General features: G+C 64.5%; 49 protein-coding genes (1 of these 49 cut by a window edge). 18 read left to right on the forward strand and 31 right to left on the reverse strand.

Features of this window, described 5'->3' with window-relative positions:
• Window positions 1–325 carry the beginning of a citrate synthase gene (gltA, locus tag FJU11_RS03230; RefSeq protein WP_141165587.1) on the reverse strand. Its footprint begins 968 nt before the window's first position, so only the first 325 of its 1,293 coding nucleotides appear in the window; the start codon lies at window positions 323–325; its stop codon lies beyond the left edge, outside the window.
• Between the two features lie 457 nt (window positions 326–782).
• Between gltA and FJU11_RS03235 the strand changes: the two genes are divergently transcribed.
• Window positions 783–3,236 (forward strand): ComEC/Rec2 family competence protein, encoded by a 2,454-nt coding sequence (locus FJU11_RS03235; RefSeq protein WP_181408022.1) that lies wholly within the window; start codon window positions 783–785, stop codon window positions 3,234–3,236.
• Here FJU11_RS03235 and lexA read toward each other — a convergent pair.
• From lexA to FJU11_RS03260, 5 genes are all read right to left on the reverse strand, one after another.
• Window positions 3,216–3,935 (reverse strand): transcriptional repressor LexA, encoded by a 720-nt coding sequence (gene lexA / locus FJU11_RS03240; protein WP_141165589.1) that lies wholly within the window; start codon window positions 3,933–3,935, stop codon window positions 3,216–3,218. The genes FJU11_RS03235 and lexA overlap by 21 nt on opposite strands.
• A gap of 210 nt (window positions 3,936–4,145) precedes the next feature.
• Window positions 4,146–5,108, reverse strand: coding sequence for a dihydrodipicolinate synthase family protein (locus FJU11_RS03245; RefSeq protein ID WP_141165590.1), 963 nt, complete (start codon window positions 5,106–5,108; stop codon window positions 4,146–4,148).
• 107 nt (window positions 5,109–5,215) lie between these two features.
• On the reverse strand, window positions 5,216–6,574 hold the full coding sequence (gene accC / locus FJU11_RS03250; RefSeq protein ID WP_141165591.1) for an acetyl-CoA carboxylase biotin carboxylase subunit: 1,359 nt from the start codon (window positions 6,572–6,574) through the stop codon (window positions 5,216–5,218).
• Between the two features lie 8 nt (window positions 6,575–6,582).
• Entirely contained in the window at window positions 6,583–7,053 is a 471-nt protein-coding gene (gene accB / locus FJU11_RS03255; RefSeq protein WP_141165592.1) for an acetyl-CoA carboxylase biotin carboxyl carrier protein, read from the reverse strand.
• Window positions 7,054–7,323: 270 nt separating this feature from the next.
• Window positions 7,324–8,094, reverse strand: coding sequence for a DsbA family protein (locus FJU11_RS03260; RefSeq protein ID WP_141165593.1), 771 nt, complete (start codon window positions 8,092–8,094; stop codon window positions 7,324–7,326).
• Between the two features lie 308 nt (window positions 8,095–8,402).
• Here FJU11_RS03260 and FJU11_RS03265 point away from each other — a divergent pair, with 308 nt between their 5' ends.
• On the forward strand, window positions 8,403–9,512 hold the full coding sequence (locus FJU11_RS03265; protein ID WP_407946657.1) for a pyridoxal phosphate-dependent aminotransferase: 1,110 nt from the start codon (window positions 8,403–8,405) through the stop codon (window positions 9,510–9,512).
• Between the two features lie 198 nt (window positions 9,513–9,710).
• On the opposite strand, the gene FJU11_RS03270 is transcribed toward FJU11_RS03265, so the two are convergent.
• The gene (locus FJU11_RS03270) at window positions 9,711–12,650 is read right to left on the reverse strand and encodes a ribonuclease E/G (protein ID WP_141165595.1); all 2,940 of its coding nucleotides are present in this window, start codon (window positions 12,648–12,650) and stop codon (window positions 9,711–9,713) included.
• Between the two features lie 641 nt (window positions 12,651–13,291).
• Here FJU11_RS03270 and FJU11_RS03275 point away from each other — a divergent pair.
• From FJU11_RS03275 to prfB, 3 genes are all read left to right on the forward strand, one after another.
• A complete protein-coding gene (locus tag FJU11_RS03275; protein ID WP_181408023.1) occupies window positions 13,292–14,572 on the forward strand; it encodes an N-acetylmuramoyl-L-alanine amidase in 1,281 nt (426 codons plus the stop codon).
• 274 nt (window positions 14,573–14,846) lie between these two features.
• Window positions 14,847–17,315, forward strand: coding sequence for a penicillin-binding protein 1A (locus tag FJU11_RS03280; protein WP_141165597.1), 2,469 nt, complete (start codon window positions 14,847–14,849; stop codon window positions 17,313–17,315).
• Window positions 17,316–17,414: 99 nt separating this feature from the next.
• A protein-coding gene (gene prfB, locus FJU11_RS03285) for a peptide chain release factor 2 (RefSeq protein WP_141165598.1) occupies window positions 17,415–18,546 on the forward strand; the annotation gives its coding sequence in 2 pieces (ribosomal slippage) (window positions 17,415–17,483 and window positions 17,485–18,546; 1,131 coding nt in all).
• Window positions 18,547–18,578: 32 nt separating this feature from the next.
• Here prfB and FJU11_RS03290 read toward each other — a convergent pair.
• The 3 genes from FJU11_RS03290 to FJU11_RS03300 all read right to left on the reverse strand — a co-directional run bounded on the left by FJU11_RS03290 (window position 18,579) and on the right by FJU11_RS03300 (window position 21,155).
• Window positions 18,579–19,187 carry a transglutaminase-like cysteine peptidase gene (locus tag FJU11_RS03290; protein WP_141165599.1) on the reverse strand — a complete coding sequence of 203 codons (609 nt, stop codon included), beginning with the start codon at window positions 19,185–19,187 and terminating at the stop codon, window positions 18,579–18,581.
• Window positions 19,188–19,711: 524 nt separating this feature from the next.
• Window positions 19,712–20,311 carry a PilZ domain-containing protein gene (locus tag FJU11_RS03295; protein ID WP_141165739.1) on the reverse strand — a complete coding sequence of 200 codons (600 nt, stop codon included), beginning with the start codon at window positions 20,309–20,311 and terminating at the stop codon, window positions 19,712–19,714.
• 184 nt (window positions 20,312–20,495) lie between these two features.
• Window positions 20,496–21,155 carry a PAS domain-containing protein gene (locus FJU11_RS03300; RefSeq protein ID WP_181408024.1) on the reverse strand — a complete coding sequence of 220 codons (660 nt, stop codon included), beginning with the start codon at window positions 21,153–21,155 and terminating at the stop codon, window positions 20,496–20,498.
• A 200-nt stretch (window positions 21,156–21,355) separates the two neighbouring features.
• On the opposite strand from FJU11_RS03300, the gene FJU11_RS03305 reads away from it, so the two are divergent.
• A complete protein-coding gene (locus FJU11_RS03305) occupies window positions 21,356–22,102 on the forward strand; it encodes a rhomboid family intramembrane serine protease (protein ID WP_141165601.1) in 747 nt (248 codons plus the stop codon).
• Between the two features lie 114 nt (window positions 22,103–22,216).
• Window positions 22,217–22,645, forward strand: a complete 429-nt coding sequence (locus FJU11_RS03310) for a CBS domain-containing protein (RefSeq protein WP_141165602.1) — start codon at window positions 22,217–22,219, stop codon at window positions 22,643–22,645.
• 16 nt (window positions 22,646–22,661) lie between these two features.
• Here the strand turns inward: FJU11_RS03310 and hisI are convergent, their stop codons facing one another.
• Both hisI and folE read right to left on the reverse strand, forming a co-directional pair.
• Window positions 22,662–23,081: a phosphoribosyl-AMP cyclohydrolase gene (gene hisI / locus FJU11_RS03315; RefSeq protein WP_141165603.1), complete on the reverse strand. Its 420-nt coding sequence runs from the start codon at window positions 23,079–23,081 to the stop codon at window positions 22,662–22,664.
• A gap of 22 nt (window positions 23,082–23,103) precedes the next feature.
• On the reverse strand, window positions 23,104–23,727 hold the full coding sequence (gene folE / locus FJU11_RS03320) for a GTP cyclohydrolase I FolE (RefSeq protein WP_141165604.1): 624 nt from the start codon (window positions 23,725–23,727) through the stop codon (window positions 23,104–23,106).
• Between the two features lie 284 nt (window positions 23,728–24,011).
• Here folE and FJU11_RS03325 point away from each other — a divergent pair, with 284 nt between their 5' ends.
• The 3 genes from FJU11_RS03325 (at window position 24,012) to thrS (ending at window position 26,916) form a co-directional block, all read left to right on the forward strand.
• Window positions 24,012–24,455, forward strand: a complete 444-nt coding sequence (locus tag FJU11_RS03325; protein ID WP_141165605.1) for an iron-sulfur cluster assembly scaffold protein — start codon at window positions 24,012–24,014, stop codon at window positions 24,453–24,455.
• A 23-nt stretch (window positions 24,456–24,478) separates the two neighbouring features.
• Window positions 24,479–24,838: a membrane protein insertion efficiency factor YidD gene (yidD, locus tag FJU11_RS03330; protein WP_141165606.1), complete on the forward strand. Its 360-nt coding sequence runs from the start codon at window positions 24,479–24,481 to the stop codon at window positions 24,836–24,838.
• Window positions 24,839–24,939: 101 nt separating this feature from the next.
• The gene (thrS, locus tag FJU11_RS03335; RefSeq protein ID WP_141165607.1) at window positions 24,940–26,916 is read left to right on the forward strand and encodes a threonine--tRNA ligase; all 1,977 of its coding nucleotides are present in this window, start codon (window positions 24,940–24,942) and stop codon (window positions 26,914–26,916) included.
• 39 nt (window positions 26,917–26,955) lie between these two features.
• Here thrS and FJU11_RS03340 read toward each other — a convergent pair whose 3' ends face one another.
• On the reverse strand, window positions 26,956–28,008 hold the full coding sequence (locus FJU11_RS03340) for a hypothetical protein (RefSeq protein WP_235890795.1): 1,053 nt from the start codon (window positions 28,006–28,008) through the stop codon (window positions 26,956–26,958).
• A 101-nt stretch (window positions 28,009–28,109) separates the two neighbouring features.
• Between FJU11_RS03340 and FJU11_RS03345 the strand changes: the two genes are divergently transcribed.
• Both FJU11_RS03345 and FJU11_RS03350 read left to right on the forward strand, forming a co-directional pair.
• Entirely contained in the window at window positions 28,110–28,694 is a 585-nt protein-coding gene (locus FJU11_RS03345) for a nitroreductase family protein (protein ID WP_141165608.1), read from the forward strand.
• Between the two features lie 7 nt (window positions 28,695–28,701).
• Complete coding sequence (locus FJU11_RS03350; RefSeq protein WP_141165609.1) at window positions 28,702–29,322, forward strand: flavin reductase family protein; 621 nt, start codon at window positions 28,702–28,704, stop codon at window positions 29,320–29,322.
• Window positions 29,323–29,359: 37 nt separating this feature from the next.
• On the opposite strand, the gene FJU11_RS03355 is transcribed toward FJU11_RS03350, so the two are convergent.
• Window positions 29,360–30,160, reverse strand: a complete 801-nt coding sequence (locus FJU11_RS03355; RefSeq protein WP_141165610.1) for a helix-turn-helix transcriptional regulator — start codon at window positions 30,158–30,160, stop codon at window positions 29,360–29,362.
• Between the two features lie 94 nt (window positions 30,161–30,254).
• On the opposite strand from FJU11_RS03355, the gene FJU11_RS03360 reads away from it, so the two are divergent.
• The 3 genes from FJU11_RS03360 (at window position 30,255) to FJU11_RS03370 (ending at window position 32,816) form a co-directional block, all read left to right on the forward strand.
• The gene (locus FJU11_RS03360; protein WP_141165611.1) at window positions 30,255–31,031 is read left to right on the forward strand and encodes a class I SAM-dependent methyltransferase; all 777 of its coding nucleotides are present in this window, start codon (window positions 30,255–30,257) and stop codon (window positions 31,029–31,031) included.
• A 175-nt stretch (window positions 31,032–31,206) separates the two neighbouring features.
• Window positions 31,207–32,124, forward strand: a complete 918-nt coding sequence (locus FJU11_RS03365; protein ID WP_141165612.1) for a DnaJ C-terminal domain-containing protein — start codon at window positions 31,207–31,209, stop codon at window positions 32,122–32,124.
• A 311-nt stretch (window positions 32,125–32,435) separates the two neighbouring features.
• Window positions 32,436–32,816: a hypothetical protein gene (locus FJU11_RS03370; RefSeq protein WP_141165613.1), complete on the forward strand. Its 381-nt coding sequence runs from the start codon at window positions 32,436–32,438 to the stop codon at window positions 32,814–32,816.
• A 39-nt stretch (window positions 32,817–32,855) separates the two neighbouring features.
• Here the strand turns inward: FJU11_RS03370 and FJU11_RS03375 are convergent, their stop codons facing one another.
• From FJU11_RS03375 to ectA, 4 genes are all read right to left on the reverse strand, one after another.
• The gene (locus FJU11_RS03375) at window positions 32,856–34,310 is read right to left on the reverse strand and encodes an aspartate kinase (protein WP_141165614.1); all 1,455 of its coding nucleotides are present in this window, start codon (window positions 34,308–34,310) and stop codon (window positions 32,856–32,858) included.
• Between the two features lie 87 nt (window positions 34,311–34,397).
• Window positions 34,398–34,796, reverse strand: a complete 399-nt coding sequence (locus tag FJU11_RS03380; RefSeq protein ID WP_141165615.1) for an ectoine synthase — start codon at window positions 34,794–34,796, stop codon at window positions 34,398–34,400.
• A gap of 55 nt (window positions 34,797–34,851) precedes the next feature.
• Complete coding sequence (gene ectB / locus FJU11_RS03385; protein ID WP_141165616.1) at window positions 34,852–36,147, reverse strand: diaminobutyrate--2-oxoglutarate transaminase; 1,296 nt, start codon at window positions 36,145–36,147, stop codon at window positions 34,852–34,854.
• A 58-nt stretch (window positions 36,148–36,205) separates the two neighbouring features.
• The gene (gene ectA / locus FJU11_RS03390) at window positions 36,206–36,754 is read right to left on the reverse strand and encodes a diaminobutyrate acetyltransferase (protein WP_141165617.1); all 549 of its coding nucleotides are present in this window, start codon (window positions 36,752–36,754) and stop codon (window positions 36,206–36,208) included.
• Window positions 36,755–37,059: 305 nt separating this feature from the next.
• Here ectA and FJU11_RS03395 point away from each other — a divergent pair, with 305 nt between their 5' ends.
• Together FJU11_RS03395 and FJU11_RS03400 are read left to right on the forward strand one after the other, a co-directional pair.
• Window positions 37,060–37,512: a MarR family winged helix-turn-helix transcriptional regulator gene (locus tag FJU11_RS03395; protein WP_141165618.1), complete on the forward strand. Its 453-nt coding sequence runs from the start codon at window positions 37,060–37,062 to the stop codon at window positions 37,510–37,512.
• A 202-nt stretch (window positions 37,513–37,714) separates the two neighbouring features.
• A complete protein-coding gene (locus FJU11_RS03400) occupies window positions 37,715–39,637 on the forward strand; it encodes a hypothetical protein (protein ID WP_141165619.1) in 1,923 nt (640 codons plus the stop codon).
• Window positions 39,638–39,775: 138 nt separating this feature from the next.
• Here the strand turns inward: FJU11_RS03400 and FJU11_RS03405 are convergent, their stop codons facing one another.
• From FJU11_RS03405 to FJU11_RS03455, 11 genes are all read right to left on the reverse strand, one after another.
• Window positions 39,776–40,093 (reverse strand): hypothetical protein, encoded by a 318-nt coding sequence (locus FJU11_RS03405; protein WP_141165620.1) that lies wholly within the window; start codon window positions 40,091–40,093, stop codon window positions 39,776–39,778.
• A 61-nt stretch (window positions 40,094–40,154) separates the two neighbouring features.
• A complete protein-coding gene (locus FJU11_RS03410) occupies window positions 40,155–41,129 on the reverse strand; it encodes a dipeptide ABC transporter ATP-binding protein (protein ID WP_141165621.1) in 975 nt (324 codons plus the stop codon).
• Window positions 41,126–42,133 carry an ABC transporter ATP-binding protein gene (locus tag FJU11_RS03415; RefSeq protein ID WP_141165622.1) on the reverse strand — a complete coding sequence of 336 codons (1,008 nt, stop codon included), beginning with the start codon at window positions 42,131–42,133 and terminating at the stop codon, window positions 41,126–41,128. Before FJU11_RS03415 ends, FJU11_RS03410 begins: the two co-directional genes overlap by 4 nt.
• On the reverse strand, window positions 42,133–43,062 hold the full coding sequence (locus FJU11_RS03420) for an ABC transporter permease subunit (RefSeq protein WP_141165623.1): 930 nt from the start codon (window positions 43,060–43,062) through the stop codon (window positions 42,133–42,135). Before FJU11_RS03420 ends, FJU11_RS03415 begins: the two co-directional genes overlap by 1 nt.
• Window position 43,063: 1 nt before the next feature.
• Window positions 43,064–44,071 (reverse strand): ABC transporter permease subunit, encoded by a 1,008-nt coding sequence (locus tag FJU11_RS03425; RefSeq protein WP_141165624.1) that lies wholly within the window; start codon window positions 44,069–44,071, stop codon window positions 43,064–43,066.
• A 142-nt stretch (window positions 44,072–44,213) separates the two neighbouring features.
• On the reverse strand, window positions 44,214–45,812 hold the full coding sequence (locus tag FJU11_RS03430; protein ID WP_141165625.1) for an ABC transporter substrate-binding protein: 1,599 nt from the start codon (window positions 45,810–45,812) through the stop codon (window positions 44,214–44,216).
• Between the two features lie 275 nt (window positions 45,813–46,087).
• Window positions 46,088–47,119, reverse strand: a complete 1,032-nt coding sequence (locus FJU11_RS03435; RefSeq protein ID WP_141165626.1) for a P1 family peptidase — start codon at window positions 47,117–47,119, stop codon at window positions 46,088–46,090.
• An 85-nt stretch (window positions 47,120–47,204) separates the two neighbouring features.
• Complete coding sequence (locus FJU11_RS03440; RefSeq protein ID WP_141165627.1) at window positions 47,205–48,842, reverse strand: ABC transporter ATP-binding protein; 1,638 nt, start codon at window positions 48,840–48,842, stop codon at window positions 47,205–47,207.
• The gene (locus tag FJU11_RS03445; RefSeq protein ID WP_141165628.1) at window positions 48,839–49,711 is read right to left on the reverse strand and encodes an ABC transporter permease; all 873 of its coding nucleotides are present in this window, start codon (window positions 49,709–49,711) and stop codon (window positions 48,839–48,841) included. Before FJU11_RS03445 ends, FJU11_RS03440 begins: the two co-directional genes overlap by 4 nt.
• Entirely contained in the window at window positions 49,708–50,658 is a 951-nt protein-coding gene (locus tag FJU11_RS03450; protein WP_141165629.1) for an ABC transporter permease, read from the reverse strand. Before FJU11_RS03450 ends, FJU11_RS03445 begins: the two co-directional genes overlap by 4 nt.
• A gap of 168 nt (window positions 50,659–50,826) precedes the next feature.
• Entirely contained in the window at window positions 50,827–52,308 is a 1,482-nt protein-coding gene (locus FJU11_RS03455) for an ABC transporter substrate-binding protein (protein WP_141165630.1), read from the reverse strand.
• Between the two features lie 230 nt (window positions 52,309–52,538).
• Here FJU11_RS03455 and bglA point away from each other — a divergent pair, with 230 nt between their 5' ends.
• A complete protein-coding gene (bglA, locus tag FJU11_RS03460; protein WP_141165631.1) occupies window positions 52,539–54,182 on the forward strand; it encodes a beta-galactosidase BglA in 1,644 nt (547 codons plus the stop codon).
• A 30-nt stretch (window positions 54,183–54,212) separates the two neighbouring features.
• Here bglA and ade read toward each other — a convergent pair whose 3' ends face one another.
• Window positions 54,213–55,925 (reverse strand): adenine deaminase, encoded by a 1,713-nt coding sequence (ade, locus tag FJU11_RS03465; protein ID WP_141165632.1) that lies wholly within the window; start codon window positions 55,923–55,925, stop codon window positions 54,213–54,215.
• A gap of 38 nt (window positions 55,926–55,963) precedes the next feature.
• Window positions 55,964–56,722: a class II aldolase/adducin family protein gene (locus FJU11_RS03470; protein WP_141165633.1), complete on the reverse strand. Its 759-nt coding sequence runs from the start codon at window positions 56,720–56,722 to the stop codon at window positions 55,964–55,966.
• Window positions 56,723–56,837: the final 115 nt, after the last annotated feature.

Below are 56,837 nucleotides of genomic sequence, written 5' to 3' on the forward strand. Positions count from 1 at the left end.
TCACGCGATAGTCGAAATCCGCCTTTTCGGCCTTCGTCGGCAGTTCGCCGTAAAGAAGCAGGTAGCAGACTTCGAGGAAGTCGCCGTTGTCGGCGAGCTCGTCGATCGGATAACCGCGATGCAGGAGCATCCCTTCGTCGCCGTCGATGAAGGTGATCTTCGATTCGCACGAGGCGGTCGAGGTATAGCCCGGGTCGAAGGTGAAAGCCCCGGTCTGCTTGTAGAGCTGGTTGATGTCGAAGACATGCGGTCCAAGCGTGCCGGCGCGCGTCGGTAGCTCGATGTCGGTGCCTTCGACGGTCAGTTTCGCATTGTCGTTTGCCATGGTGAGGATCTTCCCGTCGTTTTCCGTCGGGACCGGGACGCTGCTCGGCCGCTCGCTTTATCGGGCAATTTGCTATCCGATTTCACATCGCCTGCCAAGTTCACGAGCATGCGATGCTGCGACGCAATGCAGATCTAGAGCGTTCGATTACCATTTCAATCGGCAGAAAAGCCCGCAATTACGGGGTGCGCACGTACGAAGACATGATTCTCTGCCTCATGGCACCGCGACGATTTCGCAGGTGCTGCCCGTTTTGTGAGCACTGCACCATGGCCTTTATCCTGAGGCCGAACTGCGATCCATCGGCGCGAACCGACCGGCTTTCGCCTGAAAACACCGCCGGTTTCATCGCGAAAGTCTCTCCATACGCCGATCCAGCGTTTGCAGTCGGAGCCGTTCCAGCCGAATGTATCGCGTTCCGGGATCGGGCGGGGAAGGGCGTTCGGGGGCAATGAGCATGCACAACGACCCCACGGCCGACCGCGTCGGCGATCGTTCTCGCATGCGGGCGGCGTCTGCTGGCGCGATGTTCCGGGGCATCGGCGAGATCTCGACGTGGGTCCGGCGCCAGTGCGCCGAGGAGGCGCGCTACGGCCAGCCCTTCCTGTTCCTCCCAGTCTTCGCGGTTTTCGGTGCCGCCGGCATCTTCGCCGCGGCAAGGCCGGTTCCCGTGCTTCCCATCGCGCTCGGCCTTCTCCAGTTCGCGATGCTTGCGCTTTTCGCCCATGCGCGCGGTCGGGCGTGGGCGCCGCTCGTCCTCGCGGTCGCGGCGGTGCTGACGGGCATGCTTGCGGCGAGCGCGCAGATCGAGCGCCGCGGAACGATCCTGCTCGACGGCGAGGTCACCACGCGTCTTCATGGTCTCGTCGTGGCACGCGAGAACGATGCGGACGGGAACTGGCGGTACCTCGTTCGCATCGCCGATACGCACGATCCGACCATCCACCGCCCGCCGCAGACCGTGCGCCTGCTTGCGCGCGGGCGAGCGCCGCCGGTCGAGATCGGCCAGGAAATCAGCGGTCTCGCGCGCCTTATGCCGCCGTCCGGCCCAGTCATGCCCGGCGAGTTCGACTTCGCCTTCAATGCCTACTTCCACGGGATCGGTGCGGTCGGCTTCTTCTACGGTCCGCCGGCCCCGGGCGTCCGCCTGCCTGCCTCCGAACTGACACTCGGACTTCGTTTCCACCGCGCGATGTCGCGGCTTCGCGGAACGATCGACCATCGCATCCGGACCGTCCTGCCGGGAGCAAACGGCGCCTTCGCTTCCGCGCTCGTCACCGCGCACAGGCGTGCCATTCCCGATCACGTGGTCGCAGCGCTCCGCGCGAGCGGCCTGGCGCATATCCTCGCCATTTCCGGGCTCCACATGGCGCTTGTCGCAGGAACGCTCTTCCTTTTCGTAAGGCGTGCGGCATCGCTGATTCCGTCGCTTTCGGAAGCCTTTCCGGTCAAGAAGATCGCGGCCGTCGCCGCGCTCGTCGTCGCCACGGCCTATCTGGTGCTATCCGGTGGGGCGGTCTCGACGATCAGGGCATGGCTGATGCTCGCCATCATGCTTCTCGCCATCTGCTTCGACAGGCCGGCGATCACGCTTCGAAACGTGGCACTCGCCGCAGGCCTGATCGTGCTGACGAACCCGGCGGCGGTCGTCGGACCGAGTTTCCAGATGTCGTTCGCGGCGACCCTTGCGCTGGTCGCCACCTATACGGCATGGCGCGGACCGGCCGGATCGTCTCCAGCCGAAACGGGATCGCGCGGCGTGCGTGTACTGCGCGGGCTCGTGGTCGGTCTTGGCGCGATCGCGCTGACTTCGCTGGTCGCGGGCTTCGCGACGGGCATCTTCGCCGCGTATCATTTCCACCGCGTCGCGCTGCTCGGCGTCATCGGCAACCTCGCGGCGATGCCGCTCGTCACCCTTGTCGTCATGCCGCTCGGGCTCGTCGCGACCCTTGCCATGCCGTTCGGGCTCGATGCGCTCGCCCTGAAGGGGATGGGGCTCGGGCTGACCGGCGTCATCCGGATCGCGGAGACGGTGCAGGCACTTGGCGGCACGGCGGCCACCGGGCGCGTTCCGCCGGCGATCCTGCTTCTCTTCGTCGTCGGGCTGGTGCTCGCGACGCTGCTGCGCTCGCGTTTGCGCCTGCTCGGCATCGTCATGCTCGTCGGCGCCGGCATGCTCGTCGCCTTTCCCGTATGGCGACACGCTCCCGATATCGTCATCGCGGGGGACGGCGGCATGGTGGGGTTGCCGCGCGGACAAACCGTCGCCGTCGATCGCAAACGCCCGCCCGGTTTCATCATGGACCAATGGACCGACGCCCTCGCCGGGCGGAAAGCGAAAACCCCCGTCTTCCTCGAAACTGCAAACCGGCCGGGTAAGCCGGACGGCGAAGGCGAAACGCTGCCGCCGAAAGACGCCGCACGTACCATACGAAAGGTACTGCAGACGGCCGCGTCCGGCACGTTCACGTGCCTGGAGAAGGAATGGTGCGCGACAACGCTCGACAACGGCGCGCGGATCGTCACGCTTCGCGACCCGGCACTTCTCGGTGCCGCGTGCGATCTCGCCGACATCGTGGTGACCGACCGGCCGGTGCGCATGGAGCACTGCCACTCCGGTGCGCTGCTTTATACCGCACGCACCCTGCGGCACTCGGGCGCCGTGACGCTTTCGCTTACGCGGCTTTTACCGTCATCGAACGGGGAGGGTCTCAAGCGTAATGCCAAGAGCGGCCCCGTCCATGGAGCGACCCGCTGGAGCGCAGCAAGCTACCGGGTCATCGAGCATACCGCGCTTGGCGGGATCGTTCGCGCATGGACCCGGCAACGCTATTACGACTGGCGTACGGCGCGCTTCGATTTTGCGCATGTGCCGCCGAGAACGAGGCGACTAATGATAGCGACGGATTAGACCGACGAGCCGTCCCTGGATCTTGATGCGGTCCGGACCGAAGATACGTGTCTCGTAAGCGGGATTGGCGGCTTCGAGGGCGATCGATGCGCCCTTGCGGCGGAAGCGCTTGAGCGTCGCTTCCTCCTCGTCGACGAGGGCGACGACGATATCGCCGGGATTGGCCGTGGAGGCGTTGCGGATCACCACCGTATCGCCATCCAGAATGCCGGCCTCGATCATCGAATCGCCCTTCACCTCGAGCGCGTAATGCTCGCCATTGCCAAGCATCTCGGCCGGAACGGAAATCGCGTGCGTATTGTTCTGGATCGCGGAGATCGGCACGCCGGCCGCGATTCGGCCCATGACGGGCACTTCGTTGGAAGCGGGGGCAGCGGGTGCCGCATCGCGACGAACTGGAAGGTTCGAAGATGCGGTTTCCTTGCCGAGGCTGCCCTCAATGACGCTTGGCGAAAAGCCACGCCGGGGCGATGCGCCGCCTTGCATATCGGGCAGCTTCAGCACTTCCAGTGCCCGCGCGCGATTGGGAAGGCGGCGAATGAAGCCGCGCTCCTCGAGCGCCGTGATCAACCGGTGGATACCCGATTTCGAGGCGAGGTTCAGCGCCTCCTTCATCTCGTCGAAAGAGGGGGGAATGCCGCTTTCCTTCATTCGCTCGTGAATGAAGAACAACAACTCGTGCTGCTTGCGTGTCAACATGCCGCTCTCCGGCGCAACGAAACAAAGACAGAACAGAATTAACCGTTCTATTTGTGTTCCGCAAGGCTTAATGCAGCGTTAAGCGCGCGTTCGGGACGGCACAGAGCTAGAGAATGAGGCTCAAAACATCGATTTCGGGATAAGTCGACCTCGAAAAGGGCTGCCGGGCACGATGAATGTCGTTGACCGATCGGCGTGATTCGCCGCTCGTCAGCCAGCGCGCATGTCGTGCCTTGCGAGCCGCGCCAGCAGATAGTCGATATCGGCGAGCGTCTCAGGCGAAAGCGCGGGCGCCGGCGCGCGCAGCGTCTCGTGGGCGATCGCGCCGCGGCGCGCGAGCACGTGCTTTCGAACGGCGAGCCCGACCACCGGCTGCTGCTCGTAGCGCAGGAGCGGCAGGTGCGTGTCGTAGATGTCCTGCGCAGCCTCCCGATTTCCGTTGCGGTAGTTGCGGACGACGTCGACCAGCATTTCTGGGAACGCGTAGCCCGTCATCGCGCCGTCGGCGCCACGTGCCATCTCGAAATCGAGGAAGAGCGCGCCGTTACCGCACAGGATCGCCGTGCGGCGCATCTCGCCGGCATTCTGCCAGGCGCGGATCGTGGTGATCTTGTCGAGCCCGGGCCAGTCCTCGTGCTTGAGCATGACGCAGGACGGACATTCCTCGACGATACGCCGGATGACGATGGGCGACATGACGAGCCCGGTCGCAGTCGGATGGTCCTGTAGAACGAAGGGAACGTCCGGCCCCAGCGTCTCGCTCACCGTGCGTGCATAGCCGACGATCTGGTCGTCCGTGCGAAGGGTCGAAGGCGGGGTGAACATGACGCCGGCAGCACCCGCCGCCATCGCCTCGCCGGCAAGGCGTTCGAGCGCGCGAAGGTTCGGCGACGAAACGCCGACCACGACGGGTCGTCCGGAAAAGCGAGCGATGACGCCACGAACGAGCGTCAACGCCTCTTCCGGCAACAGCTTGTTCGCTTCGCCCATGATGCCGAGCACCGTCATGCCGTCGACACCGGCTTCCGCGTAGAAGTCGCACATCATGGAGACGGACGCTTCGTCGAGCGCGCCATCCGGAAGGAACGGCGTCGGTGCAATGGCGAAGACGCCGTGCGTACGGCTCGTCAGCTCAGCGGTCGGAGCTTGCGCATTTTCCTTCGAAGTCGGCATGGCAGATCGCCCTCGATTGGCCGCGAACCGGAACCGGTCGGCGGAACGCCGTCCCGTTCCCGACGGCTGGTGATCCTCGAACGCGCTCCGCCCCGCCGAAAGTCTATTCAGGCCTGCGGAACGGGCGGGCTCTCCTCGAGGAAATGCTCGAGCCAGTGAATGTCGTAATTGCCGTCGGCGATGTCGTGATTCGCCAGGAGTTCGCTGAAGAGCGGGATCGTCGTCTTGATCCCGTCGATCACGAATTCGTCCAGCGCGCGACGCAGGCGCATCATCGCTTCCATGCGCGTGCGGCCGTGCACGATGAGCTTGCCGATCAGGCTGTCGTAATAGGGCGGGATCGAATAGCCCTGATAGACCCCGGAATCGACGCGAACGCCGAGCCCGCCCGGCGTGTGGTAGTGCGTGATGCGGCCGGGCGAGGGCACGAAGGTGCGCGGATCTTCCGCGTTGATGCGGCATTCGATGGCGTGGCCCATGAAGCGCACTTCTTCCTGCGTGCACGAAAGGCCGGCGCCGGACGCCACCCGGATCTGCTCGTGGACGAGATCGATGCCCGTCACCGCCTCGGTGACGGGATGCTCGACCTGCAGACGGGTGTTCATCTCGATGAAGTAGAAATTGCCGTCTTCGTAGAGGAACTCGATCGTGCCGGCCCCGCGATAGCCGAGCTTGCGCATGGCCGCAGCGCAGGTTTCGCCGATCTCCAGGCGCTGGTCGGGGTCGAGTGCCGGCGAGTTGGCCTCTTCCCAGATCTTCTGATGCCGGCGCTGGAGCGAACAGTCGCGCTCCCCAAGATGGATGGCGGCACCTTCGCCGTCGCCCATGATCTGGATTTCGATATGGCGTGGCTTGGCGAGATATTTCTCGATATAGACCTCGTCGTTGCCGAAGGAGGACAGTGCCTCGCTGCGCGCGGTCGAAAGCGCCATCGACAGGTCGTCGGGGCCGCGTGCGACCTTCATGCCACGCCCGCCGCCGCCGGCGGTCGCCTTGATGAGCACCGGATAGCCGATCTCCTCGGCGATCGCGGCGGCTTCCTCGTCGGTCGAGACGCCGCCTTCGGAACCGGGAACCACCGGAATGCCGAGTTCGGCCGCCGTCTTCTTGGCCGTGATCTTGTCGCCCATCATGCGGATGTGCTCGGCCGTGGGGCCGATGAAGGTCAGGCCGTGCGCTTCCAGGATCTCCGCGAACTTGGCGTTTTCGGAAAGGAAACCGTAGCCCGGATGAATGGCGTCCGCGCCGGTGATCTCGCAGGCCGATACGATCTCGTGGATGTTGAGATAGCTCTCGCGCGAAGGGGCCGGGCCGATGCAAACGCTCTCGTCGGCCAGGCGAACATGCATGGCATTGTGATCGGCCGTGGAATGGACGGCAACCGTCGGGATGCCGAGTTCCTTGCAGGCGCGAAGCACGCGAAGCGCGATCTCGCCGCGATTGGCTATGAGGATTTTCTGAAACATTGCCGCGCCTATTCGAGGACGATCAGCGGTTCACCGTACTCGACCGGCTGTCCGTCCTCGACGAGAATCTCGACCACCTTTCCGCCTTGCGGGGAAGGGATCTGGTTCATCGTCTTCATCGCCTCGACGATCATGACCGTCTGGCCTTCGCGGATCGTCTGGCCGACCTCGACGAAGGGCCGTGCGCCGGGGGAAGCCGCGAGATACGCCGTGCCGACCATCGGCGAGTTCACGGTGTTGGCAGGCACGGGCGCCGGCGTATCGGCGGCCGCCTCGGTCGCCGCCAGAGCGGGCGGCGAGACCGGCATCGCACCGGGCATCGCGGCGGTCGCCTGAACGGTCTGGACCGTGCCGTTTCGGGAGACGCGAATGCGCAGTTCTTCCTGCTCGATCTCGATTTCCGTCAGATCGGTCTCGGTGAGAATGTTGGCGAGATCTCGAATGAGTTGCTGATCGACGCCGTTCTTCTTGATGGCCATCGGGTTTACCCCTTTATTCCTTATGTCCGTCGATGCCGCGCGCCCAGCGCCGGCGGCATCGCGGTCACGATATCCGTACGGATCGACGCCGGCTGCGGTCGACCACGACCAAGCCCGGCACGCGACGGATCCCGTTTCCGGAATCGCCGTTACCGACCCTCGGTGCGTGGTATAAGCAAGTCATTTCCGGGATGAAAGGACTCTTTTCGCCCCGTACGCTGCGCCATTCACGGTAAACGGAGCGTTAACGCCGGATGTTGCCCGTTTTCATCACGAGCACGTCGTGCTTCCGCATGCGCGTACGTTGCCGATCGCCTTGCGCAGGGCGTCGGCACCGATCACGCCGGAGACCGCCATGTCGCCCACGACGTAGGCCGGCGTGCCAGTCAGGTTCAGCTTGTCGGCGAGCGCGTATGTCTGGCGAATGCGCGCGCCGATCTTCGGATCCTTCATCTTCGCTTCGAGCTGCTTGGGATCGACGCCGAGATCGGCGGCGATCTTCTCCGCGCGTTCGGCATCGGCAGAGCCCTTGATCGCCATCAGGCGGTCGTGAAAGGTCTTGAACTTGTTCGGCGCAAGCATCTCGAACGCCATGCTCGCCCGGCTCGCCGCCATCGAATCGTCGCCCAGAATCGGGAATTCCTTCAGCACGTAGCGAAGGCCCTTCTCGTTGGCGACGATCGTCTTCATGTCGGAAACGGCCGCCCGGCAATACGGGCAGTTGTAGTCGTAGAACTCGACGAGGGTAACGGAGCCGTCGGGATCGCCGAGCACGAGGTCGCCGGGCGCGTAATAAAGCGCCTGCCGGTTGTCGGCGATGACCTTGGCGACCTTCTTCTGCGCGGCCTGCTGCTGCTTGGCCTGAAGCGCATCCTGCGCGTCGAGAAGCACTTCCGGATGCTGCACGAGATAATCGTGCACGAACTGGCCGAGCTGTTCCTTGTTCGACGGATCGAAGCCGGACGAATCCGAAGCGAGCGCGTTTCCGGCGAGGGTAAGGGCGGCGAGGGTGAGGGCGGCGAGGCGTCGGATGCGCTTCATGCGGGGCACGGCATTCCTCCATGTTGCTTGCGGCTTGCGCCTTGCAGGCTCTTATGTCGAGCCTCGCATACTGCGCCGGACGCGGCATGTCATCCGTCGGCCGTCCGCGCACCGACGGGCGACACCGCGACGCGACGGCATCATCTCGCTCTCCGTCGCGCTTTGAAACGACCGATGGGTGCGCAATCCGGCGTCTGACGCCATTGTGAATGCGAACGGGGTCTGCATGATGTCGGCGAAACGAAAAACGCGGGAGATCAAGCGTGATTCATCCTTCCTCGCGCAGCATCGTCGAGCCTTTCCGGGCGATGGACGTGCTCGCGCGCGCGAATCAGCGAGCGGCCGCCGGCAGGCCCGTCATCTCGATGGCCGTCGGCCAGCCGGCCCATCCTGCGCCGCTGACGGCACGGCGCGCGGCGCAGCTCGCGCTCGAGGCGGGCAAAATCGGCTATACGGACGCATTCGGACGCGCCGACCTGAAGGCGGCGATCGCTGCGTATTACCTCGGACGCCACGGCGTGGAGGTCGCACCGGACCGGATTGCGGTCACCACCGGTTCGTCGGCCGGCTTCAATCTCGCCTTCCTTTCGATGTTCAATCCCGGCGATCGCATCGCGATCACGCGGCCGGGCTACCCCGCCTATCGCAACATCCTTGCCGCACTGGAACTCGAAGCGGTCGAGATTCCCGTCAACGAGAATAGCGATTTCACGCTGCGCCCGGACCTTCTGGAAGCCGAACAACGCCGGATCGGGCGGATCGCCGGCGTGCTGCTCGCAAGCCCCGCCAATCCGACGGGCACCGTGACCGGTCGCGACGCGCTCGAAGCGCTGGCCGGCTACTGCTCCTCCAACGACATCGCCTTCATTTCGGACGAGATCTATCACGGCCTGACATTCGCCGGCGAAGAGACGAGCGCCCTCGAACTGACCGACGAGGCGATCGTCGTGAATTCGTTTTCGAAATACTATTGCATGACCGGCTGGCGCATCGGCTGGATGGTCCTGCCGGAAACCCTGATCCGGCCGATGGAGCGTGTCGCGCAGAGCCTTTATATCTGCGCGCCCGAACTCTCGCAGATCGCCGCGATGGCCGCCTTCGACGGGACGGACGAACTCGACGCCGTGCGCGCCGGCTACGCCAAGAACCGGGCGCTGCTCTCCGAACGCCTGCCGGCGATCGGCCTCGAGATCGCGTCGCCGATGGACGGCGCCTTCTACGCCTACGCGGACATCACCCGGTACGCCGACGACAGCCTGGCATTCGCCGAACGCATGCTGGAGGCGATCGACGTCGCCGCGACGCCCGGCCTCGATTTCGATCTCGTCGACGGATGCGGCACCATGCGCTTTTCCTATGCCGGCGCGACCGAGGACATGGCGGAAGCGCTCGACCGCATGGAACGCTGGCTGACGTAGCGCGACAGGCTCTTCGTTCGAAACGCCGACGATGTTTTTCTTGGGCGGCACTGAATAAGCGGCGCCAGACGCATTGCGCCCCCGTCCGCACAAAGAAACGGCCGCGTCGGATGGAATCCGACGCGGCCGTTCTTTTCGGGATATTCCGGTTCGTGCCGCGCTCAGGAGCGACGCACGTCCGGCATCAACGGAAACCGTCTAGAGGAAGCCACGGCGTTGCCACCAGCCCATGCGTTTGCGCTTAGGCTTTTCGGCTTTGGTATCGGTTTCCGCCTCGGAGGAGGTGACGACCGGCTCGCTGCCGAAGGGTTCGTCCGTGGTCTGCTGGCGAGCCGCTTCCGTCGCATTTTCCTCGACCGGGGACGCATCCCCGTCTGCCGGTTCGTCGTTCGCATCGGTCGCGACGATAGGCCCAGGCGTCGGTGTCTCCTCGGCGACGTTCGCTTCCGGCGCCGAGACGGCGGGTTCGACGGCATCGGCTTCGACAGGGGGCGTCTCGCTTTCCGCGTCGTCCTTGCGCCGACGCCTGGAGCGGCGCGGCTTCTTCTTTTCACCCGGCTCTTCCGGCGTTTGCGCGGCGGCCGCGTTCTGGTCGTCGTCGGCCGGCGAATTCGCCCCCGCTTCCGGCTCGCTCGCTACCGGCTGTTCGGCGTCCGGCGTCGAACCCTCGTCGGCCTCGTGATCGTCGGACGACGATTCGTCGGAAGCACCCGATTCCTGATCCGAAGCGCGCTTGCGGCGTCCGCCGCGCTTGCCGCGACGGCGGCGCTTGCGCTGGCGCTGGGCGTCATCGTCGTCGTCCTCGCCATCGTGGGCTTCGGCTTCACCGCCGTCTTCGCCCGAAGCTTCGGCCGTCTCCGATGCATCGTTATGGTCGTCGGAACCGCGTCCGCCACGCCGGCGCCGGCGGCGCTTGCGCTTGGAGCCGTCCTCGCCGTTCGCCGTGTCGGGCGTCTCCTCGATCTCGTCGATCGCCGCTTCGTCGGCTTCCGCCTCCGCTTCGGCGGCTTCCTCGATCTCGATCGCGAGGTTCTCGATGCGTACGGGCTCGGGCACCGGCTCGCCGCGATCGATCTCGAAATGCTGGGTGGTCACGTTCTCGTCCGCCTCGATGGCGATCGAAAGGCCGAAGCGACGCTCGAACTCGACGATCGTCTCCCGTTTCTGGTTGAGCAGGTAGAGCGCGGTCTCGGGCAGGGCGCGCACGGTGATGTCGTGCGTCGTGTTCTTGAGGAGATAATCCTCGATACCGCGGATGCAGTAGAGCGCGACGGACGACTTCGAACGTACGTGACCGGTGCCGTTGCACACCTCGCAGACCTGCGTCGTGCTTTCGAGCACGCTCGCGCGGATGCGCTGGCGCGACATTTCGAGAAGGCCGAAATGCGAGATGCGGCCGACCTGAATACGAGCGCGGTCGTTCTTCAGGCAGTCCTTCATCTTCTTTTCGACGGTGCGGTTGTTCTTCTTCTCCTCCATGTCGATGAAGTCGATGACGATCAGACCCGCAAGGTCGCGCAGACGAAGCTGGCGCGCGATCTCCTCGGCGGCCTCGAGGTTCGTCTGATACGCCGTCTCCTCGATCGAGTGTTCCTTCGTGGAACGCCCGGAGTTGACGTCGATGGCGACGAGCGCCTCCGTCTGGTTGATGATGACGTAGCCGCCGGATTTCAGCGTGACCTGCGGCTGCAGCATCCGGTCGAGCTGCCCCTCGATGCCCGAGCGCGCATAGATCGGATGAATGTCGCGATAGGGTTGCACGACCTTGGCATGGCTCGGCATGAGCATGCGCATGAAGGCCTTGGCTTCGCGATACCCTTCGTCGCCGGAAACGACGATCTCGTTGATGTCCTTGTTATAGAGATCGCGGATCGAACGCTTGATCAGGCTGCCTTCCTCGTAGACGAGGGTCGGTGCCTTGGAGGTCAGCGTGCGGTTGCGCACGTTCTCCCACAACCGCATCAGATACTCGAAGTCGCGCTTGATCTCCGCCTTGGTGCGGTTGGCGCCGGCGGTGCGCAGGATGACGCCCATACCCTGCGGTACGTCGAGCTCGTGCGCGATCTCGCGAAGCCGCTTGCGATCGGTAACGTTGGTGATCTTGCGCGAGATACCGCCGCCGCGCGCCGTGTTCGGCATCAGCACTGAATAGCGCCCGGCAAGCGAAAGATAGGTGGTCAGCGCCGCGCCCTTGTTGCCGCGCTCTTCCTTGACGACCTGCACCAGCAGGATCTGCCGACGCTTGATGACTTCCTGGATGCGGTACTGCTTGCGCGGCTTGGCTCGCTGCGAGCGCTCGGGCAGTTCCTCGAGGGCGTCCTCGGCACCGACCGACTCGACCTTCGTGCCGTCGCCGTTCGTCTCGTCCTCGCCGTTGTGATCGTCGTTCCGGCGCGCCGAGGACCTGCCGTTGCGCCGTCCGCGACGCGAGGAACGATCGTCGTCCTCGCTTTCGATCTCTTCGGAAACGCTGTCCGTCTCGACCGCCGCCAGCATCTCGTCGGGGCCGGACTTGTCCTCGTCGGGCGAGGGCTCGTCGACGTGGTTTTCGACCTCGGCCGGCGTCTCGTCATCCGCACCGGCAACGTCGTGCGCGGCGACGGCTTCGTCGCCGTTGGGCGCGGCCTCGTCCGATGCCGTGCTCGGCTCCTGAGACGCGACGTCTTCCGCCGGCGTTTCGGCGTCGGTGCCGGCATTGCCGTCGTCGGCCGTTTCCGCTTCGGCATCGGCCGTCTTCTTGCGGCTGCGGCTGCGGCGCGGCTTGCTCTTGGACGAAGAAGAGCGGGCCTTCTTGGTCTCCGCCTCCTCGGAATCGCGTTCGCCGTTTTCGCTTTCGGCCTGCTCGCGCTCGGCTTCCGCCTCTGCCTGAAGCAGGGCCTGACGGTCGGCAAGCGGGATCTGGTAGTAGTCCGGATGGATTTCGGAGAAGGCGAGGAAGCCGTGCCGGTTTCCGCCGTATTCGACGAACGCGGCCTGCAGCGAGGGTTCGACCCGCGTGACCTTGGCCAGGTAGATGTTTCCGCGCAGCTGCTTCTTGTGCTGCGACTCGAAATCGAATTCCTCTATGCGGTTTCCGCGAACGACGACGACGCGTGTCTCTTCCTCGTGAGACGCGTCGATAAGCATTTTTTCTGCCATGAAGGGGATGCTCCTCGGCACGCGATCGCGCTTTGCCCGGCTTCGGCCCGCAAGGGGCCGCCGGGCGAATGCGACGAAGGGGTGCCGGATCGATGGGCTTCCGTCCGATTCAGCCGCGTTGCGGGACGATCCGAACCATACGACGTGGCGCGAACGGTGCGCGCATCAGTCGGGATATCCGTCGTTGCAACCAACACTGTCAAACGAGAAGCCAGTACAAACAGGACTGCGAGAGTCCGTGGGGAAATCGGGTGCTTGAAGATGGAAAGGCGGCACGCAGCCGCAAAGCCGATCAGGCATACCCGACGAATCAATCGTTTTACGTACGAGATCGGGACCCATGCCAATGCTGGATGAAGCCTTGGTCCGGCGCCCGGCAGTTAAACCGTCGGCGGCCCAGGACTGGCGTTTCTATCCCGCCAATGCATCCTTTTCTCACTTTCGCTTTTATGGTCGAAGCACACGCGTTGCAAGGGAAAAGACGCGGAATACTTCTACGCCGGCCGGGACGGCGTGCATGAGATCGCCGTATTCGAACGGCAGGCATGGCATCGGTTCGCCTTCGCGCAGTGCGCTTGTCGCCGGCCGCTCACGGTGCGAATGCTGCGAACCGATCGCGGATGGGAAGACGAAGGACGACGATGGCCTCACGAACGGCTGAAACGCTGAATGCGCTGCGACGGACCTTCGTCGGCAAGGATCGTCGGAACGGCCGGGCCGGACGAGGGCTCGTCGCCGTCACGCTCTTCACCCTCCTTGCGTACATGACGGGTATCGGTATCGAGCCGGCACATGCGGACGATCGCTGCCTCGCCTTTTCCGCTAGTCTCGCAGGCGACGCGAAGCAGGTGAAGCTCGTCCTCGACTTCGACTGCAAGCCGGACGTCGCGATCCACTACGTCGACAAGCCGCGGCGCATCCTCGTCGACTTTTCCGACACCGTCCTCGGCTTTCCGGAGAAGTCGCTCGTGCCGACCGGTCTCGTCACGCGTCTGCGGGCCGGTGCCATGGGGCCGCATCGTGCCCGCATCGTGCTGCAGACGGACGAACCCGCACGCGCGCACCTCGAATCGGTGAAGGCGAACGGCGGCGGTGCCGGCTACCGCGCGACATTCGACGTGACGCCGGTCTCCGCGTCGCAGTTTTCCGATCTGCTTTCCTCCCAGAACTGGAGGGAAGCCGAAACCGGCGGGGTGGACGCGGCGAAGGGCAAGACGACCAGCGGCAACGCAAGCGCCTTCACCGTGGTGATCGATCCCGGCCATGGCGGCATCGACGGCGGTGCCGTCGGTGTCGACGAGACGGCGGAGAAGACGGTGACGCTCGCTTTCGCGAAGAAGCTCGCCGCCGATCTCGGCGGGCATGATCTGCACGTCGTTCTCACGCGTGACGACGACACCTTCGTCAGCCTGGCAGACCGGGTGAAGATCGCGCGGGAAAACGACGCGGACCTTTTCGTCTCGATCCATGCCGATTCCATATCCGTGAAGTCGCTTCGTGGCGCGACGGTCTACACGCTGTCCGACAACGCCTCCGACCGCCTCGCCAATCAGATCGCCCAGAGCGAGAACCGCGCCGATGCGGTGGCCGGCCTCAAGGTCGGTTCGGAGCCGAAGGCGGTCGCCGGTATTCTCGCCGATCTCACGCGACGCGAGACGCGCCGCTTTTCGGGACGGCTTTCCGACAGCGTGATTTCCGCCTTCACCGGCGACGTCGACCTCATCAACAACCCGCAGCGCCATGCCGGCTTCCGCGTGCTCGAAGCGCCGGACGTGCCGTCGGTCCTGGTCGAACTCGGCTTCCTCTCGAACCCGGACGACGAAAAGCAACTCATTGATCCGCAATGGCGGGCGAAGGTGGCGGGGCTGATGACCAAGGCGATCCTCGCCTATCGCGACAAGGTGAGCCCGGAAAGCCGATGAACGCCAAGCGTTTCCCATCGCCGCGTTCCGAAAAGCGCTGCCTCGGCACGGGCTGTGTTTCACCATGTTGCGGGGAGCCTTCGAAGAAGGCTTCCTTCGGCCATGCAAACCCACTAGACAGCGGCGAGCCGAGGGGGCGAAACTCGCGGTGCGTCGTTGCGGCGCGCACATCGTACGGAAGCATGCGATACGAAAGCACGCTATACACAAGCGCCTCGGCGGCCGGCGGAACAGGCCGCGGCGCGTGCGGCGTCGGGCGCATGGCAGGGCAGGCATGATCAGGTTCATCGGCTATCTCTTCGCCGTCGGCGCGCTCGCCTTCTTCGTCGTTGCGGGCGGGCTCGCGATCTACGTCCAGAACGTCACGGACGACCTTCCCGACTATACGGTGCTTGCCAATTACGAGCCGCCCGTCGCGACCCGACTGCACGCGGCAGACGGAGAGCTGATGGCCGAATACGCCCATCAGCGCCGGCTCTACCTGCCGATCCAGGCAATTCCCGACCGCGTGAAGGCCGCCTTCATTTCGGCCGAGGACAAGAACTTCTATTCGCATCCCGGCATCGATCCCGCCGGCATCCTGCGAGCGATGGCCACCAATGTCGAAAACCTCGGCAGGGATCGCCGCCTCGTCGGTGCATCGACGATCACCCAGCAGGTGGCCAAGAACTTCCTTCTGAGTTCCGACCAGACCTTCGCGCGCAAGATCCGCGAAGCGGTGCTTTCGATGCGCATCGAGCATGCCTACAGCAAGAACCGCATCCTGGAACTCTATCTGAACGAGATCTATTTCGGCCACAGGGCCTACGGCATCGCCGGCGCGGCGCTGACCTACTTCAACAAGTCCGTCAGCGCGCTGACGGTGCCGGAGATGGCCTATCTCGCCGGTATCGTGAAGGGTCCGGCGAACTACGATCCCTTCGAGGATACCCGCCAGGCGATCGACCGGCGCAACTACGTCATCGATCGGATGGCGGAGAACGGCTATCTGAGCACGAAGGAAGCGGCGACGGCCAAGAAGCAGCCGCTCGGCGTGAAGTTCCAGCATCCGGGCTCGTACTTGCCGGTCGCCGACTACTTCACCTCCGCCGTTCGCAAGGACATCATCGACCGCTACGGCCGCAAGGCCCTCTACGAGGGCGGGCTTTCCGTGCGCACCACGCTCGATCCCAATCTGCAGCGCATGGCCCGTGCGGCGCTGCGCAAGGGGCTGGAAGCATACGACCAGCGCCAGGGCTACCGCGGACCCGTCAAGACCATCGACCTCGGCGACGACTGGGGAAAGGCGCTCCACGCGGTCAAGGGACTGAACGACGTTCCCGAGTGGCGCCTCGCCGTCGTGCTCGACGCCAGTACCAGCGGCGTGAAGATCGGCCTGGAGCCCGGAACGACGGCAGCCGGAAAGGCCGACGACGAGCGACGGACCGGCACGATCCGTCCGCAGGACATGAAATGGGCGTATCATGTGGTCTCGAAGGGTCACCGGCGCAACGCCAACTCGCCCGACGACGTGCTTTCGAAGGGCGACGTCGTCTATGTCGAGCCGGAAAAGGGCGACGACGGGACGATCCGATACGCGCTGCGCCAGCCGCCGAAGGTGCAGGGCGGGCTCGTGGCGATGGATCCGCACACGGGGCGCGTGCTGGCCCTCGTCGGCGGCTTTTCCTACGACCAGAGCCAGTTCAACCGGGCGACGCAGGCCGAGCGCCAGCCGGGTTCCTCCTTCAAGCCGATCGTCTACGCCGCGGCCCTCGACAATGGCTATAGCCCGTCGACGCTCGTTCTCGACGCGCCCATCGACGTGCGCACGGTGAGCGGACAGCTCTGGCAGCCGAAGAACTACGCCAACGAACAGGCCGGACCGGCGACGCTGCGTTTCGGCCTCGTGCATTCGCGGAACCTCATGACGGTGCGCCTTGCCCGCGACATGGGCATGAAGCTCGTCTCGCAATACGCGGAGAATTTCGGCGTCTACGATCACCTGCCGCCACTCCTGCCGAATTCTCTCGGCTCCAGCGAGACGACGGTGCTCAGGATGGTCTCGGCCTATTCCGTCTTCGCGAACGGCGGACGGCAGATCCATCCCTCGATGATCGACCGCGTGCAGGATCGCTACGGGCGGACGATCTACAAGCACGACCAGCGCATCTGCGAAGGGTGCGACGCGAAGGACTGGCACGGGCAGAACGAGCCGAAGATCGTCGACAAGCGCGAGCAGGTGCTCGACCCGATGACCGCCTACCAGATCACCTCGATCCTCGAAGGCGTCGTCCAGCGCGGTACCGCCTCGCACGGCGTGCACATGGACCGGCCGGTCGCCGGCAAGACCGGCACGACCAACGACGAGAAGGACGCCTGGTTCGTGGGCTACACGCCGGATCTCGTCACCGGCGTCTATATCGGCTACGACCAGCCAAAACCGATGGGCCACGGCGCAACCGGCGGCGCGCTCGCCGCTCCGGTCTTCAACACCTTCATGAACAATGCGCTGAAGGGCACCAAGCCGCAGGACTTCCACGAGCCGCAGGGCCTGCTCGCCATGCGGATCGATCGCAAGACCGGCATGGCGCCAACGCCCGGCGACCAGAACGTCATGACCGAGTTCTTCAAGCCCGGCACCGGTCCTTCTCAGACCTACTCGGTGATCGGCATGGGCGACGGCATGGCGAGCGGCGCGCAGATCACCGACGTCTCGCCCCAGGCCGAGCGCGCGATCTCGAGCGGCTCCGGCGGCCTCTACTGAACCGCGAAGTCGATGCGGTGCGCGCTTTGACAGCCGCCCGGCCGCAAACTACATCAGGCCGACCATCGAACCACGACCAAGGGACGCGGTAGCAACGACATGCGCACGGAAACGCAGACGACCGTCGACGAGATCCAGCAGGGCATCGGCCTGCTGAGGAGGCATCTTTGACTGGGATCAGGCCGTCAAACGTCTCGACTATCTGAACAACAAGGCCGAGGACGCCGCGATCTGGAACGATCCGCAGGAGGCCCAGAGCCTGATGCGCGAGCGCCAGCAGCTTGAGGAGGGCATCGGCGCCGTTCGCAGGATCGAGACCAACCTTTCCGAAAACCTCGAACTGATCGAGCTCGCCGAGGCGGAGAACGATGCCGGCATCGTTGCCGAGGCGGAAGGCGCGCTGAGCGAACTGAAGGGCGACGTCGAGCGACGCCAGATCGAGGCGATGCTTTCGGGCGAGGCGGATTCCAACGACACCTACCTGGAGATCCACTCCGGCGCCGGCGGTACGGAAAGCCAGGACTGGGCGCAGATGCTGCTTCGCATGTATACGCGTTGGGCGGAGCGTCGCGGCTTCAAGATCGAGGTGATGGAGGTGCATGACGGCGAAGAGGCCGGCATCAAGTCCGCGACCCTCATGATCCGCGGCCACAACGCCTATGGCTGGCTGAAGACGGAGTCCGGCGTCCACCGGCTGGTGCGCATCTCGCCCTTCGACAGCGCCGCGCGCCGGCATACTTCGTTTTCGAGCGTTTGGACCTATCCGGTCGTCGACGATTCGATCTCGATCGACGTCGCCGAATCCGATTGCCGGATCGACACCTATCGCGCGTCAGGGGCGGGCGGACAGCACGTCAACACGACGGACTCGGCCGTGCGCATCACGCACGAGCCGACCGGCATCGTGGTGCAGTGCCAGCAGGAGCGCTCGCAGCACAAGAACCGCGCCAAGGCGTGGGACATGCTTCGCGCGCGCCTTTACGAGGAAGAGCTGAAGCGCCGCGAGGCGGCCGCCAGTGCCGAGGCCGAGGCGAAGTCCGAGATCGGCTGGGGCCATCAGATCCGCTCCTACGTGCTTCAACCCTATCAGCTCGTGAAGGACCTGCGCACGGGACTCGAAAACACCAACCCGCAGGGCGTGCTCGACGGCGGGCTCGACGAATACATGGAAGCCGCGCTCGCGCATCGCGTCGCCGGCAAGGAGAATGTCGGCGACGACGCGACGGCATAGCGCGCCGTCGCTCTTCGTGCCGAAGGGTCAGGTCAGCGCACGCTGCCGACGAGGGCGGGACGGCCGTTGGAGATCTTCTCCCAGCGCTTGGCGTCGAGCGACGACTGGCGCTTGAGATAGGTGTAGTCCGTCTCCGACCACAGCAGCACGCGATCGTGCATGTTGTCGAGGACGAAGTCGCCACGGTCGGTATGGACGGTCAGGACGGCGTGGCCTTCACCGTTCGGCCGGCGCACGACGGTCAGAAGCAGGACGGATGCGGGGAAACCTTCGGCCTTCAGGCGCTTGCGCTTGAGAAGCGCGTAGTCCTCGCAGTCGCCGACGCCGTGGTCGGGATAGGTCCAGTATTCTTCCATGCCGTATGCCGCCTCGTCCGTTTCCGGCATGATCTCGGTGTTGACCGCGTGGTTGACCTTCAGGAGCATGTGCCAGCGTTCCCGCGTCAGGGTGAGGGATGCCGCGTTGGCCGTATGCGCCGCGCAACTCGCCGGCTCGCGTTCGCAGAACTCGTAATGTCCGATCGGCGGGCTGGTCGGTCCGGTCTCGGTCATGAAGGCGGGATGCGGACCGGCGGATACGGCCTGAGGAGCAAGTACCAGGCCGGCGACGACGGCGGCGATGAGCGTGGCGAGATTTTTCATCTTCGTCTCCCTGTCGAGACGAACAATGCCACCAACACTTTGATTTCACGCGAAGAACAACCAGCGAAATCAAATCGAATACTTCGCGTATTCGTCTAAAATTTTATCGATCGGGTATAAGCCGGGTCATTCCATCGGGTTAGGCAAACTAAGAAGTGCGCGCTCGCTGTATCGGATCGGGATTCGGACATTGCGTCGTCTGTTTCAGGAGGGCTTCGGCCGCTGGCGACACGGCTGTTCGCGCGCCCGAGCAGACCGGTGCGTCCGCAGAGAGGACACGAAATCGACTCAAGGCTAACGCCGCCTTATCGACCCTGCAACAGCAGGTCGTCTTGACGGATGGTGGCAGACAGACGGCGGGGTTCGTCCGATGTCGCAAACGCCGGCGGGATCACTTCCGGCCGCGTCCACCGAGTATGATGCTACGTCATGAGGACGTCGTGGAGCAGGGGGGGAGAGGCAGTCCCGCAGCGACGGAACCGGCATGCGTTTCCAGACGGAAACGAAAGGCCCTATCGCACGGCTTAAAGAAAGCGCTTCAGCGCGTCCTGCGGCTGGATGGCCGCGAACTCGATGGCAACGCCTTCCTCGAAATGGCGCACGACACGCCCGCGCATCGTGCCGAGCGTCACCTGCGCACCGACGGCGGGGCGCACGTCGAGGCTGATCGCGGCACCCGAGAGCGAGAGATCGATGATGCGGCAGGGGTATTCCCGGCCGTCGTTCAGGCGGATGTCGCACTGTGCCTTGCGCGGTGAAAGACGCTCGTGGCGGCGGTCTTCGGGAAGGCTGAGTTCGTGCTTGTTGGCGATCCAGGTCAGCTGTGCCGCAAGCTTGTCGCGCTTGCGGTCGGTCGCGTTCAGTTCCAGCACGAAACCGTCATGGGCGACTTCGCTCACATGGCCTTCGACGCGTCCGAGGTGATCGAGGTAGGCGACGATGCGCTCGCCCGTGACCGGCTTCGCCTCCGTCTCGAACCGCACGTCGCCCGGCGACATCTCGGTAACGGTGCAGTCGAACTCTTCGTAGCTCGCCCGCATCAGCCGTCCGGGCAGGTCGATACGCACACGATGGAACGTTTCGTGCGCGAGATTGGACGGCTTCTGGTGGAAAGCGGTTTGCATGACGAGTTCGGTCTGCACATGTTGTTTCGGGGCGAGGCGAAGCTAGCGTGCGAGCCGTTAACATTGCGTAAGTCGGTGCCGCGACTGCCCGGGTTTGCGGGGCGTTGCGCGCCGGGCATGCGCGAGCGGGACGGCCCGAAACGTGTCGAAACGGCACGACCGTGCCACTTCGCGAAACCGCGTTTCAACCGTCCTGGCGTCCGCCACGGATAAGGCCGAAGCGGCGGCGCCTTATTGCGCGGGGTGAAAGCGCCGTGGTGCGGGGTGAAGGCGCCATTGCGCGGGGTGAAACCTCGTCGACCCGTTGCGTATCGCCAGCGGACGGCACTTGCGTAGCGGATGGCGGATCCTCGTCCGGGGCAAACGTATCGAGCGCGGTCGTGACGAAGCCGGTCAGCGTGTCGATCTCGAGCCAATAGGGGCGCGTAAGTGGGACCAGCGTTCCGAACAGCCGCTCGATCCCGTCTTCGCCGGCAAGCGGCATCGCCGTCATTTCGAATTCCGCCCGCCGGCCGAGCGTGCTGAAGCCGTAAAGCCCGAGGACCGCAACCCTTCCGGTCTTGAGGACCCCTTCCAACGCGCCGTCTATCGCCTCGTGTTCGTCCGGGGACCAGAGCGCATGGACACGGCTACCGCGCAGTTCACGGCCCATCATGCCGCAGATCGCGGTACCGGCGAGCCGGAATGCGAGCGGCGCGTCGTCCTGCGGCCGTGTCGCCATGAAGACGTGCGGCAGATGACTCTTCAGCTCGCTCGGCGCGATCTCGTGCCGATCCGGTGCGAGCCGTCCGGCACGCAGGCGGTTCCAGTAGGCGAAGACGTGAAGGCTGGCCGTATGTCTCATGAGCGTTCCCATGCTTCCGCATCCGATCGACCGTCTCGCATTGGCACATCCGTGCGAACACGAAGGCGGTCAATCGAAGGCAATGCGAATGCCATGCCACCGTACGGTTGCATCGGAAAACGCGTGCCCGGGAAGATGGTGGATATCCTTCGGCCGTACGTTTAAGGAACGAAGCCGCACGCGAACGGGAAGGACCGAGGATGCGCGACAGAACCGAGCCGCCCGAACCGCCGAGGCCTGCCTATTCGGCGCAGTACGGCCGGCCGCCGCGCGAGCCGATGTTCAACGTGCCCCCCGTGCTGACGTGGTTCCTCGCCGCCTTGTGGCTCGTGCATCTGGCACGCGTCTACGTGCTGACGGCGGCGCAGAACCAGGCGTTCCTGCTGCAGACGGCCTTCATTCCGATCCGCTACGCCACCCCTTTGGACCAGCAATCCACCGCATGGCTCTGGTCGCCGCTCACCTACGCGTTTCTGCACGGCAGTTTCGTCCATATCTTCGTCAACTCGATCTGGCTCGTCGCCTTCGGCGCCGTCGTTGCGCGCAGGCTCGGGCCGGCGCGCTTCACGATCTTCTGGCTAGCCGCCTCGGTCGTCTCCGCCTTCGCGTTTCTGGCCCTGAACTGGGCCGAGCCGGTGCCGGTCATCGGCGCTTCCGGTGTCGTATCGGGACTGATGGGAGCGGCGGCACGGTTCGCGTTTCCGCGCAGCGGCCCGTTCCGCCGGGAAAACGCGCATTTCCTTCCCCGCGTCGGGATCGTGGAGGCGCTGCGCAATCGCACGGTGCTCGCCTATGTGGTGATCTGGTTCGCGATCAACCTCCTGACCGCGGTCGGCTTCTCGCCGGGAACGGGGGCGGGCGTCGCCGTCGCGTGGCAGGCGCATGTCGGCGGTTTCCTGCTCGGCTTCCTGTGCTTCGGCGCGTTCGACCGGCGCCACTGGACCTGACCACGAACGCGGATATCTTGATTTCCCGTTTCGGCGAGCGCACCATCTTCTGCGTCAAAACGACGCTATGAACGTTCGGTGCGGCACGTGCTTCGCCGAATGCGGGAGGTGACCATGAACGTGAAGGCGATACTCGACGAAAAGGGCCGCGACGTCGTTACGGTGTCCGGCGACACGCCGCTTCGCTCGGTGATCGAATTGCTTGCCGCCAAGCGCATCGGCGCGGCGGTCGTCGTCGATGCAGGAAGGAAGATCGGCGGCATTCTCTCCGAACGCGACATCGTGCGTGTTCTTGCCCATCGCGGCGAGGACGCGCTGTCCAGTCCGGCTTCGGCGACGATGACGAAGAGCGTCACGCTGTGTCGCGAGAGCGATACGGTGGAACAGGTGATGGCCGTCATGACCGAACGCCGGTTCCGCCATCTGCCCGTCGAGATCGACGGCAAGCTCGCCGGCATCGTCTCGATCGGCGACGTCGTGCGCAAGCGCATCGAGAGCGTCGAGCGGGAGGCGGAGGAAATGAAGAGCTATATCGCGGGCTGAAAGGCGCAGGCACGCCCTATCGCGACGTCTCGTGAACGAGCCTCGGCTTGCCGTCCGGCCCGCTCTCGATGCGCCGGTAGAAGCACGAGCGTGCGCCGGTGTGACACGCGACGCCGGAGCCGCGGATACGCGCCGTCAGCCAGACCGCATCCTGATCGCAGTCGATCCGGGCGGTTTCGACGTCGAGCACGTTGCCGGAGGTTTCGCCCTTCTTCCACAAGCGCCGACGCGACCGGCTGAAGAAGTGCGCTTCGCCGGTCTTGATCGTGCGGGCGAGCGCATCGGCGTCCATGTGCGCGAGCATCAGCACCGTGCCGTCGTCCGCATCGGTGACGACGGCCGTCACCAGCCCGTTCGCGTCGAAGCGCGGCGCGAGTGTGGCGCCCATCTCACGCTCGGCTTCGTCGATCGGCGTGCCGATGGATCGATCGGTCATGATGGGATCCGAAGGGCGGTTCTCACGCCGCGTCCCGGCCGCGCAGCAGCGCGAAGAAATGCGCCTGGTTCTGCGCATGGTCCTTGAAGGCGCCGGTAAAGCGGCTGGTGGTCGTCAGCGAGCCCTGTTTGCGCACGCCGCGCATCGACATGCACAGATGCTCCGCCTCGATCATCACCGCGACGCCGCGCGGGCCCAGCGTCTCGTCGATGGCGTCGGTGATCTGCGCCGTCAGCGCCTCCTGGGTCTGCAGGCGGCGGGCGAAGATCTCGACGACGCGGGCAATCTTGGAAAGCCCGAGCACGCGTTCGTCCGGCAGGTAGGCGACATGCGCCTTGCCGATGATCGGCACCATGTGGTGCTCGCAATGCGAGAAGAAGGGGATGTCCTTCACGAGCACGATATCGTCGTAGCCCGAGACTTCCTCGAAGGTCCGGCCGAGAATTTCCGCGGCGTCCTGGTCGTAGCCGGCGAAGAGTTCACGGTAGGAATCCACCACCCGGCGCGGCGTGTCGCGCAAGCCCTCGCGCGTCGGATCGTCGCCGGTCCAGCGCAACAGCGTGCGCACGGCTTCTTCCGCCTCCGCCCGGCTCGGGCGCCGGTCCGCGGCGGCAGGTTCCGGAAAGGGTTCGACGCGTGCGTCCATGGTCTTGGGGGCTCCGGCTTGTTTTCGCATCGCTCTTTACGGTTTCGTCTTTCGAACGCGGCCAGCCAGAGGCCGCGCTTCATTGGCATATCGTCGGGTGCGGAAATCCGCCCGAAAGCGTTTCATCGACCGATGGTATGGTTCAAGCGGTCGAACATGGCTTGCATTCGCACCGGTGCGCTCCAACCTTTGAACATAGGCAGGTAAACCGCCATGTGTATAGAAATTCCGAGGCACGCATATAGCGGCTCGGCATGCGGTTTGGAAGGCAAGGCAGGCATGTCATGATCGACGAAGTCTACAACGCGCGTATCCTGGAGTTCGCAGGCAACATTCCGCGCATCGGATCGCTGGAGGACGCGGATGCGGAAGCATCGGCCTATTCGAAGCTCTGCGGTTCGAAGGTGCGTGTGTGGCTGAAGATGGAGGATGGCACGGTGAGCGATTTCGCCCACGACGTCAAAGCCTGCGCCCTTGGCCAGGCTTCTTCCTCCATCATGGCGCGCAACATCGTCGGCGCGACGGCGCAAGAGCTGAAGTCGGTTCGCCAGGATATGAAGGCGATGCTGAAGGAGAACGGCCCGCCACCGGAAGGTCGCTTCCAGGATCTGAAGTTCCTCGAACCCGTTCGCGACTACAAGGCGCGCCACGCCTCGACCATGCTGACCTTCGACGCCGTCGTCGATGCGATCGAGCAGATCGAGCAGCGTCAGGCCGAGACCGCCTGAGCGCGGCGGCGGCGGAGCCCTCGATGAGCGAGATTCGGGTGAAGCATCGCTCGCGCAACTGGGGTGGCGCGTGGCACCGAACGCCGGGACGGATCCTCGGGACCGGGCTCGTGCGTGCCTACCAGCTTTCGCTCTCGCCGCTCGTCGGCAGCACGTGCCGGCACCTGCCGACCTGTTCGGAATACGCCTACGAGGCGATCGCCCGGCACGGGCTGTGGCCGGGCGGGTGGCTCTCGCTCTTTCGCGTCGCGCGTTGCGGTCCCTTCGGAACGCACGGGATCGACAACGTGCCGCCCGACCTTTTGCCACGCCAGCACTGGTGGACGCCATGGCGCTACTGGCGACGCACGCCGGCAAAGGTCGAACGCCACGGCCGGACCTGAAGCGCTCCGGCATCTTTACGCCGCCCGTCAGGATCGCTAAGCCCCATTCGCATCAGGAAACCACCCGCATTCGTTGGCGGGACTGGATAGGAGACCCGACGATGGCCGACGCCGTTCACCTCGTATTTCCCGACAATTCCGAACGCAGCTTCGATCCCGGCACGACTGGGCGCGACGTCGCGAAATCGATTTCCCCCTCGCTCGCCAAGAAGGCCGTCGCCATCGCGCTCGACGGTGTCGTGCGGGACCTTTCGGACCCGGTCGAGGACGGGGCGATCGAGATCGTCACTCGGGAGGATGCTCGCGCGCTCGAACTCATTCGCCACGACGCCGCGCACGTCATGGCGGAAGCGGTTCAGGAACTCTACCCCGGCACGCAGGTGACGATCGGCCCGGTCATCGAGAACGGCTTCTATTACGATTTCGCGCGTGAGGAACCGTTCACGCCCGAGGATCTGCCGAAGATCGAGAAGAAGATGCGCGAGATCATCGCGCGCAACCGGCCGTTCACGAAGGATGTATGGTCGCGCGACCGGGCGAAGCAGACCTTCACCGACATGGGCGAGGCCTACAAGGTCGAGCTGGTGGACGCGATTCCGGCCGATCAGGACCTCAAGATCTATTCGCAGGGCGACTGGTTCGACCTCTGCCGCGGCCCGCACGGCGCCTCCACGGGGCAGATCGGCTCGGCCTTCAAGCTGATGAAGGTCGCGGGCGCCTACTGGCGCGGCAATTCCGACAATCCAATGCTGACCCGCATCTACGGCACCGCGTGGCGCGACCAGGCAGAACTCGAAGCCTATCTCCACCTGCTCGAAGAAGCGGAAAAGCGCGACCATCGCCGGCTCGGGCGCGAGATGGACCTGTTCCACTTCCAGGAGGAAGGTCCGGGCGTCGTCTTCTGGCACGCCAAGGGCTGGCGGATGTTCCAGAATCTCGTCAGCTACATGCGCCGGCGGCTCGAAGGCGACTACGACGAGGTGAACGCGCCGCAGGTGCTCGACAGCTCGCTCTGGGAGACCTCCGGCCACTGGAACTGGTACCGCGAGAACATGTTCGCGGTGCGGTCCGCCGACGAGGACGCCGAGGACAAACGCGTCTTCGCGCTGAAGCCGATGAATTGCCCCGGCCACGTCCAGATCTTCAAGCACGGCCTGAAGTCGTACCGCGAACTTCCCGTAAGGCTTGCCGAATTCGGGACGGTTCACCGTTACGAGCCGTCCGGCTCCATGCATGGCCTGATGCGGGTGCGCGGCTTCACGCAGGACGATGCGCACATCTTCTGTACCGACGAACAGCTTGCCGACGAATGCCTGAAGATCAACGATCTGATCCTCTCGACCTACGCGGATTTCGGCTTCGGCGAAATCACCGTCAAGCTTTCGACCCGTCCGGAAAAACGGGTCGGCGACGATGCGCTGTGGGACCGCGCGGAAGGTGTCATGAGCGCCGTGCTCGAAACCATCGAAGCGCAATCCGAAGGACGTATAAAAACGGGGATTCTGCAAGGTGAGGGGGCGTTTTACGGACCGAAGTTCGAGTACACGCTGAAGGATGCGATCGGTCGCGACTGGCAGTGTGGCACGACGCAGGTCGACTTCAACCTGCCGGAACGCTTCGGCGCCTTCTACATCGATCGCGACTCGGAAAAGCGCCAGCCTGTGATGGTCCACCGCGCCATCTGCGGCTCGATGGAACGCTTCCTCGGCATCCTGCTGGAGGATTTCGCCGGCCACATGCCGCTATGGTTCGCGCCGATGCAGGTGGTGGTCGCGACGATCACGTCGGAAGCCGACGACTATGCCCGCGATGTCGCCAAGCGGTTGAAGACCGCCGGCCTGCACGTCGAAACGGACCTTCGCAACGAGAAGATCAACTACAAGGTTCGCGAACATTCCGTGACGAAGGTGCCGGTCATTCTCGTCTGCGGCAAGCGCGAGGCGGAGGAGCACACGGTCAACATGCGCCGGCTCGGCAGTCGCGAGCAGGTCTCGTTTCCGCTCGACGAGGCGGTTGAAGCGCTGCGCGTCGAGGCGACGCCGCCGGACCTCAAGCGGCTGATCGGGGCGACGGCTTGATCCATAAGGGCCGGCGGTTCCGCGTCGGCCCGTGAGGCGTCATTCCTTGTCCGCGTCTTCGCTCTGGTCGAGCAGGACCTCGACCTCGCGGTTCTTGCCGGGTTCGACCTTGAAGTCGCGTTCATAGATGTGACCCTTGTTGCGGGCGACAGCGGTGTAGTTGCCCTCGGCGAGGACGAGCGAGGCATAGGCGCCGACGCTTTCGCCGACGACGTCTCCGGCCTGCGTGAGAATGGACCAAGCGGTGTTGGCGATGCCTTCGCCGCCGGGTTTGGCCACCAGCTTCAGCGTGAGCGCGGCAGCGCGATGCTGGATCGTCGCGCGCGTCATCTTTCCCGCTTCGACGCGGATATCGGCACCGATCACGGCGTTGTAGTGGCCGTAGTCGGAGACGACGTGGTAGGTGCCGGCGGCAAGACGGATCAGCTTTTCGGGCGGCACGTTCCTGGCGACGAGCGTGCGGTCCGCCTTTGCGTCGTGCTCTTTACCGGCAGTTCCGTCCTCTGTCTGACGGTAGATCGAAAAGCTGAGTTCGTCGGCCGGGATCTTCGTATGGTCGCCGGCGACGGCGTCGAGCATCAGCCCGCCCGCATGCAGCACGAATGCCTGTTCGCCGATCGCTCCCGTATCCGGAACGACGATCTTGCGGGTCACGTCCGCATGACCGAAGGCGGCATTGACGAAATAGGTGCCGGGGGCAACGCGCAAAGCCGGGCTTCCGCCGCTCGCCTTCGTCACCAACGGCAAACGGCCGTCCGGGCCGACGAATTCGGCGAAGACACGCCATTCGAGCCCTTCGCCGATCGGCGCCCCGTCCTTCGTCAGCCTAGCGATCACGGGGATCTCGCGTATGCCTGCCTCGTCTGTGTCTTCAGAACGGTCGCGCTGCTGATACTTGTCGATCCCCGGCAGCTTGAGTTCGAAGTTCTGGATGGCGGTGTCGGCCGTCGAATGGTCGCCCTGCGGCTCGACGAATTCCTGCGCCTGCGCGACGCTGCCGATCGTCAAAGCGGCGACGAGCATGGCGGTCAGGGCGAGGCGCACGCGGTGCATGGAGCAGGGCAGGTGCATGGGGTGCGAAGCAGTTGACATCGATCCGGATGGGCGCCAATTGACCCAAAGCCTCGGGCGAATTCAAGGCTGCCTTCGCGCTTCGCCCGTAATTCCCCTTCATCCCGCATCTCGGAGATCGCATGGCCGAAAGCCCTTCGCTCAAATCCTATATGCAGAACCGCCGGTCGAGCCCGGTCCTTCAGCTCGGCGAGCCGGGCCCCTCGCGCGACGAGATCGCGGAGATCCTGTCGATCGCCGCGCGCGTGCCCGATCACGGCAAGCTGGCGCCGTGGCGCTTCGTCGTCTTCCGCGGGGAAGAGCGCGAGCGCCTCGGCCGGTCGCTTGCCGCCATCGCGCAGGAGCAGCGTCCCGGTATCGGCGAGGAGATTCTCAAGGTCGAGCGCGAGCGTCTGACGCGGGCGCCCGTCGTCGTCATGCTCGTCAGTCGCGCGGGCCCGCACGCCAAGATTCCCGAATGGGAACAGCAGCTTTCGGCCGGCGCGGCCGGCATGAACCTGCTGATCGCGGCGAACGCGCTCGGCTATGCCGCCTGCTGGCTCACCGAATGGATGGCCTACGACACGGCGGCCGCTTCCGTGCTCGGTATTGAGCCGAGCGAGCGTATCGCCGGCTTCATCCACATCGGTTCGAACGATCAGAAGCCGTTCGAGCGCGACCGGCCGGAGCTCGAAGAGATCGTCACCTGGGTCGGCGGCGAGGAGTAAGCGAACGATGTTCTACGAGACAGCACAGAACGCCCATGGCCTGCCGCACGATCCCTTCAAGGCGATCGTCTCGCCCCGACCGATCGGCTGGATCGGCACGCGCGGCAGCGACGGCTCGGCCAATCTCGCTCCGTACTCCTATTTCAACGCCGTCTCGGACAAGCCGAAGCTGATCGCGTTTTCTTCCGCAGGCCGCAAGCACAGTGCGCGCAACGCGGAGGAGACCGGTGTCTTCACGGCAAGCCTCGCCAGCCGAAACCTTGCGGAGAAGATGAACGCCTCCTCGATCGATGCGCCGGACGGCGTCGACGAGTTCTCCCATGCCGAGCTGGAAGCCGAAGAAGGACGGATCGTGCCCGCACCGTTCGTCAAGGCGGCCTATGCGGCGCTCGAATGCCGGGTGACCCAGATCGTCAGGCCGATCGGGCTCGATGGCCGCGAATCGACAAACATCATGGTCTTCGGGCAGGTGGTCGGCATTCATATCGACGAAGCGGTGATCGTCGACGGCCGCATCGACATGATGCGCGCTGCGCCGCTCGCGCGCCTCGGCTACATGGACTACGCCGACGGTGCCGACACGTTCGAGATGCTGCGCCCGAAATGGCAGAACGAAGGCGACGCCTGACGACGCCGCGCACGTACGTCGCGAGCGAAACGGCCCGTCACGTTCGCGGCAGGAGCATGGTGAGCTTGAAACCCGGTCTGCCCGCCACGTCGAAGGTGACCTGCTCGTAGCCGAGCGCGCCATGGATCGGGTGATCGAAGAGGCGTTCTCCGCCTTCGCGCTCGACGACCGCATGCTCGCGCCAGAGCCGCGCGAAGAGCGGGCTGTCCTGGGTCAGCTCTTCGATCAGCGTGCGGATTGCGGCATCCTCGATACCGGTGCCGACATCGGCGCGGAACTCGGCCACGATCCGGCGCGCACGCTCCTCGAAGTTTCGGATGAGCGCGCGCGCCGCGGGCGTACAGAAGATGTAGCGCAGCAGGTTTCCCGGGGTCTCTTCGTCCAGCCATCCGACGAAGAGGTCGGCGGCCGGGCGGTTCCAGTGCCGCGCGGACCAATAGCGATCGAGCACATAGGCCGGCACGTCGATATGCTCGAGGCAATCGGCGGGAAGGGCACTTTCGACGGTTTGCATGGCAGCCTGCCCGGCAGGATCGTGCCGGCCGGCAAGTTCGAAGAGATAGGCGCGCTCGGCGCGTTGCAGCCGAAGGGCACGCGCGAGCCGGTCGAGCGCCGCGGCCGATACGGCGACGTCGCGTGCCTGTTCGAGCCAGGTGTACCACGTCGTGCTCAAACCGCTCAGTTGCGCGACCTCCTCGCGCCGCAGCCCCGGCGTTCGCCGGCGCGGCGTCACCGGCAGTCCGATCGCCTGCGGCGTCAGGCGCTCTCGGCAGGCGCGAACGAAATCGGCAAGGTCCCGGGCGCGATCGGGCGTGGGGTGAGGAGCGGGTTCGGTCATGGCAGCTTTGATACCCGTATAAGAATGCTCCTCAAACCGGTTTCGCTGCGATGGTAGCCATCTGGGTATTAAAGCCAACGGAGAAGGAAGCGATATGGAACGGGAAGACGGATACGAAACGGTCGTCGGCACGCAATTCGGCTCGCGGGCCGACGCGTATCTCGAAAGCACGGTACATGCCGGGGGCGAAGATCTCGCGGCGATCGTCGCCCAGGTCGCCGAGCGCCCGGGTCTCACCGTGCTCGACCTCGGCTGTGGCGGCGGGCACGTCACCTTCAACGCCGCACCGCACGCGGCGTCGGTCACCGCCTACGACGTCGCGCCGCAGATGCTCGCCGTCGTCGAACGGGCGGCCGCAGAACGAGGACTTTCGAACGTTAAGACACGCCGTGGCGTGGCCGAAGCGCTGCCCTTTGACGACGCCTCGTTCGATATCGTGCTGACGCGGCTCAGCGCACATCACTGGTCGGATTTCGCGAAGGGTATCGGCGAGGCGGCGCGGGTCTTGAAGCCCGGCGGCATCGTCGGCTTCGCGGACACGCTTTCGCCCGGCCGCCCGATGCTCGATACCTACCTGCAGACGATCGAAACCCTGCGCGACTGCTCGCATGTGCGCTGTTATGCGCATGCCGAATGGATCGCCGCGATGACTGGCGCGGGGCTGCGCGTCGGCGAGGCGCGTCAGTATCGGCTGCGGCTCGACTTCGACGCCTGGATCGAGCGGATGAAGACGCCACAGGTCCAGACCGATGCCATTCGTGCCCTGCAGAAGAGCGTCGCCAGCGAAGCGACCGGCTATTTCGAAACGGAAGCGGACGGCAGTTTCACGATCGACGTCGGCTGGTTCTCGGCGACGAAGCCTTCGAGCTGAGACAACTTCCGCTGGGCAACATCGCGTTGTGCACTTGCTAGCTGCTCGCCGAAGCACGATATTATGCCGCAAAACGGACACGAACCGCGCACGCCGCCTGAGTCCTTTCCAAGAGACGCTTGCGGCGTGCGCGGTCGGTCGTATGGCGCAGCGTAAACGCGGAGATTGCAGGTTTATGGCAAAGGATCCCTACACCGTGCTCGGTGTCGATCGCAACGCTTCGCAGGAGGAGATCCAGAAGGTCTTTCGCAAGCAGGCGAAGGTCAACCATCCGGATCTCAACCCCGGCAACAAGCAGGCCGAGCAGCGCTTCAAGGATCTTTCCGCCGCCTACGAAGTGCTCGGCGACAAGGAAAAGCGCGGCCGGTTCGATCGCGGCGAGATCGATGCCGACGGCAACGAGCGGGCGCAGCAACGCTCGCGCGAATATGCCGGCGCCGGTGGCAATCCGTTCGGTGGTGCCGGACGCTCCGGGTTTTCCGATTTCGGCGATGCCGAGGACATCTTTTCCCAGTTCTTCTCCAAGCGCGGTGGAGCCGGCGGCCGCAGCCGCGCCCGGGTGCGGGGACAGGACGCGAACTATTCGATGAACGTCGCGTTTCTGGACGCGATCAACGGCACGACGACCCAGATCCGTCTTCCGCACGGCTCGCCGCTCGACGTGAAGATCCCGCCGGGCACGAAGGACGGGCAGACGCTGCGGCTGAAGGGCAAGGGCGAGGTCGGCATCGGCGGAGGCGAACCCGGCGACGCGCTGATCGAGGTGCATGTCGAAGCGCATCCCTTCTTCACCCGGGAGGGCGACGACATTCGCATCGAACTGCCGATCACGCTTTCGGAAGCCGTGCTCGGCGCAAAGGTCGCCGTGCCGACGCCCGGTGGCGCCGTCACCGTTTCGGTGCCGGCGAACGCTTCCAGCGGCAAGGTTCTCCGGCTGAAGGGCAGGGGTGCTGCGAAGCGCGGCGGCGCGAAGGGCAATCTCTACGCGACGCTTCGCATCGTTCTGCCGGACGAAGCGGACGGTGAACTGCGTGCCTTCGTCGAACGCTGGAACCCGCAGCAGAGCAATCCGCGTTCGCGCATGGGTGTGTGATACGGGGCCGGCCGCGCTCGCCGGTTACCATCCCCCAAGCCGAGCCCCATGCGCCGTGAACCGCTTGCGCACCCGGCTTATCTTGCGCATACACCTTTGACATCGCGCAGGACGACCATCAGGGACCCGAGGGCAGAATGGCGGCTTTTCGAACGAAATCGAGAGCGTTTCGGACCCATTTGAAAACGCTCCGGCGTTTCAGTGCGCTCGGCGTTGCGATCGCGTGCATAAGCTCTCCGGCATTGGCACAGAATACGAGGCCGCGGCACGAGGAACCAGCATACCGGGACGACCGGTCGACCGCGCGGGCGGTGATCGAATCCCTCTATAACGCGATCAACCGGCACGAAATCGTCCGCGCCTATTCCTATTGGGGAACGGACGACGGGACCGTCGCGCCTTTCAAGACGTTTTCCGAGGGATATCGCGGCACCGTGCATGCCCGGCTCGTGGTCGGCGACATCACGTCGGACGGAGCTGCGGGAAGCATCTATTTTCACGTACCGGTGGCCGTGCGCACGGTCAACCACGACGGTTCGACCATCGTTGCGGCCGGTTGCTACACCGTTCGCCAGGTGGACCCAAAGATCCAGGGCAAGCCGCCCTTCACGCCGCTGCACATCGTTTCCGGCAAGCTCCTTCGCGCGAAGGGCCATACTTCGAACGCCGTTCCGACGACCTGCCGGGAGTAACCGGCAGGCGAAAAGGCGTTATCTCCGTCGGCTGCCGTGTCAGGCCGCTTCCAGCGGTTCCCTGGAAGTCGAAACCTCGCCCGGCTGCGCATTTTCGATCAGGCCGCGGTGCATGGCGACGATCGCCTTCTCGAAGTCCTGTTCGTCGACGATGACCTGAAGATCGACCTTGCGCATGAGGTCGTGGAGACCGAGCGGCTCGATACCGGCTTCCGTCAGGACTTCGATCGTTCTCGCCGTCGTCCGCGTACCCTTGAGATCGCGTCCGATCGCGGAGACGAGGGCCACCTTGCGGGTGCGGATCTCGGCGGCCGGATACTTCTTCGCCAGTTCCGCACTCGCCCGCTCGATCGCACTCATCGCGCCGTTGCAGAAGTGCGTGATGGCGTTCGCGTTCGACGTCTTGCAGATGATCCAGACATTGTGACGCTTCATCGCGTCCAGAATGTCGGTGTCGTACCCCTTCACGCCGACCATGTCCTGCTCGAAGAATTCGAAGGCGAAGACGTTCTTCAGGCCCGTCACCATCTCAACTCCCGGCTGGCGGGCATCGAGATCGGATTGAATGAGCGTGCCGGGATGGTCCGGCTCGAAGGTGTTCTTCACGCGCAACGGGATCTCGGCCTGGCGAAGGCTCTTCGCCGCACGGGGATGAATAGCTTCCATGCCCATGTTCGAAAGCTGGTCGGCGACGTCGTAATTCGTCTCGCCGATGACACGGACCACATCCTTGCCGACGATGTTCGGATCGGCGGAAGAAAGATGGAATTCCTTGTGGATCACGGCTTCGCTCGCACCGGTGACCACTGCGATGTGCGAAAGCGTGACTTCCGAATAACCGCGGTCGTAAGTCTGCATCAGCGCCGGTTGCGCCTGCGTGTATCCGGTGACGATCGGCAGTTCGCGCGAAAGGTCGATGTCGGCGAACGCGCGCCGGATCCGCTCGTCGAGGTCGAGCTGTTCCTCGTCGCGCCAGCCCGTCAGGTCGACATACCGGGCGTTGACACCGCGATGGCGCAGGATGAGCGCCGTATTGTAGGCGGAATGAGCCTCGCCCAGAGCGGCAAGCATTTCACGCACGGTCAGGAGGTGATGTTCGAGCTGAAAGTGCCCGTAGGAACAGAGCCGGTTGAGGTCGATCAGGCAGGAACGCACGCCCTCGACACGCTCGCGAATGAAGGCATCGGCATCGCCGCGTGCCGTCGGATCCTTGAAGATCTCGGCATTCTTGGCGAGCATCTTCTGCGCGACTTCCGTCAGCGCATCACCCCAGCTCCAACCGCCATCGGCGCTGGCGAACAGGGCGTAGACACCGGGTTCGCCGCTCTTTTTGTGCTCGAGAAGGGCGTCCGTCATGCCGCCATAGGCGGATACGACGAAGATGCGGTTATATAGATCGGCGTTCTCGCGGTTTCCGATGATGACGTTGTCGAGCAACGCCTCGGTGCGCGACATCGACGTGCCACCGATTTTCTCTACGGAATGAGAAGTCATGGAATCTCCGATATGCGTCCCCGGTGACCGGGGACGCTCAAGCGGGGTCTTGATGGCGAATGCACGGGCGGCATGGAACGCCCATGGCTAGGCGGCTTCGCCGGGAGGTGCGTAGGAGCCATCCTCGCGATGGACTTCCTGCCCGGTCACCGGCGGGTTGAAGCTGCACGCGACGACGAGATCCTCGCCGGCATTCGTTCGCACGGTGTGACGATCGTGCTCGTTCAGGGCGTACATTACACCAGGCTTGATCGTGTGCGTCTTGCCGGTGCCGTGATCCTCGATCGTGCCTTCGCCGGAGATGCAGTAGACCGCTTCGAAGTGATGCTTGTATTCGAAGGTATTGGTGCTGCCCGCGAATAGGCGGGTGATATGGAATGAAAATCCCATATCGTCGCCCGCCAGCAGCAGGCGCGTGGAATCCCAGCCTTCGGACTTCACAAGCCGCTCGCCGCTGCGTGCTTCTTCGAGTTCCCTTACGATCATGTCGTTCGTCGTCCCTGTCTATTATTGTTGCTGAAAGCGCTCGACCGCGTGCGGCCTATTCGGCCGCTGCGAGATGGCTCTGTCCGAAGACCGTGGCGAACGCGTTCTCCATGACGTCGAGACCGGCGTCGAGCACTTCCTTTTCGATCGTCAGCGGGCACAGCACCTTGACGATTTCATCGTGCGGTCCGGACGTTTCGATGATCAGGTCGTGCTTGAAGCACTCCTTGCAGATCGCCTCGGCGCGCTCGCCGCTGCCGGCATTGACGCCACGCATCATGCCGCGTCCACGCGCCGAAAGCCCGTGGTTCTGCGCGATCTTCTCCAGCCGGGAAGCCAGATGGTCGCCCTTCTCCTTCACGGCCTTCTCGAAGCGATCGTTCTTCCAGAACTTTTCGAGCGCGACGCGTGCGGTGACGAAGGCATGGTTGTTGCCGCGGAAAGTACCGTTGTGCTCGGCAGGCTTCCAGATGTCGTGCTCGGGACGGATGAGAATGGCAGCCATCGGCAGGCCCATGCCCGAAATCGACTTGGCATGCGTGATGATATCGGGATCGAGACCGATCTCCTCGAAAGAGAAGAACGTGCCCGTGCGACCGCAGCCCGCCTGAATGTCGTCGATGATCAACAGCGCGCCGTGCTTGCGGGCGATCGCCTGGACCTTGCGCAGCCAGTCGGCAGACGCAGCTTTGAGGCCGCCTTCGCCCTGAACTGCCTCGACGATGATCGCCGCCGGCGCGTCGATGCCGCTGCCCGGGTCGGAAAGCTGGGTGTCGAGCATTTCGGCCGTATCGACGTCCGGTCCGAAATAACCGTCGTAGGCCGCGCGATGGATGCCGGACAGCGTCACACCGGCCGCGCCGCGATGGCCACTGTTGCCCGTCGCCGCCAGAGCGCCGAGGGACACGCCATGATAGCCGTTCGTGAACGAGACGATGAACTGACGCCCGGTCACCTTGCGAGCGAGCTTCATCGCCGCCTCGACGGCGTTGGCGCCCGTCGGTCCCGTAAACTGCATCCTGTAGTTCATGTTGCGTGGCCTGAGGATGATGTTCTCGTACGCCGCGAGGAAGTCACGCTTGGCGTTCGTGAAGAGATCCAGACCCTGGGTAAGGCCGTCGCTGGTGATGTGGTCGATCAGCGCGCTCTTCATGTCGGGATCGTTGTGACCGTAGTTCAGCGACGAGCAGCCGGCGAGGAAATCGATGTACTCGGTGCCGTCCGCGCCGTGGATCTTCGCATTGCGCGCCTTGGTGAAGAGGCGCGGAAAGCTGCGCGAATAACTGCGCACCTGACTTTCGACGCGATCGAAGATTTCGGTATCACCAGCGGTCTGCATGGCGTCGGTCATGATGGGGAACCTCTTTGTCTGGACGGAAGACGCGGTGTGTGCTCGCAACGCATGACGTCTAGGCGGCGGATTTCACATTACCCGAAACGCGTGCGAACGGCCCGATCGAGACCAGGTGTTCGGTCGCGTGATTACCGTCGAAATGCGTGTCTTCTTCGAAATGTTCCGCACGGCGGATATCCGCGTCGAGTGCGGCTGCGATCTTGCCGAAGAGCGACCACGAGGCGTCGTTGTCGTCGGTGATGGTCGTGTTGATGTAGGCAACCTCGGCGCACACCTCGCGAGCGAGCACATCGCGCACGAGACGCTTGCCGAGGCCATGGCCGCGCGCATCCTCGCGCACGCACACCTGCCAAACGAAAAGGCGATCGGGATCCTCCGGCGGAATGTATGCCGAAACCCAGCCGACGGCCTCGCCGTTTCGTTCGGCCAGCGCGCAGGTCGAGGAGAAATGCGTGCACTGCAGGAGATTGCAGTACATCGAATTCTCGTCGAGCGTGCCGGCGTCGCGCACCAGCTTCCAGATCTCGGAGCCATCCTGTTCGGTAGGCTCGCGGATCACGATGTCGTCTTTGGGCTGGTTCTGGTTTTCGTTCACCGGATGCATGTCCATCTCCGTATAAGTCGACCTGAAGTTTAGGCACTACGAACTAAATGTCAAGCGGATCACGCCCGACTGCCGGTTCGCTCGCAAACGCGTGCGGATCCGGCCCAGACAGTATCTTTATTCCGCACGACCATGGATCCATAAGCCGACTTCCCTACGCGTAATTCCCCTTGGGAACGCCGCATATTGCCAAAGAAGTTAGTTTGGACTAAATAAATTTCGAGCGGAAAACACCCTCGGTTTCGAAGGCGCTGTGAGGATTGGGCCAGATCGTGGACGACCGGACGAAGACAGTTCTGACAGCCATGCGCAAAGTCCTTCGGGTCAGTAACGCAAACAGCAAGGCTTTGATCCGCGAGACGGGGCTTACGCCTTCACAATTGATCCTGCTGCAGCTTCTCGACGATGGACGCGAGAAGACCGCCGGCGAGATCGCCACCTCCATGCGCATCACGCAGGCGACGACGACGGCACTCATTCACAAACTCGAAGCGCTCGGCTTCATCCTGCGCCATAAGGGCGAAACGGACCGCCGGCGCGTCTGGCTCACGCTGAGCACCAGGGGCGAACAGGCGCTCGCGATCGCCCCGGACGGCGTTCATGCACGGTTTCACGAGCGCTTTTCCCGGCTGAAGGATTGGGAACAGGCGATGATGATCGCCTCGCTCGAACGCGTTGCGGACATGCTCGGCGACGAGGATCTCGATTCGCAGACGCTCGACGAGGCGGCCACTCCGGTCGGCTACGAGACCGCTTGAAGGCCGATTCGCTGATCGAGTATCACCATTCCCGGTCCCGGAAATCGCAGAATTTGCGACGAGTACGGTCGATAACGGTTCGTATCCGCGTTCCGGCCGAAGTTTGGCGGCCGGATCGTTTGGCAACCTCGAAGCGAGCGCGCTATAGAATCGCGTTCCGATCCTTTCCATCCGGCCGGCTCGCGAGGAGGCCCGTAAAATCATGACAGACCGCACCTCCGCCCGTATCGACAGCGACCGACTGCGTGCGCTCTTCGAGGGCATTCAGGCCTTTGGTCGACAAGGGGCGACGGACGATGCCGAGCGGCCGGCCTTCGGCGAGGCCGACATGGCCGCACGGCGCTGGTTTGCCGAGCAGATGAGCGATGCCGGCCTTCGGGTATCCCGGGACGATGCGGGTAACCTCCTTGGTCGATGGGGTGCCGACAGCGGCGCGGCCGTCGTCCTCGGCGCCCATCTCGACGGTGGTCCTTCGGACGCCTTCGACGGTGCGCTTGCGGCGAGCCTCGCGCTCGAAAGCATCCGCACGTTGAAGGAAGCGGAAGACGGCTCTCCGAAATGTTCGATCGAACTCGTCGTCTTCGCCGACGGCGCCGGGCGTTTTGCCGATCGTCTGGGCGTGCGCGCGTTTGCAGGCGCCCCGCAGATCGAGGACCTGTCGGCAGCGAGCGACGTTGATGGCGTGACGCTGGAAGACGCGATGGCCGGGGCCGATCTCAATGTCGCGCTGATCGAAACGGCCGCCCGCTCCGGCGAGGCGATCCGCGCCTTCGTCGACCTGCATGTCGACGACACCGGCGCGCTTTCGAGGGAAGGCAACGCGGTCGGCATCGTCGAGCAGGTGACCGGAGAGAGTGTGCGGCGCGTGCGCCTCACCGCAACCGGCGGACATACCGGCACGCAATCGCCGGACGCGCTGGCCGGCATGTGCGAGATCGGCGCGACGCTTTCCTCGATCATGCGCATCGTCGGCAGCGAAGCCTCGCGTATGACGATGGGCGAGGTGGATGTCGCCGCCAACCGCGGACCCGGCGTTTCGAAGGAGGTCGCTTTCTCGCTCTATCTTTCGGACCCCGACGAAAGGACGATGCAGTCGCTCGGCGCGGCGTTCATCGCGCTTGTCGAACGTGTCGCGAACGCAAGGGGCCTCGATATGGCGATCGAGGAGAAGGTCTGGGAGCAGCCGAAGGCGCTCGACGGCGAAATCGCCGGTATCGTCGAAGCTGAGGCGCAGCGCCTCGACCTGACGGCAACGCGTATGGTCGTTGCCGGACGCAAGGCGCAGATCATGCAGGCACGGGGTCCGAGCGGCCTCATCGTCTTCACGCCGGCGGACGGCGATCCGGGAGCCGGCAAGGTGAATTGGGACGCGCTCGAGCGCGTGGCGAACCTGCACCTCGCGACCCTGGTGCGTCTGGCGGAAACGGGCACGAGCCTTGCCGCACCGACCCCGCTATCGCCTGTTCCGGCCGATGAGGAAGCCATGCATGCGGAGATGGCGGAGGCCGCCGAAGAGCCGCAGACCGTTACCGAGCCGGAACCGGAACCCGTCGCCTTCAGTGCCGCAAGCATCGCTGCCGCGCAGGAGGCGATGGTCGCCGAGTTCGGCGAGGCCGGAAGCGACGACACCAGCAGCGAGGAAACCGGCGAGGAGGATGCGAGCGTCGAGGATCCGGCCGACGACGCCATTTTCGATGCTCAGGAGAGCGAACTCGAGGCGGCGCTCGACAGCGAACTGGCTGAGGAACTCGCGGCCGAGCCCGACGAGGATCCCGGCGAAGAGGAAGCGTTGCCGGTGCCGAGCGTAGCGCATCAGCAGGACGTCGAACTGGAACGGGCGGAAACGGTGGCCTTGGCGGACGAGCCGACATCGTCGGTCATCGATGCGCCGGAAACGTTCGAGACCGCAGAGGCTCCGTCCGATCCAGCTGTGGACATGGGGTCGAAGGAGACGGACCAGCCGGAAGCCGATGGCGCGGTCGTTCAGGACGTGGATATACCTCGTTCGTCCGACGACGATACGGCGCCGCGCAAGAACGACGAGGACACCGAAGAAGACATCGATTTCGACTTCGAACTCGATGATTTCATGCTGGACGATAACGAACGGCGCGAGGACAAGTAGCGGCTGTTTCGTTTCTTCGTTGAAGTCTCAAAGAAGAATGCCGCAGGGGCGATCCTGCGGCATTCTTCGTTTTGCAGATGTGTCGAGTACGGCGCTCGGCCGGCCGAGTTCGCGTAGTGCTTACAAGGCGCGCGCGGACTACTTCTCGGATTTCATCAGATACCAGAGGCCGGCGCCGATCAGGCCGACGGCCGCGATCGTTGCTGTCGAGACGGCCACCGGGTTTTCGCGCGTGACGCCTGCCAGATAGTTGCCCTCGCGCTTGGCGTAGCGCTCCGCACGGCGAAGACCACGAAACGTCCCGTCGTAAAGATCGCGCGAGCGATTTCCGAGAAAATCGAGCGCCATCCGTCCGGACGGCACGGAATTCGAAACCCGGGCTGCCTCGCGACGAAGTTCGTGAATCTGGCGTTCCAGGGCGGTGATGGCTCTGTCGATTTCGGGATGGTTCGTCATTTTCAACCTCGTTCACGGGAGCAGGAAAAAACGGACAACTACGCGAGAATGTTCCAGCTTTTCATGCGGTCGTCTCGTTTTCAGCAAGCGGATGGTAGCATGCGGCGAAATGGCCGGCTTCGCCGGTATCGGGCGGGAAGGCGCGCGTGCAATCCGCCTGCGCCTTCCAGCACCGCGGGTTGAAGGGGCAGCCAGGCGGCGGGTCGAGCGGCGAGGGCAGTTCGCCGGTCAACGGAATGCGGTTCTTCTCGCGTGTCGGATCGGCGACCGGCGTCGCCGAAAGAAGCGCCGCGGTATAGGGGTGGGTCGGATGCGCGAAGACCTCCTTCGCGCTGCCGTGCTCGACGACCCGGCCGAGATACATGATCAGGATCTCGTCGGCGATATGACGCACGACAGAAAGGTCGTGGCTGATGAAGACGTAGGCGAGACCGAATTCTTCCTGAAGGTCGTTCAGGATGTTGAGCACCTGCGCCTGGATCGAGACGTCGAGCGCGGAAACCGGCTCGTCCAGGACGAGGACGCGCGGTTGCAGCATGAGCGCGCGAGCGATCGCGATGCGCTGGCGCTGGCCGCCGGAAAACATGTGCGGATACCGCTCGTAGTGTTCGGCGCGAAGGCCGACACGTTCGAGCATGGCAAGCCCGCGGCGCTTGCGCTCCCTGGCCTTCACGTCGGTGTTCAGCTTCAGCGGCTCTTCCAGGATCGCACCGATCTTCTGGCGGGGATTGAGCGAGCCGAACGGGTTCTGGAAGACGATCTGGATCGCCTGGCGAAGCTTCGGATCCGCCTTGCCGCTGACGGTTCTGCCGTCGATGGTGAGTTCGCCTCGCGAGGGCGGCTCGATCATGGTTAGGACGCGTGCGAGCGTCGACTTCCCGCAACCCGATTCGCCGACGATGGCGAGCGTGCGCCCGGCTTCGAGATCGAAGGAGGCACCGTCGAGTGCACGCACGGTCGCCGGTTTCGCGAAGGCACCGCTCGATGTTTCGTAAAAGCGCGCGAGGTCACGCGCTTCGAGAACGTGTTCGCTCATGAGGTGACGTCGTCCATCGCGTTCGCCTCTTCCTTGCCGGTCGGCCGGCCGTTCACGAGGGGGTAGTTGCACAGCGCGCCACCGAACTCCGGGCCCTGTCGTTTGACCGACCTGCGGCAAAGGTCGTCGGCATAGCGGCATCGCGGCGAGAACAGGCAGCCTTCCGGCCGGTCGTACTGGCCGGGCACGACGCCCGGAATGGCGGGCAGGCGCTTGTCCGTCGCGCGTTCGGGCAGGGCCGCGAGAAGCGCTGCGGTATAGGGGTGGTGCGGATCGGCGAAGAGATCCTTCACGTGCTGCTCTTCGACCTTTTCGCCGGCATACTGGACCTGAACGCGCTCGGCGGTCTCGGCCACCACGCCCATGTCGTGCGTGATGAGGATGAGCGCCATGTCCTTCTTTTTCTGAAGATCGACGAGCAGTTCCAGGATCTGGGCCTGGATCGTGACGTCGAGGGCCGTCGTCGGCTCGTCGGCGATCAGGAGCTTGGGATCGCAGGCGAGCGCCATGGCGATCATCACGCGCTGGCTCATGCCGCCCGAAAGCTGGTGCGGAAAGACGTTCAGCCGCTTTTCGGGCGCCGGAATACCGACCTGCTTCAAGAGCTCGATCGCCTTTTCGCGCCGCTCCTTCCGGCCGAGGCCGAGATGTTTGCGCAGCGATTCGCCGAGCTGGAAGCCGACGGTGAAGCACGGGTTGAGGCTCGACATCGGCTCCTGAAAGATCATTGCCATCTCGCGGCCGATGACCTTGCGGCGCGCGCGCGGACCCATGGCGCGCAGATCGTTGCCCTGAAAGGCCAGCCGCTTCGCCTCGACGCTCGCCGTCCAGGGCAGGAGACCCATGAGGGCGAGCATGGCGACGGACTTGCCGGAGCCCGATTCGCCGACGATCGACAGGATCTCGCCCTGGTCGCAGGTCAGCGATATGTCGTGAACAGCACGGAACATGCCGCCAGACGTCTGGAAGCTGACCGAAAGGTTCTCGATTTCGAGAAGCGCCATCAGGACCTCTTCAGCTTGGGATCGAGCGCGTCGCGCAGGCCGTCGCCCATCAGGTTGATGGCGAGCACGGTGACGAGGATGGCAAGGCCCGGGAAGGTGACCGCCCACCACGCCTTCAGGATGAACTCGCGCGATTCGGCGAGCATCGTTCCCCATTCCGGGGTGGGCGGTTGCGCGCCCATGCCGAGGAAGCCGAGTGCCGCTGCGTCGAGAATGGCGTTCGAAAAGGAAAGTGCGGCCTGGACTATGACAGGACCGAGACAGTTCGGCAGTAGCGTGCGCGTCATCAGGTAGAACGGCGACGCGCCGGCGACACGTGCGGAAATCACGTATTCCCGGTCGATCTCGCCAATCACCGCAGCTCGCGTCAGCCGGACGAAGTGCGGCTGCAGGACGATGGCGATGGCGATCATGGCGTTGACGAGGCCGGGGCCGAGCACGGCGACGAGCACGAGCGCCAGAAGCAGCGAGGGAAAGGCGAGGATGACATCCATGATCCGCATGATCAGCGTATCGAGCCATCCGCGAACGTAACCGGCGATGAGGCCGACCGTAACGCCGCCCAGCAAAGCGATCGCCACCACGACGATGCCGATGAAGAGCGAAAAGCGCGAGCCGTAGATCAGGCGCGAGAAGATATCGCGGCCGACGGCGTCCGTGCCGAGGAAGAAGCGCCATTCGCCTCCCGACGTCCATGCGGGCGGCAGGAGCTGGGCGTTGTCGAACTGGATGTTCGGGTCGTGCGGGGCGAGCAGCGGCGCGAGGATGGCCACCAGCACGAGCAGGGCGAAAACGACGAGGCCGGCGACGGCACCGCGGTTTTCGGAGAAGTAGTACCAGAACTCGGACAGGCCCGAGCGCCGCGCCGGGGTTTCGTTCCTGGCGAGCTCTTCGGCCGCTTCTTCGGAGATGCTTTCTTCAAGCGCCATGTCAGGTGTGCCGGATGCGCGGGTTGATGAAGCCGTAGAGGACGTCGACGGCAAGGTTCACGAGCATGATGATGATCGCGATGATGAGCAGACCGCCCTGAATGACGGGGTAGTCTCGGCGGAAGACCGAGTCGACCATCCACTTGCCGATCCCGGGCCACGAGAAGATGGTTTCCGTCAGGATCGCGCCGGCCATCAGCACGCCGACCTGAAGGCCGATGGTGGTGACGACCGGGATCATCGCGTTTCTCAACGCATGGATGCCGACGACGCGGCGCGGCGGCATACCCTTGGCGCGAGCCGTGCGCACATAGTCCTCGCCGAGGACTTCGAGCATTGCCGAACGCGTCTGCCGGGCGATGACGGCGAGCGGAATCGTGGCGAGCACGATCGCCGGCAGCACGAGGTGGGATAGCGCCGAGGTAAACGCGCCTTCCTGTCCGGAAAGCAGACTGTCGATCAGCATGAACCCCGTCGGCGTCGGGAAATAATACATCAGCGAGATGCGACCGGAGACCGGCGTCCAGCCAAGGATCCCGGAAAAGAGAATGATGAGCAACGGTCCCCACCAGAAGATCGGCATGGAATAGCCGATGAGGGCGGTGCCCATGATGCCCTGTTCGAGCACGGAACCGCGCTTGATCGCAGCGAGCATGCCGGCTGGAATGCCGATGCCGACCGCGAGGATCATCGCGCAGATCGATAGTTCGAGGGTCGCGGGAAAGCGCGAGAAGAATTCGTCGATGACCGGACGCTTGGTCACGACGGAACTGCCGAAATCGCCGGTCAGCACCCCGCCGAGATAGTCGAGGTATTGGAGCGGCAGCGACTTGTCGAGCCCGAGCGCGTGCATGGCCGCGGCGTGCTGCGCGGGCGTCATGCCATGCTCGCCCGCCATCAGGATCACGGGGTCGCCCGGCAGAAGGCGGATGAACGAGAAGGCGATCAGCGACACGCCGATGAAGGTCGGCACGAGGACGGCGATGCGCCTGAGGATGAATTGTAGCATGCGTTACCCTGCGAGGCTCCGTTCGACTGGCCGTACGGAACGCCCGGCCCGTTCCGATGAACGGGAGGCCGACGCTGACGAACGGGAGCAACCGGATGGAAAGCGCCGGATACCGGCGCTTTCCGATACTTGATCGAGGTGCCTACTGCGACAGGCTCACATCGTCGAAGCGGTGGAAGCCGAGCGGGTCCTGCTGGAAGCCCTGGACCTTCTTGCTCATCGGCATGATGACGGTCGAATGGTCGATCGTCATCCACGGTGCCTGCTGCTTGAAGATCTTCTGGGCCTGCTGGTAGAGCTTGACGCGCTCGTCCTTGTCGGTGGTGCGGGCGGCCTTGTCGACGAGGCTCTGGAAATCCTTGTCGCACCATTCCGCGACGTTGTTCGACGTTCCGACGCCGTCGCAGCCGAGGAGGGTGTTCAGGAAGTTGTCCGGATCGCCGTTGTCGCCCGTCCAGCCCAGCATCACCGCGCCGTCATGGTCCTTCTGGCCGGCGCGCTTGATGTATTCGCCCCATTCGTAGCTGACGATGTTGGCCGTGACGCCGATCTTCTTGAAGTCGGCCTGGATGATTTCCGCGGCGCGCCGTGCGTTCAGCATGTAGGGACGCGAGACCGGCATCGCCCAGATGTTCATCTTGAGGTTCTTGACGCCGGCGTCGGCCAGCATCTGCTTGGCCTTGTCGGGATCGTACGGATCGTCCTGGACGGACTTGTTGTAGCTCCACATGGTCGGCGGGATCGGGTTCGTGGCGACCTGCGCCATGCCCTGAAAGACCGACTGGACGATCGCCTTCTTGTCGACGGCCATGTTGAGCGCCTTGCGCACCTTGACGTTGTCGAAGGGCTTCTGGCTGACGTTATAAGCCAGATATGCGATGTTAAGGCCCGGCTGTTCAAGAACCTGGAGGCTGTCGTCCTTCTTCAGCCCGGCCACGTCCGCCGCATTCGGGTACGGCATGATCTGGCATTCGCCGGACTTCAGCTTCTGCGTGCGCACGGAAGCTTCCGGCGTGATCGCGAAGACGAGATTGTCGAGCTTCTGCTTGCCGTCCCAGTAGTCCGGGTTCGCCTTGTAGCGAATGACGGCGTCCGGCTGATAGGCGACGAAGGTGAACGGACCGGTGCCGACCGGCTTCTGGTTCAGATCGCCCATGTTGCCGTTCTTCTTGAGCTGATCGGCGTACTCCTTCGACATGATCGACGAGAAGTCCATGGCGAGATCGGCCAGGAACGGCGCGCTCGGACGCGACAGGGTGAACTTCACCGTCTTGTCGTCGACCTTCTCGACCTTCTTGAGCAGCGAATCGAAGCCCATGCTCGAAAAGTAGGTGTAGGTCGTGCCGTTGGCGTAGTCGTGCCAGGGGTTGCCGTCCTTGAGCTGACGGTTGAACGAGAAGACGACGTCGTCGGCGTTCATGTCGCGGGAAGGCTTGAAGTAGTCGGTCGCGCCGAACTTGACGCCGTCGCGAAGGTGGAAGGTGTAGACCGTGCCGTCGTCCGAGACGTCCCAGCTCTTGGCGAGGCCGGGGGTCAGCTCGGTGCTACCGTGCTTGAACTCGACGAGGCGGTTGTAGATCGTGCGCGACGAGGCGTCGAAGGTCGTACCGGTCGTGTAGAGCGCGGGATCGAAGCCTTCCGGCGAGCCTTCCGAGCAATAGACCAGCGTCTGTGCCTGCACCGCCGATGCCATGACCGACGCGAAGAGCGATGCGGTCAGCACTTTGGTAATTCGTTTCATGAAATTCTCCCAGTTTCGTCAAGGCGCGCATGACGGTGAACGCCGCAGCCGGCGGCTAGGCGGAACGCGATCCGATCACGGTCAGGAACACGACCCGGTTTCACCGATGCGTAAATCGCCTATTAGTCGCCACAATCCGCACCCGCAATCGAGTTTTGATCTTCGCAACTTCCTTGCGCATATAATGTGCCACGCGACATTCTGCGCAAAATAACGCCGCCCTGTCGACCGAAAATCACGGAAAGCGCCTTCGGACACGCCGACACCGCTTTCCCTCATGCGCCTTTGCTGCGGTCGGCGGGATCGTCGCGCACGGTCTCGGACCACGTCGGAAGGGTATCGCCGGCCGCCGGTCGCGCCGCGTAGACGGCACGCGCGATCGCGCGGGCAAGGCAGAGAGCTGCACCGTGGCCGAGCATCAGCAACGTGTGGGGATCATCGCCGGGCGGCTTGGCTCCCGTCGCCGCGGCGAAGACGAGATCGCCGTCGAAGAATGTATGGGAAGGAACGATCGCGCGTGCCATCCCGTCGTGGGCCGCGGTCGCCATGCGCTGCGCCCCGGCCTTGGTCAGCGCCGCATCGGTCGCGACGATCGCGATCGTCGTGTTGGCGCCGGACGCGAAGGCCTCGCCCTTCCGGTTGGCAGGCTGGACGAGCCCCGGCGTTTCGGGCGACGGGCCAAGCCCGCCGAACTCGCCATCGACCTCGAAGGGCGCCGCCCAGAAATGCGGACCGTTCCCGACCGTGACGCTGCCATAAGGATTGGCCGCGACGAGCGCACCGACGGTGTGGCCGCTGTCGAGCACGAGCGAGGCCGAACCGAGACCGCCCTTCAGCGTGCCGGTGGTGGCACCCGTTCCCGCACCTTCGGAACCGACCGGGAACGTCTCGCCCGCCGCCTCGAACGCCGCACGGCCGAGGGCGTGGTAGGGGTTTTCCGTCCAAGCCTTGTCGCCTCCGTTCGTCAGATCGAAAAGGATGGCGGCCGGAACGATGGGCACGCTTACCGGCCCGACGGTCAGACCGCGACCGGCCGCACGAAGACCGTCCGAAACCCCGGATGCCGCATCGAGGCCGAAAGCGGAACCGCCTGAAAGGACGAGCGCATCGACCGTTTCGACCATGCGGCCCGGCGCGAGCAGGTCGGTTTCCCGTGTGCCGGGCGCGCCGCCCATCACGTGGACGGCGGCGGTGAAGCGATCGGCGGAGGTCAGGACGGTGACGCCGGACTTCAGCCGCGCATCCGCCGCGTTGCCGACGATCAGCCCCTCGACGTCGGTGATGAGATTGCGTGGACCGGGTTTCACCTATGGCCTCCCTGGCTCATTCGGAGCGATCGGCATCTTCGCATGCGATGCCGGTGAAGTCGAAGGCGAAGCGCTCGCGCCGCGCTTACGGGGTGGCAGCCCGTTCGGCCTTCCTTCGCGATTTCGCGAGCTCACGTTCGATATCGGGTGTCGCCGCGATCAGGCTGCGCGTGTAGGCGTGGCGGGGCTCGGCGAAGACGCGTTCCGTCTCGCCTTCCTCGATGATGCGCCCGGCCTGCATGACGTAGATCCTGTCGGTGATCGCACGGACGACCGAAAGGTCGTGCGAGACGAAGAGATAGGCGATCGAGCGTCGCCTCGAAAGGTCGGCGAGCAGGTCCAGGATGCGCGAGCGGATCGAGACGTCGAGCGCCGAGACCGCTTCGTCGAGGACGATGATCTCCGGCTCGATGATCAGTGCACGCGCGATCGCGATGCGCTGGCGCTCGCCGCCGGAGAATTCGTGGATATAACGCTCCGCGTCGTCCGGTTGCAGGCCGACGTCGGCGAGAGCCGCGGCGATGCGTTCGCGTCGCTGCTTGCCGCGAGGGGCGTCGGCAAGCAGATGGAACGGCTCGCCGATGAGACGGGCGACCCGGTGGCGCGGATCGAAGGAGGCGTAGGGGTCCTGAAAGACGACCTGCACCTTTCGGCGAAGGGCCTGATCCGGCTTCGAACCCGCCGCATGAAACGGAAGGCCGCCGATCTCGATCGAGCCGGTGGTGAGGGGATCGAGCCCGAGAATGGTGCGCACGAGGGTGGACTTTCCGCAGCCCGATTCGCCGACGAGCCCGACATTCTCACCGCGGCGTAGCGCCATGGAAACATGATCGACGGCGCAGAAGCTCGCCGCAGGCGAGAACAGGGATCGCCGCGGCAAGGCGTAGTCGCGCACGACGCCCGAAACGGTGAGGATCTCGGCCGATGTCTCGAGTTGCCGCTTGCCGGCCGGCGCGCTGGTGGACGCTTCGAGGAGCGCCTTCGTATGGGGATGATGTGGCGTCGTAAAGAGGGTTTGCGTGCGGCCGTCTTCGACGATCGCACCGTTGCGCATGACGACGATCCGGTCCGCCATGCCGGCCATGACCGCAAGGTCGTGCGTGATGAGGACGAGGCCTGCGCCGTCCTCCGCGACGAGGCGTTTGAGAAGGGCGAGGATGTTCGCCTGCGTCGTGACGTCGAGTGCCGTCGTCGGCTCGTCGGCGATCAGAAGCTTCGGTTTCAGGACGATCGCCATGGCAATCACGACGCGCTGTCGCTGGCCGCCGGAAAGGTCGTGGGGGTAACGATCAAGCGAGAAGCGCTCCTCCGGCAGCCCGACCCGGTTCAGCGTCTCGCGGGCGATGTCGCGGGCTTCGCGCCTGCTCGCATCGGTGTGGATGCGTACCGTCTCGGCCACCTGATCGCCGATCGTGCGGACGGGGTTCAGCGCGGTCATCGGCTCCTGGAAGACCATGCCGATCTCCCGCCCGCGCACGGTGCACATCCGCGCTTCGTCGTACCCTTCGAGGGCTTTGCCATCGAGACGGATCGAGCCCGTCCATTGCGCTGTTTCCGGGAGGAGCTGCATGATCGCGTTCGCCGTCATGCTCTTGCCGGAACCCGATTCCCCGACGATGCCGAGCACCTCGCCTGCCTCGAGGGTAAGGCCCACGTCGCGGAGCACCGGCCGGTCGCCGATCGAAAGGTCGAGGTGCTCGACGGCAAGAAGCGGCTTGCTCATCGCGCCCGTCTCAGCCTCGGGTCGAGGATGTCGCGCAGCCCGTCGCCCATCAGGTTGAGGCCGAGAACGGTGCACACGATCGCCATGCCCGGAAAAATCGCGAGGTAAGGGGCGAAGGCGATCATCGTCTGCGAATCGGCGAGCATGCGGCCCCAACTCGGCAGCGGCGGTTGCGTGCCGAGGCCGACATAGGCGAGGCCGGCTTCGGCGAGGATGCCGAGCGAGAACTGGATGGTGGCCTGCACCACGAGGATGTTGGCGATGTTCGGCAGGATATGCTCCAGCGAGATCCGGGCAGCCTTCTTCCCCGCTACGCGCGCGGCCATGATGTAGTCCCGCGTCCATATGGAAAGGGCAGCGCCGCGCGAGAGGCGCGCGAAGACCGGGATATTGAAGATGCCGATCGCGACGATGGCGTTGACGGCGCCCGGACCGAAGATCGCCGTGATCATGATCGCCATGAGAAGGGCGGGGAAGGCGAAGACGAGATCGTTCGTACGCATGATGATCTCGTCGAGCAGCGAACCTCGCCGCGCCGCCGCGGCAAGGCCGAGCGGCACCCCTGCCGCCACACCGATCCCGACGGCGACCAGTGCCACGGCGATGGAGGCGCGCGCACCGACCATGACCATGGAAAAAACGTCGCGACCGAAATGATCCGTGCCGAACCAGTGCGCAGCCGAGGGTGGTTGCAGCTTGTCGGCGATGTTCATCGCGGTGACGTCGTAGGGCGTCCATGCGAACGAGACCACGGCGGCCAGGAGGAACACCGCACTGAGGGCAAAGCCGATCGCGAACGCCGGCGTGCGCACCGCTGCGGAAAGGAAGCCCGTGCGCTTCGGGCGCGTGCGATCGGCCGGGACGCTCATCGCCGACGCGTCCGCAACCGCGGATCCGCCGCCGCATAGGCGAGATCGGTCAGGAAGGTGACGAGAACGACCGCGAGCACCAGCAGGACGACGACCGACTGCACGACCACGAGGTCGCGCTGCGCGATCGCCTTGAAGACGAGCTGACCGAGGCCGGGCAGGTAGAAGACGTTCTCGATGATGATCGCGCCGGCGAGCAGGAACGAAAACTGCAGGCCGACGATCGTGAGCACCGGGATCAGCGCGTTGCGCAGCGCATGCCGCCGCAATGCCTGGCTTCGCGTCAGCCCCTTTGCGCGTGCCGTCCGCACGAAATCCTCGCCCAGCATATCGAGGAGCGAGGAGCGGAGCACGCGCGCGAGGATCGAAGCCTGGGGCAGGGCGAGGGCGATGGCCGGCAGGGTCAGCGCCTTCATGCAGGGGAAAAATCCGGCTTGCCATCCCGGAAACCCGCCGGCCGAAAACCAGTGCAGCGTGATCGAAAACAGAAGGACGAGCAGCATCGCGAACCAGAAGTTCGGAAGGGCGATGCCGAGCTGGGTCAGCCCCATGATCGAGACGTCGCGCGCCGAGTTGCGCCTGGAAGCCGACAGGACGCCCGCTGGAAACGCGACGAGGATGGAGAGCGAAAGCGCATAGAGCGCGAGCGGCAGCGAGATCCAGATGCGTTGGCCGATCAGCTGCGAAACGGGCACCTTGTAGGTGTAGCTGACACCGAAATTACCGCTGAGAAGCCCGCCGACCCAACTGGCGTAGCGCATGAGGATCGGCTGGTCGAGGCCAAGTTCGCGGTGCAGCGCGGCAACCGCCTGCGGGCTCGCATCGAGGCCGAGCATGACGCGCGCGGGATCGCCCGGCACGATGTTGGTCACGGCGAAGATGACGATGCTCGCCGCAACGAGCGTGAGGGCGAGCGAGACGAAGCGCTTGCACGCGAAGAGAAGCATGTCGAAACCCGCCGCGCCTCGCTCGGTGAAGGCGACCGCGTATGGCGATCGCTTATCCCAGGGGCCTGGAGCATTTTCCAGCCAGACTGACCCAGTCCGGCGTCGCGAACAATGCGCGAATCAAAGAGATGGCGTGCTGGACGCGATTCAATCGGGTCGCAGAGCGCTCTAGTTCCGCCAGTGCACCTCGGTCAAGTCGTTTGCCGGCGTGGGGGAGTTCTTCCATAACCCCATAAGGTTCTTTTTAGCGACGCCGAGCTTGGGCAGCTCGAACAGAAACGCGTTGACGTAATCCTCGGCGATTCGCTTCTGCGCTTGCTTCAGGAGTTCGGTGCGCTTTTCGGGATCCGTGGTTCGGTCGAGCTCGGCCATGATCTTCTTGAAGCGATCGGAGTGGTAATTGAAGTAGTAGTCGTCCCGCGCGTAGATGCCGATATCCATCGGCTCCGTATGCGAGACGATGGTCAGGTCGTAGTCCTTGTCCTTGAAGACGGTCTGCAGCCACTGCGCCCATTCGACGTTGACGATCTTCACGTCGATGCCGACCTGGCGAAGCTGCGCGGCGACGATCTCGCCGCCACGGCGCGCATAGGATGGCGGGGGAAGCTTCAGCGTCGTTTTGAAACCTTCCGGATAGCCGGCTTCGACGAGAAGCTTCTTCGAGAGCTGCGGGTCGTATTTCGAAAGGCCCGTAAGATCGATATAAGCCGGGTTCTGCGGCGCGAAGTGCGAGCCGATCGGCTTCCCGTATCCGAAATAGGCGCCGTTGATGATCGCCTCGCGATCGATCGCATGCGCGACGGCTTCTCGGACCTTCTTGTTCTTGAACGGCTTGCGACCGTTGTTCATCGCAAGGATCGTCTCACCCTCCGTCGACCCAACCATGACCTTGAACCGCGGGTCGCCCTGGAACTGCTGCAGGTTTTCCGGTGCCGGATAGTTCGGGTAGGCGTCGAGATCGCCCGACATCATGGCGCCGAACGCCGCGGTCGGGTCGGAGATGAACCGGAAGGTCACGGTTTCGAGCTTTGCCGGGTCACCCCAGTAATTCGCGTAGCGCTTGAGCGTGATGTGATCGCCGCGCACCCAGTCGTCGAACTCGAAAGGGCCGGTGCCGATCGGATGCGTCGCATCGCCGGCGGCCGTCTTTTCGGAAACGATCTGCGCGTCGCCCCATGCCATGTCGAACAGGAAGCTTCCGTCCGGTTGCGAAAGCGTGACCTTCGCGGTCAGCGGATCGACGACTTCGACCTTTGCGATATCGGTGAAGAGTTCCTTCTGCGCGTTGGCCGAGTCCTTTCCTCGGGCACGGTCGAGCGAGAACTTCACGTCGCTCGCCGTCATCTTCGAGCCGTCGTGGAAGGTCACGCCGTCATGCAGGTGGAAGGTGTAGACGAGACCATCCTTCGAGATGTCCCAGGAACGGGCAAGGTCCGGTTCGATCGAGCCGTCCTCGGCAAAGCGCGTCAGACCCTGGAAGATATTGGCGTAGGTGACCTCGTCGATGGCCGCAGCCGCACCCGTCGTCGGATCGAGCGTCGGCGGCTCGAGCGGCATGCCGATCGTCGCGCTCGTCGGGGCGGCAAACGCCGCCGGCGCTGTCGCAAGGCCGGCTCCGACAAGCACCAGAGCCATGATCGTTCGGGTCATTCGCACTGCCTGTTCCCCTTCTCCTTCTCCGGTCCGACTGGTGAATGCCCCGCAGCCATACCGTTCCGGCACGTTCTAGCCAAAGCGTGCCGGCAATGCGAGCCTATGCCCCGGAAAGGTTGGACTGCCGAAAAATCACGATGCCGTTTCGCTGCACGACGCCCGGTTGCATCGAAGGGCGCAGCCATGCCCTATAGGTCGGCGGATACGGAACAAAGGGGCATACCGGAATGAACGTCGACAATGCCGATTGGTGGCGCGGTGCGGTGATCTACCAGATCTATCCGCGATCGTTTCAGGACACGACGGGCGACGGGATCGGCGACCTCGCGGGGATCGCCGCACGGCTCCGCCATGCGGCCGATCTCGGCGCGGATGCCGTGTGGCTTTCGCCGTTCTTTCGCTCGCCGATGGACGACATGGGCTACGACGTTTCCGACTACTGCGCCGTCGAGCCGATGTTCGGCACGCTCGCCGATTTCGACTCCGTGGTCGAAAGGGCGCACGAACTCGGCCTGAAGGTCGTCATCGACCAGGTTCTCTCGCACACCTCCAGCAAGCACGCCTGGTTCGAGGAAAGCCGGGCCGGCCGCGACACTGCGAAGGCCGACTGGTACGTTTGGGCGGAGCCCAAGCCCGACGGTACGCCGCCCAACAACTGGCTTTCCATTTTCGGCGGACCCGCCTGGGAATGGGACGGCGTGCGCGGACAGTATTATCTGCACAATTTCCTCGCCTCGCAGCCCGACCTCAACTTTCACAATCCCGAGGTCCAGGACGCGATCCTCGAAACGGTTCGCTTCTGGCTCGAGCGCGGGGTGGACGGATTTCGCCTCGATACGGCGAACTTCTACTTCCACGACGCGGAACTGAGGGACAATCCGCCGCCTCCCGCCGGCGAGGACGCCGTCGCCACTCTCGGCGACGCGCGCACCAACCCTTACGATTTTCAGGACCATATTTACGACAAGACCCGGCCGGAAAATCTCGATTTCCTGCGCCGGTTCCGTTCGCTGCTCGACAGCTACGAAGGCCGCACCTCCGTCGGCGAGGTCAGCGACGGCGCGCGTTCCCTGCAGACGGTCGCGCGCTATACCGCAGGCAGCGACAAGCTGCACATGTGCTACACCTTCGACCTGCTGACGGGTCCGTTCAGCGCGGCGCACTTCCGCCGCGCCGTCGAGAACTTCAAGGCCGAAAGCCGGGACGGCTGGGTGTGCTGGTCGCTGTCGAATCACGACGTCGTTCGCCACGTCACGCGCTGGGCCGGGGACGGGGAGGGGACCGATCCGCTCGCCCGCTTCGGTGCGGCCCTCGTCGCGACGCTCGAAGGGTCGATCTGCCTCTATCAGGGCGAGGAACTCGGGCTCGGCGAGGCGGAACTCGCATTCGAAGATCTGACGGACCCTTACGGCATCCGTTTCTGGCCGGCCTACAAGGGGCGTGACGGCTGCCGCACGCCGATGGTCTGGGAGAAGAATGCGCAGAACGCGGGCTTTTCGAAAGCCGAGCGTACGTGGCTACCGGTTCCCGAAGCGCATCGCCTGCGCGCGGTCGATACGCAGGAAGAGGTCGAGGGTTCCATTCTCGAACATTACCGCGCGGTGCTTTCGTTTCGTCGGCGGCATCCGGTCCTGAAGACCGGAACGACCCGGTTTCTGACCTCCGACGACGATATTCTCGCCTTCGTCCGCGAAGGGGACGGAGAACGTCTGCTCTTCGCCTTCAACTTCGCGCGCCGGCCGGCCGAATGGCGCCTGCCCGATGGTCTGACGATCGGGGAACCCGTCGCGATGCCCGGTTTCGCGCCAGCGATCGAGGACAACCGCGTTCGCCTCGGCGGGCTCGACGTGTTCTGCGCAAGGCTCGGCTGAGGAGCCGAAGTCCGACGGCAAGGTCTCGTGTCAGTGCAAGGCGGCAGGCTCGACCAGTGCGAAGCGGTCGACGTCCACGAGCCCGCGATCGCTGAGCTTCAGATGCGGGATCACGGGCAGCGGTAAAAAGGCGAGCTGCAGGAAGGGTTCGTCCAGCGTCACGCCGAGGGAGTGGGCCGCCTCGCGCAATCGCTCGAGCCGGGCGCGCACGCTCGCATGGGGTTCCTCGCTCATCAGCCCGGCGATCGGCAACGCGATCTCGGCCGCGACTTTGCCGCCGTCCACGACGACGATGCCGCCCTCGAGGTCGCGCAGCCGGTTGACCGCCACCGCCATTTCGGCGCGGTCGAGGCCGACCACACCGATATTGTGGCTATCGTGGCCGATCGAACAGGCGATCGCGCCGCGGGCGAGCCCGAAGCCCTGGACGAAGGCGTTCGCGACATTGCCGTTCTTTCCATGCCGCTCGACGACCGAAAGGCGCACGATATCGGCCTGCGGGTCGGGCAGGGCCTCGCCGCCGGCCTCGGGCAAACGATGGCGGCGATGTTCGGTAATGATCTTGCCGGGCAGAATGCCGATGACGGACGTCTCGCCCCGCGAGGGTCTCGCCACGAAGGCGTCCGCTTCGAGAACGGGCACGCGAACGCTCGCCCGCCCGACGACCGGCACCGGACGGCGCGTATCGAAGAGCGCATCGGTCACCCTACGCCCGGCGGAGAAAACCATCTCCGCGTTGCAGCCTTCCAGGCTGTCGAGCACGACGAGGTCCGCGCGCCAGCCCGGCGCGACGAGGCCGCGATCCATCAGGCCGAAGGCGCGTGCGCCGGAAATCGTCGCGGCGCGGTAGATCGCCAGCGGCTCGACGCCGTTTTCGATGGCGTGCCGGATCATGTAGTCGAGATGGCCGTGCTCTGCGATGTCGAGCGGGTTGCGATCGTCCGTACACAGCGCCAAAAAGGGCGAATGCCGCTCGGTGATGATGGGCAGCAGCGCGTCGAGATCCTTCGAGACCGAACCCTCGCGCACCAGCACGCGAACGCCCTTGCGAAGCTTTTCGAGCGCCTCGTCGGCGCTCGTCGCCTCGTGTTCGGTGCGAATGCCGGCTGCGAGGTAGCCGTTCAGCCCGTGACCGCGAAGCAGCGGCGCGTGCCCGTCTATATGACCGCCGCGGAACGCTTCGAGCTTCGCCATGCAACCGGGATCGCGCGCGAGCACGCCGGGAAAGTTCATGAACTCGGCAAGCCCGATGACCTTCGCGTGGTCGCGAAAGGGCAGGAGATCGTCGATCGACAGGGCCGCGCCCGAGGTTTCGAGGTCCGTCGCGGGCACGCAGCTCGAAAGCTGCACCCGCAAGTCCATGATCGTCTCGTCGGCCGCGGCGAGGAAATACCGTATGCCTTCCGCGCCGAGAACGTTGGCGATCTCGTGCGGATCGCAGATCGCGGTGGTGATGCCGCGCGGCAGCACGCAACGGTCGAACTCGTGGGGCGTGAGAAGCGAGGATTCGACGTGCAGGTGCGTATCGATGAAGCCCGGCACGATCACCTTGCCGGCGACGTCGATCTCGCGCGTCGCGTCGTAGGTCTCGTAAGTACCGACGATCGTCTCACCGCAGATCGCAACGTCGCTCTCGACGAGATCGCCGGTGACGAGATCGAAGACGCGGCCGCCCTTCAGCACGAGATCGGCCTTCGCCGCGCCGCTTCCCTGTTCGATCCGCTTTGCGAGGCTGTCCGTCATCGTCTTTGCTTCCATCGTCTGCGCGCGTTCGCTTGTACCTATTCCGCGTAATCCGGCGCTTCGCGGTCGAGGATGCGCTTCATCTCTTCGAAATGGGCGAACTGCTGTTCGCGGTCGGCATCCCATTCGGCAGCCGTCATCTCGGCCGTCTCGTGGTCGAGGACGGAAAGCGGCCGGCCGGTCGAATAGGCGAGCACCGTGGTTCGGGCGGCGCGCTCCAGAAAATACATCGCGTCGTAAGCCTCGGCGACGGTCTCCCCGACCGTGCTGACACCGTGGTTGCCCATCATCACCACGCGATGATTGCCGAAGGTGGCGGCAATGCGCTCGCCTTCCTCGCCATCCGTCGCGATACCGCCATAGGAAAGGTCGATCGCCATGCGGTTGTAAAAACGCGCCGTGACCTGATCGATCGGATAGATCGTCGGGTCCTTCAGCGTCGCAAGCGTCGTCGCGTAGGGGGGATGCAGATGGAGCGCCACGCGGGCGTGCGGCACGGAGCGATGGATCGCCGAATGGATCGACCATGCCGTGGGATCGGGCGCGTCCTCGCCCTCCATGGTCGCCGGATCGTCGGCATCGACGAGGATGAGGTCGCTCGCCCTGATCGACGAGAAATGCTTCCAGCGCGGATTGACGAGGAAGCGCTTGCCGTCCGGCGACACGGACGCCGAGAAATGGTTGGCGACGCTTTCGTGCCAATCGGCCCGTGCGGCCAAGCGAAAAGCCGCCGCCAGATCGATGCGAAGCTGCTTTTCCTCGCTTTCGGCAAAGCGGACGACGTTGGATTCGGCCATGGTTGCGTTCCTCGACAGGTAACAGTTCGATCTCTTCGCGTTGCCCGAAGCTCGAAGAGGGCGGGCGCGGCGGCTTCTTTTATCCCAAAGCCTATGCTACGCAAATTCTTGATCG

Source organism: Pararhizobium mangrovi, assembly GCF_006516965.1.
GTDB classification, from domain to species: domain Bacteria; phylum Pseudomonadota; class Alphaproteobacteria; order Rhizobiales; family Rhizobiaceae; genus Pararhizobium_B; species Pararhizobium_B mangrovi.

What these genes read in the sequence shown, in the direction of transcription:
- FJU11_RS03380 (WP_141165615.1), bottom strand. Translation starts at nt 34,796, where the DNA reads ATGATCGTAAGGGAACTCGAAGAAGCACGCAGCGGCGAGCGGCTTGTG.
- FJU11_RS03455 (WP_141165630.1), bottom strand. Translation starts at nt 52,308, where the DNA reads ATGACCCGAACGATCATGGCTCTGGTGCTTGTCGGAGCCGGCCTTGCG.
- FJU11_RS03445 (WP_141165628.1), bottom strand. Translation starts at nt 49,711, where the DNA reads ATGAGCGTCCCGGCCGATCGCACGCGCCCGAAGCGCACGGGCTTCCTT.
- FJU11_RS03375 (WP_141165614.1), bottom strand. Translation starts at nt 34,310, where the DNA reads ATGACTTCTCATTCCGTAGAGAAAATCGGTGGCACGTCGATGTCGCGC.
- FJU11_RS03425 (WP_141165624.1), bottom strand. Translation starts at nt 44,071, where the DNA reads ATGCTACAATTCATCCTCAGGCGCATCGCCGTCCTCGTGCCGACCTTC.
- lexA (WP_141165589.1), bottom strand. Translation starts at nt 3,935, where the DNA reads ATGTTGACACGCAAGCAGCACGAGTTGTTGTTCTTCATTCACGAGCGA.
- FJU11_RS03400 (WP_141165619.1), top strand. Translation starts at nt 37,715, where the DNA reads ATGACAGACCGCACCTCCGCCCGTATCGACAGCGACCGACTGCGTGCG.
- yidD (WP_141165606.1), top strand. Translation starts at nt 24,479, where the DNA reads ATGAGCGAGATTCGGGTGAAGCATCGCTCGCGCAACTGGGGTGGCGCG.
- FJU11_RS03235 (WP_181408022.1), top strand. Translation starts at nt 783, where the DNA reads ATGCACAACGACCCCACGGCCGACCGCGTCGGCGATCGTTCTCGCATG.
- FJU11_RS03350 (WP_141165609.1), top strand. Translation starts at nt 28,702, where the DNA reads ATGTTCTACGAGACAGCACAGAACGCCCATGGCCTGCCGCACGATCCC.
- FJU11_RS03345 (WP_141165608.1), top strand. Translation starts at nt 28,110, where the DNA reads ATGGCCGAAAGCCCTTCGCTCAAATCCTATATGCAGAACCGCCGGTCG.
- FJU11_RS03405 (WP_141165620.1), bottom strand. Translation starts at nt 40,093, where the DNA reads ATGACGAACCATCCCGAAATCGACAGAGCCATCACCGCCCTGGAACGC.
- FJU11_RS03365 (WP_141165612.1), top strand. Translation starts at nt 31,207, where the DNA reads ATGGCAAAGGATCCCTACACCGTGCTCGGTGTCGATCGCAACGCTTCG.
- FJU11_RS03265 (WP_407946657.1), top strand. Translation starts at nt 8,403, where the DNA reads ATGGACGTGCTCGCGCGCGCGAATCAGCGAGCGGCCGCCGGCAGGCCC.
- FJU11_RS03410 (WP_141165621.1), bottom strand. Translation starts at nt 41,129, where the DNA reads ATGAGCGAACACGTTCTCGAAGCGCGTGACCTCGCGCGCTTTTACGAA.
- FJU11_RS03420 (WP_141165623.1), bottom strand. Translation starts at nt 43,062, where the DNA reads ATGGCGCTTGAAGAAAGCATCTCCGAAGAAGCGGCCGAAGAGCTCGCC.
- FJU11_RS03355 (WP_141165610.1), bottom strand. Translation starts at nt 30,160, where the DNA reads ATGACCGAACCCGCTCCTCACCCCACGCCCGATCGCGCCCGGGACCTT.
- FJU11_RS03325 (WP_141165605.1), top strand. Translation starts at nt 24,012, where the DNA reads ATGATCGACGAAGTCTACAACGCGCGTATCCTGGAGTTCGCAGGCAAC.
- FJU11_RS03395 (WP_141165618.1), top strand. Translation starts at nt 37,060, where the DNA reads ATGCGCAAAGTCCTTCGGGTCAGTAACGCAAACAGCAAGGCTTTGATC.
- FJU11_RS03290 (WP_141165599.1), bottom strand. Translation starts at nt 19,187, where the DNA reads ATGAAAAATCTCGCCACGCTCATCGCCGCCGTCGTCGCCGGCCTGGTA.
- hisI (WP_141165603.1), bottom strand. Translation starts at nt 23,081, where the DNA reads ATGACCGATCGATCCATCGGCACGCCGATCGACGAAGCCGAGCGTGAG.
- FJU11_RS03450 (WP_141165629.1), bottom strand. Translation starts at nt 50,658, where the DNA reads ATGCTTCTCTTCGCGTGCAAGCGCTTCGTCTCGCTCGCCCTCACGCTC.
- FJU11_RS03440 (WP_141165627.1), bottom strand. Translation starts at nt 48,842, where the DNA reads ATGAGCAAGCCGCTTCTTGCCGTCGAGCACCTCGACCTTTCGATCGGC.
- FJU11_RS03470 (WP_141165633.1), bottom strand. Translation starts at nt 56,722, where the DNA reads ATGGCCGAATCCAACGTCGTCCGCTTTGCCGAAAGCGAGGAAAAGCAG.
- FJU11_RS03280 (WP_141165597.1), top strand. Translation starts at nt 14,847, where the DNA reads ATGATCAGGTTCATCGGCTATCTCTTCGCCGTCGGCGCGCTCGCCTTC.
- FJU11_RS03295 (WP_141165739.1), bottom strand. Translation starts at nt 20,311, where the DNA reads ATGCAAACCGCTTTCCACCAGAAGCCGTCCAATCTCGCGCACGAAACG.
- FJU11_RS03415 (WP_141165622.1), bottom strand. Translation starts at nt 42,133, where the DNA reads ATGGCGCTTCTCGAAATCGAGAACCTTTCGGTCAGCTTCCAGACGTCT.
- FJU11_RS03300 (WP_181408024.1), bottom strand. Translation starts at nt 21,155, where the DNA reads ATGAGACATACGGCCAGCCTTCACGTCTTCGCCTACTGGAACCGCCTG.
- accC (WP_141165591.1), bottom strand. Translation starts at nt 6,574, where the DNA reads ATGTTTCAGAAAATCCTCATAGCCAATCGCGGCGAGATCGCGCTTCGC.
- FJU11_RS03305 (WP_141165601.1), top strand. Translation starts at nt 21,356, where the DNA reads ATGCGCGACAGAACCGAGCCGCCCGAACCGCCGAGGCCTGCCTATTCG.
- FJU11_RS03340 (WP_235890795.1), bottom strand. Translation starts at nt 28,008, where the DNA reads ATGTCAACTGCTTCGCACCCCATGCACCTGCCCTGCTCCATGCACCGC.
- FJU11_RS03245 (WP_141165590.1), bottom strand. Translation starts at nt 5,108, where the DNA reads ATGCCGACTTCGAAGGAAAATGCGCAAGCTCCGACCGCTGAGCTGACG.
- ectB (WP_141165616.1), bottom strand. Translation starts at nt 36,147, where the DNA reads ATGACCGACGCCATGCAGACCGCTGGTGATACCGAAATCTTCGATCGC.
- FJU11_RS03260 (WP_141165593.1), bottom strand. Translation starts at nt 8,094, where the DNA reads ATGAAGCGCATCCGACGCCTCGCCGCCCTCACCCTCGCCGCCCTTACC.
- ectA (WP_141165617.1), bottom strand. Translation starts at nt 36,754, where the DNA reads ATGCATCCGGTGAACGAAAACCAGAACCAGCCCAAAGACGACATCGTG.
- FJU11_RS03360 (WP_141165611.1), top strand. Translation starts at nt 30,255, where the DNA reads ATGGAACGGGAAGACGGATACGAAACGGTCGTCGGCACGCAATTCGGC.
- accB (WP_141165592.1), bottom strand. Translation starts at nt 7,053, where the DNA reads ATGGCCATCAAGAAGAACGGCGTCGATCAGCAACTCATTCGAGATCTC.
- ade (WP_141165632.1), bottom strand. Translation starts at nt 55,925, where the DNA reads ATGACGGACAGCCTCGCAAAGCGGATCGAACAGGGAAGCGGCGCGGCG.
- folE (WP_141165604.1), bottom strand. Translation starts at nt 23,727, where the DNA reads ATGGACGCACGCGTCGAACCCTTTCCGGAACCTGCCGCCGCGGACCGG.
- FJU11_RS03310 (WP_141165602.1), top strand. Translation starts at nt 22,217, where the DNA reads ATGAACGTGAAGGCGATACTCGACGAAAAGGGCCGCGACGTCGTTACG.
- thrS (WP_141165607.1), top strand. Translation starts at nt 24,940, where the DNA reads ATGGCCGACGCCGTTCACCTCGTATTTCCCGACAATTCCGAACGCAGC.
- FJU11_RS03275 (WP_181408023.1), top strand. Translation starts at nt 13,292, where the DNA reads ATGGCCTCACGAACGGCTGAAACGCTGAATGCGCTGCGACGGACCTTC.
- FJU11_RS03430 (WP_141165625.1), bottom strand. Translation starts at nt 45,812, where the DNA reads ATGAAACGAATTACCAAAGTGCTGACCGCATCGCTCTTCGCGTCGGTC.
- FJU11_RS03270 (WP_141165595.1), bottom strand. Translation starts at nt 12,650, where the DNA reads ATGGCAGAAAAAATGCTTATCGACGCGTCTCACGAGGAAGAGACACGC.
- bglA (WP_141165631.1), top strand. Translation starts at nt 52,539, where the DNA reads ATGAACGTCGACAATGCCGATTGGTGGCGCGGTGCGGTGATCTACCAG.